Genomic DNA, 44228 nt, shown 5'->3' on the forward strand with positions numbered 1-44228 from the left:
CTTATAAACCCTCTGATATCAATGTATTTGCTTGATTTATATATTTAATTTTTGACAATACGAAAAATTTAGGAGGGGACGAAAAATGAATTTAGTGGCACAAGGTTACTTATTGGTTGCAGTCTCAGGGATCTGTATGGTTTTACTTGCTTTCTGGGCTAAAAATCAGTTTTCGGTAGATAATGCCGAAGCATATATGGTTGCAGGCCGCGGGGTACCAGCCGGAATTATTGCTGCATCAATCATTGCAACCGAGCTATGGGCAGGAACGATTATGGCATCAGCAGAAGGTGTTTATACATGGGGAGTAGCAGGAATTTGGATGTATGCACTGCCTACTGGCTTAAGTTACACGGTGTTTGCATTCATTGGACCGCGAGTCAGGGGGTTGCTTCCAACGGGTATGACCATTGGAGGATGGATTAAACGAAGATTTGATAGTAAAGCACACATTATTTTTACACTTGTTGCACTGTACATCATGCTTGTATTTGCATTATTCCAAGTAGTCGGTGGAGCCATTATGCTTAATTCGGTGTTTGGAATGAATTATCAAATTTCCGCTATTTTGGTCGCGTCCGTATTTACTTTGAATGTTCTGATTGGCGGACTGTGGAGCTCTGTCGTTTCAGACTATATTCAATATATTGCTGTTGGTCTAATTGTAATCTTTTTGATTCCTTGGTTAATCGTCGATGCAGGCGGACCGCAGCAAATATTTGCCGGGTTACAAAGTATTGAAGGATCGGCACAAAAGCTGGACTTATTTAGAGCAGATGCCTTTTTAGGTTATTTTGCCGTGACGCTTGGAGGCTGGGGGGTCATCGCAACTTTGAGCAATAGTTCATGGCAGCGGGTATTTGCTGTAGATGAGAAGAAGTTAAGAAAAGCATTATTATTTGGAGGCTGGGGCTGGGTTCCAATTGCACTTTGCTGCAGTTTAGTAGGTTTAATCGGCCTATCTTTAAATCTGGAAGTCACAAATCCTTCTGAAATTTTCCCGCAGGTTGTCCAATATCTATTACCTTCAGGAGCTATTATCTTTTTTGCGATAGCCGTACTATTGGCTGTTTATTCTTCGGGTGACACTTACTTAAATGGGATTAGTTCCATGATTACAAATGATATTTACAAGGAATACATTAATAAAGATATTTCAGATAAACAGACATTAAAGATTGCTAGAATCACAGCGGTGATGGTTGCAGTCACAGTTGTCTTATCTTCATTAAAGCAGGTTTCGCTATTAGAACTCATGCTTTCAACCGGTGTTATGATTTCAGCACCTTTCTTCCCGCTAGTATTATCTCTATGGTGGAAAAAAACCAGCTCTACAGCCGTCACTCTTGCCAATGTGTTAACCATCGGCGTTGCTACTTACCTTTTATTGTTCACGGATGTTCCTTTATATGTCACTTACATCAGCAGTTATATCATTTCTTTGGTCGTTACTGTTGTTGTTACCTTAATTGCCCCGGATAACTTTGATTATCATGCACTTAAAAACGAGTCAATCAAATCTGCATTATAAAAGAAAAGGAGGAGTCGAATATGAATTTATCAGCTTTTTCATTCTTGATTTATTTTTGCTTCATTTATTTAGCGATTACCATGATAATTTGTACAGCGTGGGTCATTCGAGATAGAGAGAAATTAAAACGTAAACCAAGCGAAGCCCAGGAAGCGAACAGCAGAATCATGAATGTTTGAGGAGGAAAAAAGCATGAAACTTAAAGGGAAAGCCGCGATTATTACGGGAGCCGGACAGGGGATTGGAAAAGCTATTGCCCTTTCATACGCAAAAGAAGGGGCAAACTTATCACTTAATGTGTATGGGCTCGATGAAGAGAGAGTTAAGTTATTAGTCAAGGAATTGACTGACTTTGATGTGCAAGTCATTGTTACGGAAGGAGATATAACGGACGAAAAGATCGTTAAGGAATTAGTAACAAATACAATGAACGCTTATGGCCGTATTGATATTCTCGTTAATAACGCAGGGATTTTAACACAGAGTTTGATTCAGGACATGAGTGTTGAAATGTGGGATCGAATGATTGAAGTCGACTTAAAATCCGTTTTTTTAACAACCAGACAGGTCGTTCCTTATATGATTTCTCAAAAGAGTGGGCGAATCATTAATACCGCTTCCCAGTTGGGCCAAAAAGGCGGAGTTGAACTAAGCCATTACGCGGCAGCAAAAGCAGGTGTTATCGGTTTTACAAAGTCAATTGCCTTGGAATTAGGAAAGTATGGTATAACAGCTAACTGTATAGCTCCAGGACCAATTGAAACCGAATTAGTGGCAGGCATTAATGAAGAATGGAAGATCCAAAAACGTTCAGAATTAGCGATACCAAGGTTTGGAAAAGCGGAGGAAGTTGCACCTACAGCGGTTCTTTTAGCTTCTGATCCTGATGGCAATATATATACTGGCCAGACGTTAGGCCCTAATAGTGGAGATGTGATGATATGATATGATTTAAACAGGAACTGGCAACAGGATGCCTTTTCGATGCCAAATAGATTTTTAGGAGTGGTAAAAATGCAGACGAAACATTACGAAAAACTGTTCGCCGGATTGGACATAGCTGGATTAAAGCTGGAAAACCGTATTGCTTTAGCACCAATGACCCGTGTGAGTGCTACTGAAGATGGGTTTGTGACGGAGCGAATGATAAAATATTACACAAAATTCGCGAGGGGTGGGTTTTCCCTGTTGATAACCGAGGGAGTATATCCTGATGAACTATATAGCCAGGGCTATTTATATCAGCCAGGAATAGTAAATGAGGACCAAACCAAATCTTGGAGGAACGTTGTTGAAAGTGTCCATAAACAAGGCAGCAAGATTATTTGCCAATTGATGCATGCAGGTGCCCTATCCCAGGGGAATATCCATAAAGCAAATTCAATCGGTCCATCAGCGATAAAACCGAAAGGATCACAGTTAAGCTTTTATCGGGGTGAAGGTGAGTTTCAATTATCTAAAGAGATGAGCTCTGCTGACATCGAAGACGTCAAAAATGGCTTTGTTAATGCAGCGAAGCATGCAAAAGAAGCAGGCTTCGATGGCGTTGAAGTTCACGGGGCCAATGGGTACATTCTTGATCAGTTTTTAACCGACTATACGAATAAACGTGATGATAATTACGGAGGCTCGACGGAAAATCGTGTAAGATTATCTGTGGAGGTTCTCCAGGAAATTCGTAAAGCAGTTGGGGGTGATTATCCTGTTGGTATACGAATCTCCCAAGCCAAAGTAAATGATTCAGATCATAAATGGGCTGGAAAAGAAAAAGACGCAGAAGTCATCTTCAGCCATTTAGCACGAGCAGGGGCAGACTTTATTCATATCACTGAACCGAAGGCTTTTGAACCGGCTTTTGCTGGCTCCAGTGCTACATTACCAGAGCTTGCAAAAAAATATGGGAAAGTGCCTGTCATTGCAAATGGCGCCTTACACGATCCCGAAAAAGCAGAAGAACTGATAACAGAGGGTTATGCTGATGTTATAAGCCTTGGAAAAGGGGCTTTAGCCAACCAGGATTGGCCTAGTAAAGTAAGAAATAATGCAGAATTAGCAGAATTTAAGGCCGAAAATCATTTGCTGCCAATTGCAGATATAAAAGAAATAGAAATTTAACTACTTCTGCTTAACAAAACAGATCTGCGTACACTTTGGGGTCGGAATAAGATATCAATAAAGGGCTGCAAAAGCTCACATAAGGTGCATATATTGATTTCATCTACGTTTGTTATTGGTAGTAAAATAAAAACGTCACAAACAGGTGACGTTTTTTCTTAGTTTTCGACTTCAAGCAGCTGCCGTTTTCTTTGACGGTGGTATTTGCAAATCATATCTGATAGTTCTGTACGGTTTATCAACTTAACATTGTTAGCCTTGGCAAGTTTCTCGGCCTGTTTGGTAAAGTAGCGATTTGTTACAACCATTGCACCGTTTGCATTGTAAAAGTTTACTGCTCCAACAGCTTGCTGTACTGCAGCTATGCCAATGTTGGAGCTATAACATTTAGCCTGCACGACGTATTTCTTACGTCTATTTTTAAGAATTAAGTCTGCGCCATAATCACCAGATCCTTGAGTTACGGATGCCTTGAAGCCATGGGTTTCAAAAAGAGGTGCTAAAAAGTGCTCGAAATCATGTCCAGACCATTTGATCTACTTCTTCTATGCCAGAATATTTGAAGCGTAAATAAGCTTTATAATATTTTTGGGTAACGCCAAAAAATTTATAAAGCAGGACAACTACTCCGAAACACAGCATTACCGCGAAAATGTCGAAGAGCTTGTCCGCATTAGCTAAAGATACCAATAAGCTTAAACCTATAATATACACAACCAGCATGATTGGGGAGGCGTTGAAGTAACCTCTCCTCCTCCTTTTTCTTCTGCGGTAGTAGGCCATTTGAAGTAGTCTCCCTGAAATGTAGTCACTAATACACTCTCCAATGAAATATAGAAATATGCATTTAATAAAAACCAGTATAAAGTACAATTAACTTAGGGAAAGAGGCTGACTCAAAAGCGTGTGTTAACGACCTTTTGAGTCAGCCTTTTTTTAATTTTGTTAAATAACCATATCCTAATAGGGTTAAATATTCTAACCATCAAAAATGACTGTTTTTATAGAATAATCAAAAATTTTTAAAAATTATAAATTTAATATTGAAAAGTACCCACCACCATACTATAATTACAGATAATAAATTATAAACTTCATTTTGATTAACAAAGTAAAGTGTTTACTTCAAAAAGGTGGGGAAAAAATGAAAATCTTGATTGGTCAGATTGCTCATGAGACAAACACTTTTTCCAGTGTTAAGACGACGGTTGAGTCGTTTAAACAATGGGAATGGCTGCATGGAGATGAAGTCATTCATAGACATCGAAAAGTAAGAGATTACTTGGGGGGGATGATTGATCGTGGTGAAGAAATTGGCATTGAGGTAGTTCCAACGTTTTCCTCCTTTGCGATGCCATCAGGGATTATTACCAGAGAAACGTATGAGACAATTATTAACGAATTAATCGAAAATATCCAAACCGCAGCAGAGTATGAGGCAATATGCCTTGCTCTTCACGGCGCTGGGGTCGCTGAAGATGTTGATGATCTCGAAGGCGGAATATTGCATGCGGTGAGAGAGGTAGTAGGCGATGATATTCCCATTGTAGTTACCCTCGATCTTCATGGCAATATAACAGAACAAATGGTTCAAGAAGCAGATGTCCTCCTCGGAGTTAATTACTATCCGCATGTTGATTCTTATGAAAGAGGAATAGAAGCAATTGACATTACAAAACAAATCCTATCAGGTGAAATTCAGCCAAAGATGAGCCTCAAGAAACTTCCACTGATGATTCCGACATCCACTACAAATCTATCACCTGCAGCTGACATCAATCGATTGTGCTGGGCACGCGAAGAGAACGACTCCATTATTGATTGTACCTTCTTTCACGGTTTTCCATATACGAACATCCCGGAACCTGGTGTAACGGTTTTAACCATAACAAATAATGATCAGGAACTTGCAAATCAAACTTCGGAAGAAATTGCTCTTGAAATTTGGAATGCAAGAGAGAAATTTTTCCCTCATATCGATACCCCCAGTGAAGGCATTAATAAGGCATTACAAATAGAAGGCCATCCGATAGTCATCAATGAAACATCTGATAACCCAGGGGGCGGGACTCCAGGAGATGGAACACACCTGCTTTCAGCAATGTTGGAGGCGAAACTTGACAATGCTTGTTTCGGGTTCATTTATGACCCGGAAGTAGTGGATATTGCACATACAAAAGGAATAGGCTCTTTAATTGAAATAGAGCTGGGTGGTAAAACCGATGATATGCATGGCAAACCTGTTCAGGTTAAAGCCTATGTCAAAACCCTAACAGATGGGCAGTTTATCCAATCTTCACCTATGGGGAGAGGGGCAAAAGTAGATTTTGGGAAATCTGTGAGATTAGTAGTGGGCGGAATCGATATTGTTGTCTGTTCAAAGAGATCCCAAACATTGGATGAGCAAATCTTTTTACTGCATGGTATTGACGTAACAACTTATAAAATTGTCGCCTTGAAATCAAGCCAGCATTTCCGGGCCGGTTTTGAACCGCTGGCACATTCTATCATATCTGTAGATTCGCCTGGGCTGAGCAGTTTTAATCTTGCCTCCTTTAACCACACGAGACTCAATAAACCAGTATTTCCATTTAACAAAGATATAGAGTTTTTAGAGAAAGACAAACTCATTAAAAAATAGGGGGCACGAATCGTGACAAGGAAAATAGGTCATATTCTATTCATTGCTTTAATTAGTCTTATGTTGTTATTAACAGGCTGTAATCCAAAACCAACTGAACAAAGCTCTGGAGATAAGACCCAAGGTTCCACGGCTGCTAGCGGAGCAGGGAATTCGCGCGATACTCTGGTGATTTCATCAGTCCGTGAGCCAGATACAATAGATGTCCACAAGACAACATGGGTTGATGATTCAAATGGGCATGTTTATGAAACGTTGTTGAAAAGGGATTTGGATGGGAACCTGATTCCCGGCCTGGCTGAAAAGTATGAAACATCAGCGGATGGCAAAGTGTGGACTTTCTACTTGAATGAAAACGCAAAATTTCATTCCGGAGAACCGGTTACTGCAGACGCTGTGAAGAAAACATTTGAAAGATTCCTCGAACATTCTGCTGTAAAATTTATAGCTGGACCAGTGGAGAAAATTGAAGCTGTTGAGCCACAAAAACTAATGATCTATTTCACAGAACCTTTTGCACCTTTTGCCAGTGGACTAACAACTGCTTATTTGGCGCCTATGGATCCTAAAGCTATTGAACAGCATGGGGATAAGTTTGGTGAACATCCGGCTGCTGCAGGCATATTTAAATTTGCAGAGCGAAAACGTGGATCATCGATTGTGTATACAAAAAATGAAGCCTACAATTGGGGTCCTCCTTTCGTTGAAAACAAGGGTGCTCCTGCCTTTGATAAATACGAGTTCCGATTTATCACGGATGACGATACAAGGGTTCTTGAGTTTAAGAAGGGTACCACGCAAATTATGACAAAGGTACCACCCAACTATGTAAAAGATTTAAAAAATACACCGGGTGTAAAAATTGACAGTATTTACGAACAAGGAATTACTTATCTGGGTTTTAATAACAAAAAACCAATCTTCCAGGATAAAAAAGTGAGACAGGCAATCGCTCTCGGTATAGACCGAGAACCAATCGTAGAATTTGCATTGGAAGGATATGCTAAACCTGTGTTTGGTCCGCTTCCTCCAACTATTCCTGGTTATAGTGAAACGGTCGAAGGGGCGGCGGAAGATAAGTATACCCGGGATGTCAAAAAGGCCAAGTCGCTGCTCGCGGAAGCTGGATGGAAGGATTCCAACGGAGACGGCATTGCCGACAGGGATGGAAAGCCTTTTGCATTCGAATTATGGTTATCTGATGAACCGGTTATGCAAAGGATCGCGCAGATTATTCAAGACCAGTTAAAGGAAATCGGTATTGACGTGAAAATATCAGTGCAAGAGGCTGCTGCAATTTCTGCCAATACTCCAAAGGGATTACATGACGCACTGTTAACGATGTATGGATGGTCTGATCCGGATATATTGTACATGCTGTTTGCAAAAGGCAGCTCAATAAGGTTGCATTATGAGTCTGAAGAATTGCACAACATGCTAACGAACGGGCGTCAAACGATGAATCCGGAAGAACGCATGAAAATTTATGAAGAAGCACAGCAGTTTATAGTGGAAGAATCACCGTGGGTGCCATTATTTGTTCGTGAAAGTCTTACAGCTTACCGTGATATTGAAGGTTTTAAACAAAATCCATATTCACAAAACATTTTGTTCAACGATATCCGTCCAAAATAATAAAACGAAGAGAATACAGTTAGGGATCATTCATCCCTAACTGTATTATTTAAATAAGGAGGCATAGGATTTGGAAAAATATATAATGCAACGCACGTTGTCAATGATTGTTACATTATTTGGTGTCTCTTTCTTAGTGTTTATGATGATGCATCTTATCCCAGGGGACCCTGTCACCTATATATTAGGTGACTTTGCAACAGAAGAATCGATCGCTGAATTAAAGACCAGTCTGGGGTTGGACCAGCCAATGATTATACAATTCATCGACTATATTAAAAATGTGTTTCAAGGGGACTTGGGAACTTCGTATGTTACAGGGTTAACGGTCGTTGAGGAAATCACTGCCCGGTTTCCAATTACCTTTCAGCTGGCGGTTTATAGTCTGTTAATCGGCTCTGTCGTTGGTATATTGATGGGAATATTAGCTGCAGTAAAACAAAACACCATTGTTGATCAATTAGCGATGGTCATCTCATTGATAGGAATATCTGCTCCAGGTTTTTGGATTGCACTCTTCTTAATTTGGATTTTTTCTTATCAATTAAACATATTTCCTATTTCAGGATATGAAGGATTTCAATCATTAATTCTACCTTCCATAACGCTTGGTTTGGGCTCCGCGGGAAATATTGCAAGAATGACAAGGTCAAGCATGCTCGAGGTCATTAAACAAGATTTCATGCGAACAGCACAAGCAAAAGGCCTTGCTTTAATTCCAATGATCTTGCAGCATGCACTTCAAAATGCCATGATACCAGTCATTACATTAATAGGCCTTCAGTTCGGATTCTTATTGGCCGGAGCTGTTGTTATTGAAACGGTATTTGCACTACCAGGTTTAGGCAGTTTTTCTGTTGAAGCAATTTCTAAAAGAGATTTACCAACTGTACAAGGGCTAGTCCTCTTTATGGCGTTTCTTTTTATTATTACGAATTTAATAGTTGATCTTGTATATAGTATCGTTGACCCTCGCATCAAATATTAGAAAGGGGTGTCCATTTTGAACAGCTCAGCTCCTAAAATTACAAATTCTGAAAGCAAATACATGTCTCCGCAAAACAACAGACAGACCGTTGATAAGGCTAAATCTTACTGGGGATTAGTTGGAAAAAGGATAGTCACGAATAAAAGTGCCGTCATTGGAGCCTTGATCCTAATCATTTTTGTCTCAGCATCGTTGCTTGCACCACTCATTGCCCCTCATCCGGTCGACGTAATGAAATTTGAACAGCGTTTCTTACCTCCGGGAGGAGATCATTTATTAGGAACAGATGATTTTGGAAGAGACATCTTTTCCAGAATGCTGTATGGGGGTCGGGTTTCATTAATGATGGGCCTTGTTGCTGTACTTGTAGCAGGTATTATCGGAGTTACTTTAGGCATTATCTCAGGGTATTACCGCAAAATTGATCTCTACATTATGCAGTTTATGGACATTTTGCTGGCATTTCCATCCCTTTTGCTCGCGATCGCGATTATAGCTGTGCTTGGAGTTGGTTTAACAAATGCGATGATTGCAGTTGCAATCTCTGTCATCCCCTCCTATGTACGGGTGGTGAGAGGAGCAGTATTGTCCATAAGGGAGAAAGAATATATTGAAGCTGTAAAAGCCCTTGGCGTTTCAGATTATAAAATAATTGTGAAACATGTACTTCCTAACGTTCTATCTCCAGTAATCGTTTTATCGAGTTTACAATTTGGAACTAGTATTCTTGTTGCGGCAGCATTAAGCTTCTTAGGGCTCGGAGCACAGCCGCCAACCCCTGAATGGGGAGCTATGGCATATGTTGGAAAGGCGTTTTTAGGTCAGGCATGGTGGATGTCACTTTTCCCTGGACTGTCAATTATGTTGGTCGTTCTTGGATTTAACCTGCTTGGTGATGGCCTGCGGGATGCGCTCGATCCAAGACAAAAATAACCGTTCGGGAGTGATTATAATGGTAACAAACCTTGTAGCAAAGGAAGAACTTCTCAAAGTCGAAGACCTTTCTATTAAATTTAAATCTGGAAAAAAACAGTTTGTGAATGCAGTCAGCCATGTGGACTTTACAATCCATAAAGGTGAAACACTTGCCTTGGTAGGTGAATCAGGCTGCGGCAAAAGTGTCACATCACTTTCGATTATGAGATTGATTACAAATAGTGTCGGGAAAATTGAAGGTAAAATCATTCTGAAAGAGAAAGATTTAAATCTCGTATCCGAAAAAAAGATGCGTTCCATACGCGGTAAAGATGTTTCGATGATTTTTCAGGAACCGATGACATCATTAAACCCCGTCCATAAAATTGGAAAACAAATTAGTGAAGTGTTAAAACTTCATACCGACATCTCAGGAGATGAATTAAAAAAACAGACTGTAGAAATGCTTGAAAAAGTTGGAATCGCTCGCCCTGAGAAAATTGTGAAAGAATATCCTCATCAGCTTTCGGGAGGGATTAGACAACGCGTCATGATTGCAATGGCAATGGCTTGTAATCCTAGCCTGCTGATTGCAGATGAACCCACAACAGCGCTGGATGTGACAATTCAGGCCCAGATTTTGGATTTAATGAATGATCTTAAAAAGAACTATGATACAGCAATCCTATTAATTACTCACGATTTAGGTGTTGTTGCAGAAATGGCGGACCGGGTAATGGTCATGTATTATGGCCAAATTGTCGAAGAGACCGATATAAAAACAATATTCAAAAATCCACAGCATCCCTATACAATTGGTCTATTAAACTCGATCCCCAGACTTGAAGGCGAAATGGATAGTCTTCAGCCAATTGAAGGAAATGTACCAAATATCGGGGAAGTGACGAAAGGCTGCCCATTTTTCTCTCGTTGCACACACGCCGATTCCAGATGTCTAGAAGAAAACCCGCCTCTTGTAAAAACAGATAAAGGACACTCTGTAAGATGCTGGTTATATATTAATGAGGAGGTGTTAACATGAGTGAAATACTACTGGAGGTGAAGGATCTTAAAACATACTTTCCTATTAACAATGGTTTCTTTTCCAGAAGAAAAGATTTTGTTAAGGCTGTGGATGGGATTTCGTTCAACCTGCGTAAAGGAGAAACCTTAGGGATTGTTGGTGAAAGCGGCTGCGGGAAGTCAACAACCGGAAGAAGCATATTGAAGTTAATTGAACCGACAAGCGGAGAAATCTATTTTGATGGAAGGGACATCTTAACCTTAAAAAAAAATGAGATGAGAAAACTCCGCAAGCAAATGCAAATTGTTTTTCAGGACCCCTTTGCCTCTTTAAATCCGCGTCTGCGAATTGCTTCTATTTTAGATGAAGCATTAGCAACGCATAACATTGTTAGAAATGGCACAGAGCGCAAGGAAAAAGTATTAGAAATCTTGGAGATGGTAGGTTTAAACGCTTCTCATGCCGATCGCTATCCACATGAATTCAGCGGCGGACAAAGACAAAGAATTGGCATCGCCCGTGCTATCGCGGTAAATCCATCCTTGATTATCGCTGATGAGCCAGTTTCTGCATTGGATGTTTCGATTCAAGCGCAAATTCTTAACTTGTTTCAAAAGCTCCAGAAACAGTTAGGTTTAACATACATTTTCATCGCCCATGATTTAAGTGTGGTAAAACATATAAGTGACAGAATTGGAGTTATGTATTTAGGAAGAATGGTAGAGTTTGCTGATAAAAAACAATTGTTTGCTGAACCATTGCATCCGTACACAAAAGCATTAATGTCTTCTGTTCCAGTTCCCGATCCTGAAATGATTAAGAAAGAACGGATTATTTTAAAAGGGGATATCCCAAATCCCGCAAATCCTCCGCAAGGATGCACATTCCATCCACGGTGCTTTGCATGTATGGATATATGTAAAACAAAGAAACCACGAAACATCGAGGCCAAGCCAGGCCAGTTTGTGGCTTGTCATTTATATGATCCCGAAATATTACAAGGATAAGAGCAAAACTACACATTTAATTAGGAAGTGAGTATATGGACATCAATCAAGTTCAATTACAACGTATTAAAATACCTTTAAAATCTCCGTTTGCAACAAGCTTTGGAAGGGTGACTGAAAAAGATATTATTATTGTCCGGGTTTACGGGGAAGATCACGTTGGTTTTGCGGAAAGTGTCGCAATGCCTTATCCGATTTATAATGAAGAAACAACCGGCACAGTGTGGCACTTGCTTGAGAGCTTTTTAGTCCCGCAGCTATTAGATAAAGGAATTCAGAAACCACAAGATGTCTCAGACATGTTTTCATACGTTCGCCGGAATAACATGGCGAAAGCAGCGTTAGAAATGGCAGTTTGGGATTTATACAGTAAGCAAAATGGCAAGACGCTTGCTGGAGCATTAGGAGGCCAGCGTACAGAAATTGAAGTAGGCGTCAGCATTGGAATAGAAGACAGTATTGATAATCTATTAGAAAAAGTTGAAGGCTTTATAGATGAAGGATATAGAAAAATCAAAGTGAAAATAAAGCCCGGTTGGGATATTAAACCGCTGGAGGCTATTCGTCGTAAATTCGGAAATCACATTCCGCTTATGGCTGATGCTAACTCTGCTTATACCCTTAATGATAAGGAACTATTAAAAGAACTAGACCAGTTTGGTTTAATCATGGTCGAGCAGCCATTGGCCCATGATGATATTATTGATCATGCCAAACTTCAGGCAGAATTGGCAACGCCCATCTGTTTAGATGAAAGCATTCATTCTGTGGAAGACGCAAGAAAGGCGATAGAAATAAACGCATGCAAAATTATCAATATCAAGATTGGCAGAGTTGGCGGCTTAACTGAAGCGATCAAAATTCATGATCTATGTGCGGAAAAAAATATTCCTGTATGGTGCGGCGGAATGCTTGAAGCAGGAATCGGGAGGGCTCATAACATTGCTATTGCATCATTAAACAATTTTACCATTCCCGGGGATACCTCTGCGTCCAGTCGTTATTTTCATAAAGATATCATTTTACCTGAAGTAACTCTTTCAAAACCAGGATTTATTGCTGTTCCAGAACAACCGGGAATCGGATTTGATATTGATAATGAAGTTATCAATCAGCTTATTTTTGATGAAAAAGTATTTAAAAAGGAAACGATAACCCGTTAAGCTGTCGCCCCGGGGTAATAATACATGCCTGAAATAAGAGTGGGGGGATCCTGCAGATGGCAATGACAAAACAAATCGTTTATAAACATATACAAGATTTAAAGGAAATTGAAGAAGTTGTGTCTTTCCAGGAAGAAATTTGGAGCAGAGATACTGTTACACCTCTTCCACAGCTTTTAGCTGCTTGCCACCATGGCGGTAGTGTCATAGGAGCGTTTGATCACGGCGATTTGGTGGGCTTCTCGTATGGTTTTTCCGGATATAAAGATGGTCAACCTTATTTGATCTCACATATGACGGCCGTCAATCCGAAGTATCAAAATCTGGGCATTGGATTAAAGTTAAAGTTGAAACAAAGAGAATGGGCCATTGAATACGGTTACCAAAAAATTGTATGGACCTATGATCCATTAGAAGCTAGAAATGCTTATTTTAACCTTAACAAGCTTGGAGCATACACGAAAACCTATATTGAATCTTATTATGGGGAGATGAACGACAAGCTAAATCGAGGCTTGCCAACTGATCGTCTCTTAGCTGAATGGGATATTTGCTCGATTCGGGTAACGAACGCGCTTGAAGGAACACTTCAGAATGAGTTTTCTGCAAAAAAGTATCAACCGCTTCTAGGCTGGCGTGAATCAGGTGACATTCCGATTCCGCTTGATGAAGTAATAATCGCAAATGACAGAGGTTATTTAGTACCTGTTCCCGCCTACTTTCAATGCTTGAAACAAGTGAATAATGAAGCTGCAAAAGCATGGAGATATAAGTTGAGGAATGTAGTATCTGATGCATTCTCAAAAGGATACAGAGCAACCGGAATCTTAAGGAATAGCCAATCCAATGTACATTTTTATATTATTGAACATCACAATACGGAGGCATTACATGATTGAACAAATTAAAAATTGGGTGGATCAACATACAGAGTTAATTACCTCAACCTATCATTATTTGCATGCAAACGCGGAAATCAGTTGGAAAGAAGAAAACACAACCGAGTACTTATGCCAACAATTACAACTGATGGATATTCCTTTTGAAACCTTTAATGATCACACAGGCGTGATCGGGTATTGGGGAAATAGCGAAGAAGGACCCACGGTTGGCATCAGAGCGGATATTGATGCTTTATTTCAGCTCGTAGATGGAGAGTGGAGAGCCAATCATTCATGCGGCCATGATGCACATATGACGATGGTCCTCCATGCCATTTCTTGCTTAAAGGCAGCAAGCTTTAAACCGAAAGGCCTTATCAAAATCATCTTTCAGCCTGCAGAGGAATCCGGCAAAGGTGCCAATGCATTGATTGAAAAAGGAGTCATCAATGATATTGATTATTTGCTTGGCATTCATGTACGCCCTGTCCAGGAATTGCGCCATGGCCAGGCTGCGCCGGCGATCTATCACGGGTCCACAACTTTATTAAGGGGTCGAATTAGAGGAGTTCAGGCTCATGGCTCACGGCCAAATCTTGGAGTTAATGTGGTGGATTCTCTTTCGGCCATTATTCAGGCAGTGAACGCAGTCAGGATTGACCCGACTATTTCAGCATCTGCAAAAGTGACGATGGTTAAGGCAGGCGGTGATAATTTAAATATTATTCCCGACTATGCTGAATTTGGAATCGATGTGCGGGCCCAACAAAATAAAGCCATGGATGAACTTTTAATACAAATTCATCATGCAGTTTATTCAGCTGGCGTTGCTAATGGAGCAGAAGTTGAGTTGGAAACGCTTGCGACAATGGTAGCTGCAGAATCCAGTCCGGTAATTGAGGAATTTGTGAAAGAGGCAATTGTTGATGCACTTGGTGCAGACGCTTTAGCAAAGCCGGCAGTTACACCAGGTGGGGAAGATTTTCATTTTTACAAAAACGCATTTCCTCATATACATGCAGCCATGGTAGGTCTCGGTACGGACTTACAGCCAGGTTTGCATCATCCAAATATGAGCTTTAACCTGGATTCTTTACAGAATGGTGTAAAAATTTTAGCTATTTCTATATTAAAGATATTAAGACAGAGTGAAAAGACTGTGAAGCAAAGCATTCCGGCTATAGAAAAATTGTTGTGAGAATACAAGAATACTTGTATCAAGATAATCTAATGATTTTTAACCCATATATAAGGAGGAAACTTGAAATGAAAACCGGATTTAAAGAGTTTGAAGTGGCTGCGCAAAAATTAGTCGAAAAACATCACATTCCAGGCGCCTCAGTAGCAATCGCCCAAGAAGGACAAATCGTTTATCATAAAGGATTTGGATTCCGCAACGTTGAGAAATCATTACCAATTACAGAAGACACAGTCTTCGGGATCGGCTCCGTGACGAAATCATTTACTTGCGTCGCTATTATGCAGCTGCAGGAAGCAGGAAAACTAAATGTTCTGGATCCTGTGGTCAAATATTTGCCAGAATTCAAGGTTAAAGATGAAAATGCTCTAACAGAGATCAACATTCACCATTTTATGACACACTCTTCAGGATTGCCACCAATGTCCTCGCTATTTTATGCCATGAAAAGGTCAATGGATATTGACCCGCATGCAGACAAATATCCAGGCCTTGATATCGAGAAAAAAGATCATGAACCAATCGACACATATGACCAATTGATGGAATTCATCGCAAACCAGGAGTTTGAACTATTAGGCGCTCCGGGCACACACTTCAGTTATTCTAATGATGCATATGCTTTGTTGGGAACCATCATTGAACGAGTCAGCGGAATAAGCTATGAGCAATATGTATATGACCATATTCTGAATCCTTGCGGCATGGAAAACAGTTTTTTTACGATCGATGAGTACCAAGAATATGAAAATATCACAACATGTTATGTAATAGACCAGAGTGACGGAAATAAATCTGTTATAACTGCTCCTGTTTGGTGGGATTCTCCATCAATGAGGGCAGCAGGGTTTTTGAAATCTACTGCCAACGATATGCTAAAATACGCTGAAATCTTCCGTAACAAAGGCGTAGTAAACGAAAAGAGAATCCTTACTGAGGAAAGTGTAAATGAAATGATTAAGCCGCATATTCAAACACAGCCAGGAAGATTTTACGGCTATGGGTTAATGATTACTCCTGATTATTTTGGAACTCTGCTCGTAGAACACGGCGGGGCTTTAAAGGCAATCGCAGCCCAGATGAGCATCCTGCCTGAAAAAGGTGTTTCTGGTGTCGTCCTGACGAACTTAGCGGGTGCGCCTGCTTCCCGGATTATGCAACTTGCATTCAATACTTATGAAGGCAGAGAAGTAGAAGCAACACATATAACTTTTGAAGAATATAACATTGCGGCAGAGCAACTCGAGTTGTATCAAGGAGAATATCTATCCAATGAAGGAATGAAATTAGCCATTGAAATTAAAGACGGGGCACCAATCCTTATTTCTCAAAATGGTGAAATTCCAATCATATTTGTCAAAGAAAATGTCTTTATTGCTTATGTTAACGACTCGACCGAAATCGCTGAGATATTAGTAGATGAGAACGGTCATCCATATGGGATTTCTTATCACTTTAGACAATTCCCTAAGATAGCCAGCAAACAAACGATTTAAGTCTTTTGTGTCCGGGCCTTTTTAAAGCCTGGATACAGAAAAATACTAAAATATGAAAGGAAGAAAGGTTATGAGTTTACAGAATCGTTTGGAAGAAGTTTTACATGATGCAACGGGTAACTTCGGAGTTTACGTGAAGCATCTGGAATCTGGAGAGACTGCCGCAATCAATCAAAACCGTTTTTTTCAAGCCGCTAGTGTGTTTAAGGTTCCGATATTGGCGACATTATACCGCGATGCGGAAATGAACAGGGTAGATCTGCATCAGCGTATTCGTTTAGAAGAAAAAGATTTAGTTAATGGGTCGGGAATCTTTAGGGAGTTGATCCCTGTTGAAGTGACAATAAAAAATTTAGCAACAATGATGATCATTGTCAGTGATAATGTGGGTACTGATAAAATCCTACAGATTATTGGCAAGGAAACTGTCAATCAATATATGAAAGAAATTGGTTTAAATAATACCTACATCCGATTTAGTTGTTGGGAGCTTCTTTGCTCATGTGTTGGGCTTCAGCCCCAGAGTTTTTCGCTTGAAGTTTACCATGACATTAATCGTCGTTTCAAAAATGGTGAAATCGATTCTAATTCAATTGTTTTCCAGGAGAGCATTGAAAACAATGTAACCACTGCAGCCGATATTGCGAAACTATTACAATTAATTGCGTCTAAACAACTCATCTCGCAACATGCTTGTGATGATATGTTTGAAATTCTGGCCAAACAGCAATTTAGAAATAGAATACCGAACTTATTGCCGGAAAATACGATTGTTGGCCACAAAACAGGTACTGTTGCAAGTGTGGTTAATGACGCAGGAATTGTAAAACTCCCGGATAAAAAAGGGACATTAATTATTACAGCTTTTTCAATTGGGAACAAAACTGAAGCAGAAGGTGCGAGGAAAATTGCGGAATTATCCAAAGCTGCTTATGATCACTTCCTTAACAGGGTTACGGTGTAATAAGTAAACAGATGCCCAGGCTACTAGTGTAGGAGTTTTATAACACAAACTGCTTTAGCCCGGTAAAAAAAACATTATGATTGAAGAAGTACATCCGAAAAACTGGCAACGGTCGAGGACGGACGTTACAAATTGTAACGTTCTTTTTTCTAAAAAGGTCTTTTTTGTTAATCCCAGCATTGCCTGGTTAATTATAAGAAAGGAATACGCTCCTATGGATAACTTTAAAGATAAAATAAGGAAGCAATTTAACGAACTGACAAAAAAGGAGAAATTGGTCGCAAAATATATAGTCGATTTCCCTAAAGAAGTTGCATTCCAGACTGCAAAGCAGCTGGGTATAGCAAGTAATACAAGTGATACCACTGTGATTCGATTGTCTTATTCACTTGGATATTCTGGATATAGTGAACTGCAGAAAGAAATTCAAGCCACTTTGTTGCAGGAATCCTCACCAACCACTGATCCTATCGAGGATTTTCGCAGCACTACTAAATCCTTAAAGGATATCAACTTGATTCAATATGTCATCGAACACGACAGTGCCTACATTCGGGCTACATTGGAACAACTGGATTACAACCAGTATAAAAAAGCAGTAGATTTATTGATTGCTTCAGAGAAGCGAATCGTTATTGGATTCCGTTCATCGTATGGTCTTGCTAATTGGCTGACATTCAGTCTTAACATTGTTGTAGGAGATACATTATTGTATCGGGGAGAAATCGAGGACGCTAATTATATATTATCTCAAATAGATGATAAAACTTTAGTGGTTGCCATTTCTTTCCCGCGATATACGCAGGAAACTTTCTCTTTTGTAAAAGCGGCCAAGAAAAAAGGGGCAATGGTTTTAGCGATAACAGATGATAAACTTTCTCCAATCGGACAATCCGCCGATATTTCGTTTACGGTTGTTGCGCCAGCCCCGATTCCTTTAAAGGGAATAACACCAACCTTTGCATTGCTAAATTTACTGGTTACAAGTATAGCAGCGTCTCAGGAAACAAAAGTCCAAAAGAGAATGGAAGAATATGATCAAACAAGTGATGAATTTTTTCCTTTCACCAAAAATACTAAATGGGGGTAATCATATGTTTGATATTTTAATTAAGCATGGAAAGCTCGTTGACGGTACAGGAAACCCTTGGACTGCTCTAGATATCGGTATCAAGAATGGAAAAATTACAGAAATTGGCCTATTGAAGGAACATGAAGCTAAACTTGTCATTGAAGCAGACGGACTTTTTGTCTCTCCCGGATTTATTGATACACATGTTCATTCCGATCTCTTATGCTTAAAGCCAGATATACATAAAATAAAAATTTTACAGGGGATTACCACAGAACTTTTTGGTCAAGATGGTATTTCAGTTGCTCCTGTATCAGAAGAAACAAAACCGCTGTGGCAACAGCAGCTAAAGGGATTGAATGGAGATATTGGTGATTGGCCCTGGAATTCTATTAAAGAGTATCTCGAATACTTGGAAGATATGAGAATAGCGGGGAATGCTGCCTATCTAGTACCGCATGGAGCCGTCAGGACATTAGTCATGGGATTCGAGGGAAGGGTAGCAACCAGGGAAGAAATGGTCAAAATGCGGGAATTGGTGGAGGAAGGAATGAGGTAGGGAGCTGTCGGTATATCTACGGGGTTGGTCTACCCGCCAAATGTCTATTCAAATAAGGAAGAATTGATTGAACTTTGTAAAGGATCTGCAAAATATGGCGGAAGTTTTGTTGTTCATATTCGCAATGAAAGCAACCGATCATTGGAAGCATTAGATGAAGTCATTGATGTCGCCCGTCAGTCAGGAGTTAGACTGCATGTATCGCATTTTAAAGTAGCCGGTAAAAAAAACAGGGACAAATTTGTGAAAGCTCTTGAAAAGTTGGAGGAAGGAAGAAAAGAAGGGATCGAAATTACCTTTGATCAATATCCTTATACAGCTGGCTCAACAGTGTTTCACGCGATTTTACCACCTTGGATGCATTCAGGTGGAACCCAAGAATTATTGACACGGCTTGAGAACCCTATTGTAAGAGCACAAGTTAAGCATGATTTCGTGAATAATGATGAGTATGAGAACTGGGTAATGAATTGTGGATGGGAAAATATTATTATTACTTCTGTGTCAACCGATAAAAACCGGGAAATTGAAGGGAAAAGTATGACGGAAATCGCAGCTTTAAGAAAGACAGAACCGGACGAAGCTGCATTTGACTTACTATTAGAAGAAAACGCCGCAATCACGATGGTCGTCCATTGGGGCAATGAAGAAGATGTCATTTATGGAATGAAACACCCTTATCAAATCGTCGGTTCTGATAGTATATTCGGGGGAAAGCCACATCCTCGTCTATATGGAACATATCCACGAATTCTGGGGAGATATGTCCGTGAAAAAGGAATATTAACTTTAGAAGAGGCAGTCAGAAAAATGACAGGAGCACCCGCTCAATTATTACGTCTTAGAGACCGCGGATACATCCGCGAAGGACAATGGGCAGATATCGTGGTCTTTAATTCCAATAAAATAAATGATGAGGCAACTTATGAAAACCCATTAGCGATTCCCACAGGTATTCATTATGTTCTTGTCAACGGTGAAATCACTGTAAATGATGGAGCGTACACGGGTAGCACCGCTGGGAAGATTATTCGGCGGTAATAAACACTATCTAAGTTTTTTTCTCAATAGTTTTTATTTCTTCATTTAATCATGCTAAATATGAGTGAAGTGGATATGTAACTAATTTGCTGAATAGATGTAAATAAAATTGAAACAACAAATAAAAATTTACCGTTTTCAGAATCCGGCGCCAACCAATTAAGCGCCGGATGTTCTTCATTATAGGACATTAACCTAACTCCTCAATTTGATGAAAAAAAGATTCAACAAGTTGATCAAGCTTTTGTACGTCTTTTTTTGCAAAAGCTGCCTGACCCGTTTTAAAGGATAAAAGGGCACTTTCAATCAGAAATTTTCGTGGGTTCTTTGAATGCAATAGCTCATCCTGAATGAATTCGAGTAACTCCATGTATTTTGTCTGTGCTTCCCGATGGTTTAAAGCTTTTTTCAAGACTAAAACAGTATGATAAAGTTCCTGCTGAAAAGCCTGGTCGGTATTGCGACAGTCAGGCAGCAAATTTTCCAAAAGCTCAGGTTGAACTAGTTGATCACCTGATTTTGCAACTTCGTCAACCATCCGCACTATTCGCTCTACACTATATCGGACCACTTGATGGACGCTGTGATTTGATCCATGCGCCAGTTCATGATATTTAAGGTTTTGTTGTAGAATTCCCATAAACATGATGGCGCAATCTAACAAATACGGTTTTTTACTATCATCGAAAATGTCGGTGAATCGCTGGAATAACCAACGAAGCGTTCTCAATTGACCTTGCTTAATAAATTGTTTAAGCTCTGGATCATTTGAAAAAAAGACTTCTTCAAAAAGGGATATTAACTTATTTGTTCTATTTGTCTTCAATTGCAGTTCAATCTGCTTAATGAAGATGTCAATATTTGAAGGATTTTGACCAATCAGCAATTCATTTCGATTTTTTTCCATCTTCTTGTAGATCAATTTAAAAAGAGCGATTAATAACTCATTTTTAGAAGAAAAATAATTATAAAATGTTCCTTTGGAAATTCCGCTATAGTCCAAAATATCTTGGATGGATGTAGCTTGAAAGCCTTTATCTATAAATAATTGGTGGGCCATTTCAATAACATGCTGTTTCCTGTCGTTCATCTAATCACCTTTATTAAAATTAGACTTCCTGTATAAAAATCATCGTACAATATTTTCCCCGTTTATACAAACCCATCATACAAGGCGTTTATTTTATTGCAGTATTTATACTGTTGGTATAATATAATGTCTATGTGTAACAAGAGTATAAAAAAATGAACTAAACGTCTATAGGAGGAATACAATGGATCATTCCATAAATAACACTGATCGTCCACCATACGGGATTCTAGCTGTCCTGATGGTCGGAGCTTTCATTGCTTTTTTAAATAATACATTATTAAATATCGCATTACCATCAATTATGACAGAATTAGATGTTGATGCACCAACCGTGCAGTGGCTGACTACAGGCTTTATGCTGGTGAACGGAATCATGATTCCAACTACGGCTTTCTTGATTCAAAAGTATTCTGTTCGCCGCCTGTTCATAACAGCGATGGGTTTGTTTACAGCCGGGACGATTATCGCCAGTCTTGCGCATGTCTTTCCTGTTTTATTAATTGCCCGGATGGTACAGGCTTCGGGAACAGCGATTATGATGCCGTTATTAATGAATGTGATGCTGACGAGCTTCCCGCTGGAGAAACGGGGAACGGCGATGGGCATTTTTGGTCTAGTCCTAATGTTTGCACCCGCGATTGGTCCAACATTATCAGGGTGGATCATTGAACATTATGACTGGAGAATGCTTTTCCACTTTGTAACGCCATTTGCAGCATTAATTCTATTGAGTGGCATCTTTTTGCTTAAAGATAAAAAAGATAAAGTGGAACTTCGTCTTGATTTTGTATCACTTTTGCTATCAAGCGCAGGATTTGGTGGTTTGCTCTATGGCTTCAGTTCTGCCGGCTCTAAAGGCTGGGATAGCCCACAGGTATATGGAACGCTCACCATTGGGGCCGTTTCATTGTTAGTGTTTATTTTACGACAATTAAAACAAGACCGGCCAATGCTGAATTTCCGGATCTTTAAATTCCCTATGTTTGCTTTATCATCAGCCATTTCGATGGTCGTTACAATGGCGATGTTTTCTGGTATGCTGCTTACACCGATCTATGTGCAAACGATACGAGGTATTTCCCCGCTTGATGCGGGTCTTATGATGCTGCCTGGTGCTATTGTGATGGCTTTAATGTCACCAATTACTGGTAGATTATTCGATAAGTTTGGCGGCCGGATGCTAGCGATCATCGGCTTATCCATTACCGTGGTAACAAGTTATTATTTCAGTAGGTTGACGCTTGAGACGACCTATACACAGTTAATTATTTTATATACTGTTCGAATGTTTGGGATGTCAATGGTAAACATGCCGGTTACAACAAATGGACTAAACCAACTGCCAGCTCGCTTCTACCCGCACGGTACAGCGATGAACAATACCCTGCAGCAAGTCTCCGGTGCGATTGGAACGGCTTTGTTGGTGACGGTTATGTCAATCCGCTCAGAAACGCATGCGGAAGAACTCGCTGATTCTGCCATAAAAAACTTGACAGGACAACCAACTCCAGCTGCGCTTGCTGAAATGAAACAGCAAATCGCGATGCAGGCAATGTTGGAAGGAATTAATGATGCATTCTTTGTGACAGTCCTTATTGCAGGCATTGCACTTGTTCTTGCTTTCTTCATCAAGCGTGCTAAACCAGCAGAAGATATAATAGAAGCAACACCATCTGAAAAAAAGATTGGAAATAAATTGGTGGAGAATTAAACCGCTCTATTTTTACACAAAAAGGTAAATATCTGTGAATTGTTGTGTGCCAAGAGATGCTGAACAACATTAGGCAATTCGAATGGGAAATAAAACAATTAATTTGAGACTCGCGATCTTAACAGCAATTTCTATAAAAAAATACACATCCAGCAGAGAAAGCTTCTTATCCATTAAAATGGATAAGAAGCTTTTGTTATGCAGATTACCGACTAAACTACCACAGTACCATTTTCCTGTTTGTTCGCAAAAGAGTTTAACTACACTTCATTAAGTGAAAAAATGAATGTAGTTTAAATTCCTCTAAGGGGAATAAAATTCATTTACTACGGAGGGGAAATGTATGCAGCTTGATTTTAAGTCGAAGTTTCTCACTGGTGCGCTGGCCGCAGGTTTAACGCTGGGACTAACTGGATGTGGCGCTGAGCAAGATCCTCCACCGGAAGAACAAGAGGATATCGAGGACGAACAGCAACTTCAGCAAGATGAAAAAGAAGCTATGCAAGAGGACCAAGAAAAGATTAAAGAAGCTGAACAAGAGTTACAACAAGAGCACAATGATGTACAAACAGAACACCCGGAAGTAGAAAATGCACCGGCAGAACCAGATGAAACGGACGAGCAAGAACAAGCGGAGAACTATGCTGGGTAGACAGCTTAAGACTTAAGAAAATCAGTTGTTTCCTCACTGGCTCAAGTAAACCGGTTTTTTCGAATATCAAAATGAGTTGACAGTGTAGAAGTAAAGAATAGCCCTCCATTTCTTTTTGGGAGGGCTTGATTGTTTTCAATACATTAATAGTGTTTATTATCTTGTTAAAGCATTGTAAATATTTGCTTCTCCCGAGCCGTATAGTGGATCCTTGCCATTCTTGCCATAATCAATAGCGGTTTGTTTGATTAGCGCTGTTACTTGAGCAGGACTTAGTTCAGGGTGAGCCGCTTTAATAACTCCTGCAATACCGGATACTTTTGGAGAAGCCATTGAAGTTCCATGCAGCAAGGCATAGCTGTGAAGATTGGAAGTAATGTATGGAGCCATATACGTTGGCCATGTGCTTAATGTTCTATAATGGAAATCTCGCAACTTCAAATCACGAGTATCGTGATACAAGGGACCATTATCGCCGCCGGGCGCTGCCACATCGATTGAACGGGAACCGTAGTTAGAATAAAACGCAATTTGATCAGTTGACCATTTATTTGAAGAAGAAACGGTAACAACACCCGGAAGCTGTCCTGGAACTTCAATCGACGCACCTTTGAATTGGTATCCCAGCTCCCCGTATGTTGCGTTCATATAATCTGTGATCTCTGTCGGATTATTAAGATTTAATGATTCATTCCCTGCAGCTACGACAACGGTTACGTTTTTCTTAACAGCATATTGGATCGCCCGTTTCCAAACAAGCATATCGGCTACATCACTATATGAACCGCTATGTTGATATGTGTAACGGGATAGTGCATCAAATCCGCCAATTGACATGTTGATTACGTCCACACCATCATCTGCTGCTTGAATAATGGCATCCGCAATCCATGATGTGGCCGCTCCTGCGTTAGCTGGAAACACCCGATAAGCACGAATGCCAAGCTCCGGACCAACACCTTGTACTTTTCCATTTCCAGCAATCGATCCAGCTACATGTGTTCCGTGGCCATCGCGGTCTAAATAGTCATTTGGATCGCCTGTTTCTGTCGTGTCGTCTCCAAAAGCTCCTACTGGTACAAAATTTTCACCACCGAGCAAGTTGCCTTTAAGGTCTGGGTGGTTTAGATCAATTCCGGTATCGATAACTCCAACCACAGCACCGCTCCCTTTTTGAATATCGTACGAAGCACCGTCGTTGGTTACATTGTGAATATCCCACTGGTAATCCCAATAACTATCAATGTTCTCTGGTTGCGGAATGTCCGTAACAGGCTGTCCATCGGCAGCAGCAGGATCATTCTTTTTGTAGTCAAGCTGATGCTTCATTTCCAAGTTTGCAGCTTGAACATTGGAAATGGATTTTATATTTGATAGAAAGGCATCGTTGGATGATTCCACTTCCAAACTTCCGATTTCAGGTAACGCGCGAGCTACTTTACCGCCAGCTTTTGCGATCGCCTCTGAATAGTTATTGGGAAGATCGTGTTGAAAAGCGACCAAATATTTTTTTGCAACGGGCTTTGCAGAGTTTGCTGCTCTGGCTTCAGATAAACTCGTCCCTGCAATGATACTGCATGCTAAAGTGGCAGCAACGACAGAAGATAAAAGCTTATATTTCATCTAATCCCTCCATGAATTATATTATAAAACATACTTACATATTTAACGGGACCGGAGAAATATCCTTCTTGCATGCCACAAACAATCAAAAACAGGAAAAAAGGCACAGAGTATAGCTTGTCCAGTACAATTTTGGAATTAGCCAGTTGAAAGTCTGATGGTGGTGAGAAACTGCTCTTTGCGCCGAATCGACTGGCAAAATATCAGTTTAAAATTAAGCTGTTTACACATCCTAACAGTGGAGGTGAGACAATGGAAAACCGGAATCCAAAACAACCAACTACGAATAATCAAAATACCGATACGATGGCTGACATTCGGCAAGGGTTTATTGAAACGATCGGAGAGTCTGCAACAGAAGCGAATATTACGTTGGATAGCGATCGAATCATTCGAGAAAGAAGTGTTCTTGATAACGACCAATTATAACGCCCTGATTGGCGTTTTCTGTTTAAAAGGAGGTGTGTTGGATGGACAGCATGAAAGTAAGGTATCAAATCAAAAATTTGTATCTGAAAGTGGGCAATGTTACTCGTGACCAGGAGAGCTATGTTCTTTTAAAAGCTTTTGATGACAGTAATAATGAAATTGTATTGGAACTTACACACGAACAAGCTGGATTTCTCGAAGATCAGTTTTACGAAGCAAATCGCCGCTGGGAGGATCGGATTTCTACAGTCGAACCTGTATCGGATACTGAATTAGCACCCCATGTGTTCGAATTTAACGATGAGTATAATGGGGATCAATATACACCTTAGTTCTGTGGTTAGTTCATTTTAATACGTTGAATGAGTGTATTGCACGTGCAGATACACTCTATTTGTTTTGGATCACATATCGTTAGGTGAACAATATAAAAGCCCAATTATAAAATTGGGCCAAGTCAATTACTTTCTCTTTTTCTTTTTTGAGTTGTTCTTTTTTGGACTTCTCACATCAGGTCTGACAGGTGCCAATTCTTCTGCCGCTTCCGTTTGAATCAGGTTATTGTTAACTGTCGCATTTCGGTTCTCGTTAGTGCGTTCCGTTCTTTCCGCGCGTCTAGGTACAATACGATGATACAAGTATTCAGAGAATGCGATGGCAATGGAAGAAAATAAAGCAGCTGTAGATACATCGTCCACAAACGCTACATTTCTAGTCATAAAGTAAATGACGATGAATGCTATCCCAAAGTCAGCGATAGAAGCTGACAGATTATTTGTTCTACGCAATATAAGCAAATCACCCATAATATAACTTAACACAGTGAATACCACAGTTATCATTAGAACTTCCGTAAATCCTAAATTGTAAAATAACCCAAGAATAATACCTAGAATAATCAGCGTCGAAATAAACTTAATCGAAATCGCCAATGCATGCCGCATCTGATCAACTCCTTTTTAAGTTTATTTTGCTCGTCCTGTTTCAAAGTATACTCAGGAATCTTAGATGCAGGAGACCCGATCCGACCAGTTTAAATTTTTCGATAACTTCGCTCTATTGAAGAACATTATTGAATTTCCTCATTGAATAATAAAGAAGTTTAACTGCAGAAGGAAATCTAAAATAAGTGAAGAATTTTATTTATATGGATTGAACATTAGTAGCGTTTTGGGGGAAGAACTGTGAACGTAGAAATTAAATTAGGAAAAAGAGAAGATATCGCCACTGCCTATAAACTAATGTTAGAAGCCTTTGAAGAGTATCGATACCTTGAGATACCTTCTAGTGCATTGAATGAATCAGAAACGTCCATAGAAAACTCATTTATGAATGGTGCTGAAAAAATTTTATTATGCTTTTTGAATGGAACACCTGTTGGCACGCTAAGATTCAGTACAAAACTGCAATCCTTATATTTTTCACGAGTATCAGTTCCACCTTATGCACGGGGGAAGGGGCTGGCTAAGGCAATGTTATTGTGGCTGGAAAATTACGCGATAAAAGATGGTAAAACGAAAATCGAATGCAGGGTAAGAATGTCCTTACCTAAAAACATTCGATTATACGAGTCCATCGGTTACAAATTGCACAAAGAGGAAACGGTCACGAATCCTAATGGCTTTCAAGTAAAAACTGTCATAATGGAAAAATTATTAATCAAATAGCAACCTTGATTAAATCCCATGGGGCAAGAATAAGGTATGCATGTTAAAGCAGTATAGTTTACAGCGCTGCATCAGCAAGACGGTTAATGTGCTGCTTTTGTCTAATAGTGATGAACTAGAGTGCGGATGCAGACAAATCAATTGTCTTCAGATGTTCTATACTCTATATTAAGTGTTACTAAACGCAATTTTGGTAAGAGAGGATGATATTAAATGGAGCTTGGTATAAAAAATAAAACTGCACTTGTGACTGGCGGCAGTAAGGGGATCGGGAAAGCCATTGCCATCGCGTTAGCAGCAGAAGGAGCAAATGTCGTCATTTGTGCACGCGGTGAAGAAGCATTGAATGAAGCTAAGCACGAAATAGAGCAGAATGGTGGGAACGTACTTGCCATTCAAGCAGATTTATCGAAACAAGAGGATGTTGATCACCTGGTTTCAGCAGCCATTGATCGTTTCCACACGATTGACATTCTTGTCAATAATGCGGGAATTGCCAGTGGATTTGATGAGTTCGAATTCCTGGAAATCGAGGATTGGCAACGTCTTTTTGATATTAATCTTTTTGGGACAGTGCGTGTCACAAAAGCGGTGATCCCCTATATGAAAAAGGCAGGCAATGGACGTATTATCAATATTTCTTCAGAATCCGGTGTGCAGCCTGATCCATTCATGCCTCATTATAATGCGTCAAAAGCGGCTCTGATCAATTTTACGAAAAGCTTGTCAAAAGCATATGCGGACCAGGGAATTTTAGTCAATACCGTATCCCCGGCATTTATCATGACACCAATGTTGGAGAACTTGTTAAAAGATAATGCCAAAAAGCAGAACATCAGCTATGACGAAGCTGTTCAGCAATTTCTGAAGGAAAACCGTCCGCATGTAGAAGTGAAACGGCCAGGCACAGTCGAAGAAGTCGCATCTGCGGTTGTGTACCTCGCTTCAAGCCAGGCCGGCTTTATTAATGGAGTGAACCTTCGTGTAGATGGCGGGTCGGTAGCGAGCCAATAAAAACAAAGAGAGGGATATAAGCGTAAAAAGAACTAGTATAGGCGAAAATTTTAGAGTAGGAGCAAACAAAATCCGCTAAGTAAATTTCCTTGGTATACGCGAAAAAACTAGAGCGAAACACCAAAATGTACAAACCAACTTGTAGCGGTTTTTTTACATTAAAGTTAAATACTAGATGTTACGAGGTGATTGCAGTATGCGAAAGGGAGGACAAACTTATGGCGAAACCTTTTGAAGCTACTCCAGTTCTTCAAGGTCAAGATCTAGCTAATTTCGCTTTGTCATTCAACAAGAAAGATTCTGTTGCTAGTAAACAAAAAAGACAGTTAGCATTAGACATGCTTAGAAAAGCGACCAAGAAATAATTATGAAGTATATAGAGACTGGAGAATATGAGAAAATCCGCTTATGCGAAAATACAATTATGCTTCTTCTACATAAAATAAGTAGAAGGCTTTTTTATGCAATTAACTGTTGAAGTATTTGATTTAAGATAATGCTTAATATACAACTATGCAATGAGTTGTTCGATAAGCATATATTACAAAAACATAATTCAATGTTTTTGTATGTCAATACCACCATTATTAATGAGAACACTCATCTAACGTCTAACCCATTAAAACAGTTCCTCAAAATTTTCCTCAAACAGCCAATCAATTTAGTTTAAGCGATATGGAAACTGTTACAAAGGCAAGCGTCTCTGGAATCAAAGAAGTTATTGAAACTGAAGTCTTTTAGTTTTGGAAGGAGAAAAGATAGCATATTAAAACAAATTTCTATCAATGACAGTTAGGTGCTGCTGACACTGTTAATGCATCAATTTCTAATCTCTATGGTACTAGTTTTTAACTGTAGACAGAAGACTAGCAGACAATCTATTTGTCAATTACACAGAATTGCCTATTATTAAAATGTTTACTATACAACTGGTAGAAATAGAGATTATTAAAATTTCAAAGGCGAGTTTCAGTATAAACGCAAAGTTTGATAACCTACTATAATATTAATCATAATTAGAGAAAATGAAATTGATCATTTTCATCATTAAAAACATAAGCGAAAGTAATAAGAAAAATGATAAATAATCCGGTAAATAGGTATATAAATCAAACAAGTGCGATACTGATAAATAAAGAATATACCACATGGAAAGATTATAATAATAATCTGGAAGTTTACGACTAATAATAAAACGAATGTAGCTTAATGATTCAGATCGATCATACTTTTTCCAGTAAACAGCATCCCAAATTAAAAGTAGTGCGGAACCTAAAAATAAAAGTATGATCAGATATGACGTAATATGAATAAAAGACTTCAGTATGATAATAATGTTATAACTAATTAAATCTACATACTTGTTTACTACAATATTAAGCTCATTAAAAACTGCAGGAGAAAGTCCCTTCATTAAATACAAACTTACAGAAAAAATATACATCCCAATAAGTATATTCATTAGAGAAATATCTTTAAATTCTTTAATATCTGCAAGTCTTCCAACTTGAAACATACTAACACCCTCTATTTTTTAAATTTACTTTCTATATCGTATAAAATGTCTAGATTTTAACTCTTATTTGTAAAATAAGGGCTGTTATTGGAAAATCGTCACTATTAAGGAATGGCTTAGGGGAAAATAATTTTAATATAACAATAACATTACATTCATGTTACAATTTACTTGAAATTAAATTACATAAGCGGAGGATTTACATCATGGCAAGTGAATCAGGTAAGCAACTATTTCGCAAAAAATGGTCGGTATTGTTAATAGCTTTAACTATTATCGGGTCTATTGTTTCTGGATGCGGGAATAACAATAACGAAGATACTGAGGCAAAAAAAGATTTAGTTAAGGCTGAGAAAAAAATTGAAGAATTAGAGAAACAATTGGAAGAAGTGAAGGGTGAGCTAGTTTTGGCTCAAGCACCTAAAGAAGAAACTGTTGATGAGGCAGCAACCGGTACAACAACACATGAACCGGCGCCAGCACCCGCACCCGCACCCGCTGCAACACCGGCAACCACTGCATTTGAAAACCCTATCGCCCAACTGGATCCTGCAGTTGTTGCTAGTGAGATCAACAAGAAGGCTGAGGCTGATTGGGTTGACGACTATGAAATGCAAGACTATCAGGTTGAGAATCAAACTGCTGCTTATAACGAACTAAAGGCAATGGTCATCGACACTGATGTTAAGCAAACTCAAATAGAGCGTGCTATGCAGGATTGGGGAATGGACTTTGAGATGGTTCAGTACCAATATGAAAATCAAATGGAGGCATATAATAACTAATCACAAGGTGAGGCTGAAAAAGCCTTGCTTTTTTTTATATTTATTCAAATTAACACCTCTTTTCTGAAATCAAAATGGCGAAAGGGGTTTTTTATTTTTCCAAAGAAATAACCTGTCCGATCAGCGTCGATTTTTATATATAAAGGGTGAAGGGAGGTGATCATGATGGCGCAGGGATTGTTAATGGAATCGAGGCTTCGCCTGGTTTTTGAAAGTGGCTTGAATGAAAAAGGAGAGCCGATCTTTAAGACAAAAACCTACAACAACATCAAAAAGGAAGCTACTCCAGATCAGCTTTACCAAACAGCGTTAGCTTTAGCAGGGCTATGTGCGGACCCGTTAAGCACGGTTGAACGGAGTGACAGCTTGGACATTATCGCTTAATGAAAAAATAGGGAGAGGAGGTGGTTAGAGTGGCGAAAACAATGGAATTGCAGTTTTTAACAGATTCAGGTGCGATCGCTAGAGTTTCAGTCGACAATCCCAAGGAACCGATTGATCCTGTTGCAGTGAAGCAATCGATGGACCAAATTATTTTAGCCGGGGCATTTACAACCGCTAATGGTAATCTTGCAGCTGTTAAAGGTGCGAGAGTGGTTGAAAGAAATGTAACCGATTATGAAATAGCTTAAGAACAGGGCCGGGTTCGATTTTGAATCCGGCTTTTTTTCACAAAAATCCATCATCATTTCAGCCTGGGAAGGGAGGAGGAACAGAGCAAATGGAACAGATTATCCCATTCATTAGCGATGTGGGCTTTCCGATTGTTGTGACCCTTTATTTGCTGCATCGAATTGAGGCGAAGCTGGACAAAGTAGTTCTGTCGATTCAGGATTTACCGGACCGTTTGAAGGAATGATGCACTGTTAATAATATGCAATTTATCTTGACTTTACCTGTCTTTTATGGTAAATTGTAATAAGCCATTTTGCATCGTGTTCGATTTTTGCAAATAGCTTATTCAATGTTCCAAACGTTTGGATGAGTAATGTCAAGCTTATACGTTGTAAATCGGTTAATTTACACATGGCTTTTCAGGAGCTATTAGGAGGATTTTTCAATGAAAAACGGTAAAGTAAAATGGTTCAACTCTGAAAAAGGTTTCGGATTCATCGAAGCTGAAGACGGAAATGATGTTTTCGTACATTACTCTGCAATCCAAACAGAAGGATTTAAAACATTAGAAGAAGGCGAAGAAGTTTCTTTCGAAGTTGTCGAAGGAGCTCGTGGACCTCAAGCTGCTAACGTTGTAAAAAAATAATTAAGTAACGATTGTTCACAGCTCAACTCTTTTGGTTGGGCTGTTTTTATTTTGTTAAAAAAATCGCATTAGCAAATTGCTAGCAGTTTGATAGGTTATTGCTATTATTGTGGTGTGCCATTTTCCTTTAACTATGCACGCCATTCAAAATTCTCGTTTGTTATAATGGTAACATCGTAGTATCGATTATGAGAGGTGAAGGTTGTTGAAGTTTATACATACGGCTGACTGGCATTTAGGCAAGCTTGTGCACGGCGTTTATATGACCGAGGACCAGCGCGAGATTTTGAATCAATTTATTCATTTGGTAGAAGAGGAGCAGCCCGATGCGGTTGTAATCGCTGGCGATTTGTATGATCGTTCGGTTCCGCCCACGAGTGCTGTTGATCTCCTTGATGAGATATTGTACAAAATAAATGTTGAGCTCAAAACGCCCGTGGTCGCGATTGGCGGGAATCATGATAGTGCGGAACGCCTTTCTTTCGGAAGCTCATGGTACAAGCAAAGCAAACTGTACTTAACAAGCAAACTGACAGATGATTTACGTCCAGTACATATAAATGGAGTAAACTTTTATTCTATTCCTTACGCAGAACCGGGAACGGTCAGGCAGCTCCTTGCGGATGACAGCATTCATTCCCACCATGATGCGATGAAGGCGCTAGTTGGAAAAATAGAAGAGACGATGAATCATCATGAAGCGAATGTGCTTGTTGGACATGCATTCGTGCTCGGCGGGCAAACGTCCGATTCGGAACGGACTTTGTCAGTCGGAGGTTCGGGGTGTGTGAACGCCGAATTATTTGAGCCTTTTTCTTACACAGCTCTCGGCCATTTGCACAGTCCGGATGCGATCAAGCATGAAAAAGTGAAATACTCGGGCTCGCTATTAAAATATTCTTTTTCCGAAGCGACACAGCGCAAAGCTGTTTCTATCATTGAGATGAATGAAAATGGTGATTTCGAGCTGCGCAGCCGTTCGTTAACACCTAAGCAGGACATGCGCGAACTGGAAGGACATTTAGAGGAATTGCTTGACCCTCACTTTTATCAAAAACAATGCTGTGATGATTACCTGAAAATCACCCTTCTCGATGAGGGTGCGCTGATTGACCCGATCAACAAGCTTCGCCAGGTCTATCCAAATGTGCTCCATCTTGAACGAAAAGCAGCTTTAACAGATATGAAAAAGAAGCGTTCATTTACATCAGTGAAGGAAGAGAAAAAATCAGAACTTGATTTATTCGCCCAGTTTTATAATGAAATGACAACCTCTGAGTTTTCCACGGACAAGCGGGAGATCATGGTGTCTGTAATTGAAAAAGTGCTGAAGGAGGAAGGCCGGAAATGAAGCCGCTAAAATTGATGCTGCAAGCTTTTGGGCCCTATGCCGGCAGCGAAACGATCGATTTCACCACACTGGGAAGCAGGACAATGTTCGTTATTTCCGGAAAAACCGGCTCTGGAAAGACGACGATTTTTGACGGCATCAGCTATGCAATTTATGGGGAAGCGAGCGGAGAAGACCGCGACGGTCCCGGGCTCAGGAGCCAGTTTGCACGGGAAGAGGTGCTGACAGAAGTAGCGCTTGAATTTTCTTTGCGTGAAAAAACGTATTATATCGTGCGCTCGCCGCAACAGGATAAACGAAAAGAGCGCGGCGATGGCCATACGACAATCGGCGCAAGATCAGAGCTTTATGTTTTAAACGAAACAGGTGAACGCCAGCTTCTGGCGGCCAACGTCCGCGATACGAATGAAAAAATAAAAGAAATTATGCTCATCGACAGCAACCAGTTCAGGCAAATTTTGATGATTCCCCAGAACGAGTTCCGTAAGCTGCTGACTTCAGACAGCAAGGATAAGGAGCAGATTTTACAACGTCTTTTTCATACCGAAATATATAAACGGATCGAAGAAAAGCTGAAAGAAGAAGCGACACTTTTGAAAAAAAACGTTGAAAACCAGATCGAAGACAGGAACCGGACCATCAGTGCTGTTCATGTTCTTGACAATAAAGAATTAATAACCCTTTTAACTGAAACTCCTTTGAATGACTCGGTGATCATCCCACTTATCAAACAAGAAGTTGACGCAATGTCCACCCTTCTTGAAAAGATTGAGAAGGAAGGGAAGGCCAGGCAGGAGGATCGGGATAAGCTTCAGCAACAAATATATGAAGCGGAACTGATCATCAAGCAGCTGAACACGAAAAAAGAGCTTGAAGCGAAAATTATCGTGCTCGAAGAACAGAAGAGTGCCTTTGAAAAGAAGGAAAAAGATATCAGCCTTGCCCATAAGGCGGCCTTACTTTCGCAGCAAGAGGAGCTTTGCCATCGCTTGAAGCTTGAGCTGGATGAAAGCAAAAAGCTTCGTGATGGTGTACTTTTGAGTAAAAAGGGCCTGGAAGAGAAGCTTACAGAGTATGAAAAAGCATATCTGTTCGAAAAAGGCAGGGAAGACGAACGAAAAAAGGCAGCAGAGGAAGTTAGCCGCCTGCTTAGTATCGAAAGTGATGTTCGTTCGTTTGCAGATCTTAACGAACAAGTGTCCTCGTTAAGAAGTAAACTGGATGAGTCTGTCTCGCAGCAGCAACAATCGGAAGCCAGCATGACGAAAACAGAAAAACTGTTGAAAGATATGCTTGAAGAGAAGCTTGATATCGAAAAAGCACAGATCGCTTATCTCGAGAACGAGCGGAAGCTTGAAAAGCTAAATGCTGAACATGAGAAACTCACTAAATTTGAACAGCTATTGGTAAAGGAAAAGCAAGCTGAAAGCACCTATGCACAAAGAAAGAATATGTTTGAGCATACGCAAAGCCGGCTGATGGATGCGAGAGCCCTTGTTGACAACCTTGAAGAAAATTGGATTCATGGGCAAGCAGCGATTTTGGCAGGAAAGCTTGAGGATGGCAGCCGTTGTCCGGTTTGCGGCTCTGAACACCATCCGCTCCCGGCTGATGCATCTTCTGAGTCTGTGCCGAACGAGCAGGACATAAAGGCGGCCAAGCAGGAGGCAGCCGCACTTGAGCAGGAAAAAGCGAAAGTGGAGTCGGCGATGTTTGAAAGCCAGTCCTTATTGAATTCGCTTATTCAAAATCGTTCAGAGCTGCAAGCACAAATCAATCTCGAAAGTGGAGAAAATAGCGGTGAGCAGGTACGGATGCTGAAAATCAATATGGAAGCAGAACGAGAAAAGCTTAGCGAAATTCAAAGGCAGCTCCAGGGCAAAAAAACGAAGCTTGCTCAAGTGACTGCTGTTATTCACAAGGCTGAAGAACAGAAGCAGGCAATCCAGGTGCAATTACAGGAGCTCGCCCGCGCAATTCAAGATTTAACGATTCAATACACAGAAAAAAGAACAAACTTGATGAGAATCGAACAAACAATTCCCGAGAGCATCAGGACTCTGGCAGCCTATAAATCTGAACTCGAAAACGCTGAAAAAAGGGTGCGGAATTTGCAACAACGTCATGAAAAAGCCCAGGAGCTCTACAACGCGACGAAAGAAAAATTAGCAGGTGAAACAGCCCGTCATAATGAGCTTGAGAATCAGGCAACCAGTTTAGAACGGAAGCTTGGAATTGAGCGGGAAGCGTTTAAAAACAAGCTGTCAGAGCAAGGATTCGAAAATTACAACGTATACGCTGAAGCGAAAAAAACAGAAGCGGAAGTTGTCGAGCTTGAGCACGCTGTCCGCCAATACCGGGAGGAATATCGATCTGTGTCTGACAGGCATGCGGAATTTTCCGAGCTGCTTAAAGATGTAAAAGAACCGGACCTTGAAAGCATGAACGAAAACTTTAAGCAAATCACTGAACAGATTAAAGAGCTGCAGGAGCGTTACACCGATTTATTGATGAAAAAACGCAACAACGAGAACATTGTCTTAAAGGTCGATGAAATAAATGCGACGATGAAAGCACTTGAGGAGAAGTACAATGTTATCGGTCATCTATTCGAAATTTCAAAGGGGCAAAACACATACCGGATCACCTTTGAGCGCTTTGTCCTTGCTGCGTTTTTAGATGATATTTTAGCTGAAGCCAACGTGCGGCTCGGCAAAATGACGAATGGCCGTTACGAGCTGCTGAGAAAAACGGACCGTTCAAAGGGAAATGCCCAGAGCGGGCTTGAATTGCTCGTTTTCGATCAGTATACCGGCCAGGAACGCCACGTCAAAACACTTTCCGGAGGAGAAAGCTTTAAAGCGGCCCTTTCCCTTGCACTCGGTCTGGCAACTGTCGTCCAGCAATATGCAGGTGGAGTATCATTGGAAACAATGTTTATTGACGAAGGCTTTGGCACTCTCGACCCAGAATCACTCGACCAGGCGGTTGAAGCGTTGATGGATATTCAAAGTAGCGGCAGGCTAGTCGGCATTATCTCGCACGTACCTGAGTTGAAAGAGAGAATTGATGCACGGTTGGAAGTTATCGCATCGCAATCGGGAAGCAGAACAGAATTCAAGTTTATCAATTGAGAAACGAAGAGCATCGGACGGACGATGCTCTTTTTTCTTCTGTATTCACCAGGAGATCAACTTATCTAAAAGAATCCAGCTATTATTTCTATTTAAATTTCCATATAATCTAATGGAATAAGATTGTCTGAAAAAATAGTTAATTTTTGGTTACTTATATATATAAAATGTGCCCTCCAAGTACAAAGTTTTAATTTCTGAACAAATCCTTACACTTATTTTCTGACAAAGCACGTAAACCTTTTTCACTCTTACCGTATGGTTTTTCAGCAGACCCTAATTAATCAATTTGTTTTCTTTTAATTTTCTCCCAAATCTGAAGTAGATTATTTTTCTCCGCTGCAATATGATCCGTATACAATTTGAAGCTGAAATTTTCATCTGAGTGTCTAGGTATAATATGAAAATGAATGTGCTTAATATCTTGTTGTGCTTGATCTCCATTATCCGAGAGAACTGTAAAGTCATCACAAATGCCTGACTTAATTAATATTTGGGAAACTTTTATTAAGGAACTCATTAAAGCATTAGAAAGACCGGGTTCATCTAAATAATCAAGTCTCTCAATATGTTTATTAGGTATAATTAATGTATGACCAGAAGTGACAGGATTTATATCAAGAAATGCTGTTACATATTCATCTCTATACACTTCGAAACACGAAACTTTTTGTTTTATAATATCACAAAATATACATGTCCCCATTTTTTTCACACTATCCTTTACCAAGTGTTCCTCTCTTTCTAACGTTTGTTTCGCAAATAATAAAAAATAGCACTCCCATACAAAAAGTTAAAATCGAGGTAATCACAAATAATAAGTACTCTGAAATAAATATAGAATTTCCCACTATACTACGTTTTAAGAGTATAGTAGTTGAATATATGGGCATAATGATAGCATAAAAGCTATCATTTGGTGGCAATGATATAACAGCTAGCAATAAATACTGTAAAATTGGTATTATATCTTGTACCCTTTTGTATACTAACGCAACTCCAGCCATTACAAAACCAATCCCATACATACCTAGTAAGGAAATCAGCAGTACAGCAAGTGAATTCAGGCCCAATTCCACACTAGAGTTAGTAGTTATTAAGATTAAAATGACTAATAATACAGTTCTTGCGGAATTTACAATATTATCAGCTATAATTTTTGAAAAAAGAATAATCCAAAATGAGTATGGAGATAACCACCATTGTTCAATGGTACCTCTTGTTGATTCATTTAATATTACCCAGCCTGGTTCAGTAATAATCGCAAGTGAAAAGTACCATAAAGCATAACTCACAATAAAAATGGCACGTGAGTTACTATCCGTTTCCACAATATTATTAAATAACGTATATAAAGCAAAAAAAAGTAAAAAAGAATTTAAAATGGTAAATGCCATCCCAATTTTTCTATTAAGTATTAGATGCATCTCCTTTATGAAGTTCGCCTTTAAAAGCTCTATCATGCCGTGTCCTCATTCAACCAAAAATTTTTATAAGCTTCTTCTAATTTAGGAGTTGTCTTATTTATACTTTCAACATTTGCAATAGTCAACATTTTAAGGTAATCGTTAAGTTCAAACCCATTTTGATATTGTAATAAAATTTCATTTCTATCTTCAAAGACTTCATAAGCTATACCTTTATGTAAAAGGTTTTGGAGATCATTTTCTGGAATTTTTGTTTTATATGTAATTTTACAGTTAATCTGTGCATATTTGTTGATAAAATATTCAGGTTTGTCATTAAAGAGAATTTTACCGTTATGAATTACTATTAGCCGATCTGAAAGTTTTTGTAGTAAATCGAGTTGGTGAGAGGTTATAAGAACAATTTTCTCATTAGCCTTTGTTTGAGTAATAAGCTTTTCAAACTCATCAATTGAAAAGATATCTAACCCAAGAGTTGGTTCATCTAATAATATTATCTTGCTTGGAAGGATAAAATTTAAAATGATAGACACTTTTTGCTGCATGCCACGTGAAAGTTTGAAGATTGGTTTTGAAGCATGGTCATACAAATTAAATATCTTTAGGTAATAATCAATACTAGACTGTACATGACTCGAATATTTAAATCCCTTTAATCTATACAGATACTGGATATTTTGGTATAGCGTGAGTTCTGCATAAAAATTTCTATTACCTTCAAGCATTAAAGACATTTGTTTTAAATGTTTTTTGTTCCATTTTTCACCATATACTGTTATCAATCCTTTATCAGGAATTATTAATCCTGTTAAAATTTTCATTAGTGTTGTTTTTCCTGCGCCATTATGCCCTACTAAACTTACAATCTCTCCTTCATTGATATTAAAGGAGACATTATCAATAACATTTGATTCTCCATAAACTTTACTAACATTTAAAACACTCAACATTTAAACACACTCCTTAAAGCGATAATTAGTAAGAGCCTATATTTCTAATACAAGAAAAATAGGCTCTTACCTGCGATCAGGCCTTTATTTCAGCCTCAGATATTTTATTGATTTTATTTTCATAAAGAGTATTGTCGGTAATTCCATTATCTTTAAAAGCATGTTGTCTATCCTTACACGGTTCACACCAACCGCAATGAATGGTGCTGTTTGATGCACAACTCCATGTTTCTTCAATTGGAACACCAAGTTCAAATCCAATTTTTAAAACTTCAGCTTTTGTTTTATCGAGGAATGGCGTATGAATTTTAAACTCATTACCTAATTCGATTGAAATAGCCTTAGAAAGTAAATTAAAGAATTCATAATTATTTTCTCTAAATACAGCATCATCTTTGTGAACTGCATAGAACAAGTGGTTTGCACCAATTTGAGCCGCATATGAAGCTGCCAATGATATTGCAATTCCCGCTCCAAATGGTTTTATTTGAATTTCTCGAGATATAGCTTTACGAAGGATATGAATGGGACCACCATCACTCATGTAAAAATCACGTAAAACATTCTCGAAGCTAATAAATTTATGTGTTTTACTAACATGATTGGCAATGTACTTAGCTGTTCTTTTTTCTGCCTCCCCTTCTTTTTCTCCGAAGTTAAAGGTTAGGGTATGCAGTTCGAATCCTTGCTGTTTAATCCAGTATGCCAGAGATGATGAGTCTGGTCCTCCAGAAAGTAATAGTAATGCTTTTTCCATTTAAATTCCTCCTTCTCATGAATTATATTCATTATAGTCACAATTATTAGAAAATTCAAGTTTTACTAATAAATTTTTCAAAAAAAGTAAAAAATTCATTTTAAAGCATTTTATTTGTTCATAAACTTCATATAGAATAAATTGTTTGATATGTAAGAATTATTGATTTACGGACTTTGATATTTCAGAAATAGAGAGCTTTTTCTAACCAATTATTAATCTTTCCATATATCGGACTCATAAGGACATTTTTCTCGTATTCCCTATAAGTTTTGACCTTCATGAGCAATAAAAGCACCCGCTCTCTTTAGCCCATCTGAAGATAGCTGGTAAATGTTAAATTCAAGTTATATAGATAAATAGTTAAGGAAAGAAGAATAGAATATTTCGATGATATTTTTCCTAGTATTTCCATATATATGTTTTGACTGATCATAGTTGAGATTGAAATGGGGATTATTAAGAAACAATTTCCGAATGCTTCTGGGAGGTGCTGAAATAAAACAAAGTTAACGGCAAAACATAGAGAGACACACTAACCTAAATATGGATAGCGGCAATTTTAAGAATTGGATTTGTTGAAATTGAAGGCGTTGAGAACAGATATAACGAAGGAAGATGGAGCAGTATCGATGTGAAATAAAGTCATGAGTAGAGTATTAACAGGAAGTTTTCTTATGGCATTGGCAGTGTCCCCTCATTTAAAACGGCCAGGTGGACGAATTATCAATATTAGTTCAATTGCAGCGTTTACGGGTGCAGCCGGGCCGGTTCAACTGCATATGCTGCTGCAAAGGCCGGTCTTCACGGACTGACTACCGGTCTTGCGAGAGAATTGAGTCCTCAGGGAATCACAGTAAACGCTATTGCACCCGGATTCATCGCGGATACTGGATTTACAGGACACTGGCCATCTGAACGCATTGAGCAAATTGTTTCACAAGTTCCGGTTGGCAGAGCTGGACATGCAAATGATATCGCTGCCGGGATAAAGTATTTAGCATCTGAAGAAGCTTCGTTTGTAACAGGGGAAATCATTAATATTAATGGCGGCTGGTTGTTTGGCAGGTAGCATAGAAAAAGGCTTTTGTATACGAATTGAGCATACAAAAGCCTTGCCTTTTATACGGTGAATCACATCGTACTCACCAGAAATCAATTATCATGGTTGTACCGACTTTAAAAGCTCCACAAATTCTCCATAACCATAATCTTTTGCATAATCAAGTGCCGACATACCCTCACTGTCTACTAACGTCGGATCAGCGCCTGCTTCAAGCAAAATTTTAACGGCTTCCAGGTTTTCCATCGACACGGCAGACATTAAAGGTGTCCAGCCATATTCATCTTGAAGGTTTGGATCAGCACCATGTTCGAGCAGTGTTGGAATAAAGTCTGTTTCATCATAGCTAATTGCCAGTGTCAATGCAGTTTCCCCATACTCATTCATTTCATTTGGATCGGCGCCGTCAATTAATAGTTGTTCTGCCTCAGCAAGATCTTCATTAAAAATAGCTTGCTGTAAAGGTGGATCCTCCGCACTTAACATCCAATCAAGGGAAGGGACATTCTCGAGAATTTTAAACCCAGCGAAAAATAGTCCGGCAGACAAAGCAGGGAGCAGTACAAAAATAGTAAGCATAATTGCCACTAGCTGCTTTGTTTTTTTGACAAGAGGTATACTAGGTTCACCATGCAAGAATTTTTCTATTTCGTTTATTCTCTTTGGAATTGGCGGGTGCGTGGACAATAGCTCTGTCATTGTCGCAAAAAACCCTTTTTTCTCATTGTATTGCTGCTGATATTCTTCTATATTTACATCTTTGTAGAGTCGTCTCCCAGCTGCTAAAACCAATAAGCCGTTAACCGCACCGTCGGGTTCATCCGTATAGTAAGCAGCCATCCGATCGCAAGTGAATTCAGCCATTCTCGAAAAGCCGACCCCGACAAATGGTACCCACATAGCCGGAAACACAAGCAAAGTCTTGACGATGTGATTTCTTTTAATATGGGCGAGTTCATGGGCGATAACATAGTCAATTTCTGAACCGTTTGATTCAAGTGAAATGTCCACGAAATCTGAGTATAAGACGACCATATTCTTGCCGAACAGCGCAAAAACTTTGGTGGCGAAGGCGTTTAACGTCCCGCCGGATTCAACTATATATACTTCGGGTATTTGCTTCAGTTCCATGCGCTGGCTAAGCGTTTCAACTTTTTTATATAACTCGGGAAATTGTTTTTCCCTCAGTCGAATCCCATTCAGTTGAATATGGGAGATTGAGATCGCATGCGAGAAAAAAGACAGCAACGCAAAGAAAATAAAAATAATAATACCGATGATCGAAAATAATAGATAAAGAGTAACTAAAACAGCTGTGATGATACAAATAGCGAAAAGCAGCGTTTCTTTCTCGTGAACCAATTCTGGCCTCTGATTTTCCATGACTTCATTCTCCTTATGAAATAAAATTCCCCTGGTGTATCTTTTCTTCTTTAATACGGCGTTTCTTCCCGTTGGCGATCTGATCGTATTTGAAATTCTAATGGTTAGTTTACGTTATTTATAAAACACCTCCAATGACATAAATGTAATCGATTATTCATATTTTTGAAATGTTTTTTTAAAAGTAAACTAATGGAAGAGGAAAGCGACTGTAAAAATGTTTCTATTCAACAAGGGAAAATATGATATTTTAATGTTATGGGTTTTGTCTAACGGATTAGAATAACGTGAAAAGGGAGTTTGCTAAGTGGAAAAACGAATTGTTTTATCGTGGAGTGGCGGAAAGGATGGATGCATGGCGCTTGATAAGCTTACTAGCGAAGGTCATAAGGTTGCCTGTCTCGTTACAACGGTGCCTCTGGAACTGGGAAGAACGTTCGGACATGGAGAGAGGCTTGAGCTGATTCGGATGCAGGCGGAAGCGCTATCGATTCCGCTCCATTTTATTGAGTGTACGTTTGAAGAATATACAACTAAATTTATAACCAACTTAGTAGAATTAAAGGAACAGTACGCATTGACTGATATAGCGTATGGAGACCTGTATTTGGATGAACATCGCCAGTGGGGAGAGACCAGTGCTGCAAAAGCCGGACTTAATCCGCTGTATCCGCTTTGGATGAAGAAGGAACAGTCATTGCAAGCACTTGAAAAGTTTGTCAACTCCGGTTACCGTGCTGTGGCGATTAGGGTCCGGGACGAACTTCTTTCCGACGAGTGGCTGGGAAGAGAACTGGACAACGCGTTTGTCAATGATATTGCGAGGGAAAATGTCTGCCCAATGGGAGAGGCAGGGGAATACCATACTTTTGTCTACGATGGCCCTTTGTTTAAGAAAAGAATCGAACTTGAAGCGGGTGAAATCGTTCAGTTGGAAACCACGAAGCGCCTTGAATTTAAAGATTTTCGGTTTGAAGATTAAATTTTGTATTCATTTTATTAAACTATGAAAAGCGTCTCAAAGAAATCACGAGCACCGAATGAAAATAAGAGGGGGCAAACGAGAGCCCCCTCTAAAGTCAGCTTTTTAATAGTTTTTCTAAAACTGCCTGTACCGCAAATCCTTGTTCGAAGGTAACCAATTCAGAGTCGTGGCCATTATGTGCTTTGACAAGTTCATCGATTAAGTGAACAAGCGAATTTCTGGTTTCCAACGGGATTTCTTCTGGCTTTTCTCCGCTGCCGCCAACTTTTAAGATTCTCCAATCATGCAAAGAAATTGTTTCCTGAGTTCCATAAATCGTGAATGATATTTTTTCTTCCAATGCAATATCGCTGACACCATCTAAAAGGACAGGGGTACCATCCTCAAGCTTCAGAAATGCCATCATGCTCTCTTCGGAACGGCGATCATCAGCAGGGAAAAGGATCTTTGCGTGCTCTACGGTCAATTTACCAAACAATTGCAAGATGATTTGGAGATAGTGAGGAAACACTTCTCTCGTAAAACCTCCTTGTTCCTTCGAGCCGATCCAATCATTTTGCTGCCATGGGCGTGGCCATTCATGAAAATAACCTTTCACTTCAATTCTCTTAATCTCACCAACAGTTTGCTTCTGGACTTTTTCCTGGATTACTTGAAACGCAGAACTGTAAGGAGTCGGAAAATTCATGGCGTGGATAATCCCGGCTTCCTGTGCTTTTTCATACATTTCTTTCGCTTCTTCATACGAATTGGCAAGCGGTTTTTCGCAGAGAATATGCTTTCCGCTTTCGATAGCACTGATGACAATCTGGTAATGGTACTTAGGTGGTACTGCAATGTAGACCCAATCAATTTGTTTATTTTTTAATATTTCGTCATAATTGGTTGTCCAGGGTATGTTGCTATATTGTTCAGAAGTTTCCTTGGCCAGAGCTGGATTTGTATCGCAAAGCATTTCTACTGTAACATTGGCATGGATTGCAAACTGCTCCAATAATCTTTTTCCAACTGCTCCAAGCCCAATAATCCCTATCTTTAAGTTGTCCATAATCCACCTCTTAAAAGAAATTGTAACGCAATATATAAAATTTATTATACCATGACAGTGCAAATGATCAGATAACAGGTGAAAGAAAGTTTGAGTCAAGCATTTGTTGGCGGAATTTATTTCCACCTAAAACGTGTAAGCGGATTCAT

The 44228-nt window shown here is 39.4% G+C and carries 46 protein-coding genes and 1 pseudogene; 35 read left to right on the forward strand and 12 right to left on the reverse strand.

The genetic code is table 11. The features are described from left to right. Positions 1 to 85 precede the first annotated feature (85 nt). The 4 genes from CU635_RS20780 (at position 86) to CU635_RS20790 (ending at position 3646) form a co-directional block, all read left to right on the forward strand. Positions 86 to 1531, forward strand: coding sequence for a sodium:solute symporter family protein (locus tag CU635_RS20780; protein WP_101579289.1), 1446 nt, complete (start codon positions 86 to 88; stop codon positions 1529 to 1531). A gap of 20 nt (positions 1532 to 1551) precedes the next feature. Beyond that, a complete protein-coding gene (locus CU635_RS23525; protein ID WP_180955525.1) occupies positions 1552 to 1710 on the forward strand; it encodes a hypothetical protein in 159 nt (52 codons plus the stop codon). 13 nt (positions 1711 to 1723) lie between these two features. Continuing rightward, entirely contained in the window at positions 1724 to 2476 is a 753-nt protein-coding gene (locus CU635_RS20785) for an SDR family NAD(P)-dependent oxidoreductase (protein ID WP_101579290.1), read from the forward strand. Between the two features lie 69 nt (positions 2477 to 2545). Beyond that, complete coding sequence (locus CU635_RS20790; protein ID WP_101579291.1) at positions 2546 to 3646, forward strand: NADH:flavin oxidoreductase; 1101 nt, start codon at positions 2546 to 2548, stop codon at positions 3644 to 3646. Positions 3647 to 3804: 158 nt separating this feature from the next. Here CU635_RS20790 and CU635_RS20795 read toward each other — a convergent pair whose 3' ends face one another. Then, a complete protein-coding gene (locus tag CU635_RS20795; RefSeq protein ID WP_101579292.1) occupies positions 3805 to 4182 on the reverse strand; it encodes a restriction endonuclease in 378 nt (125 codons plus the stop codon). Then, complete coding sequence (locus tag CU635_RS20800) at positions 4163 to 4429, reverse strand: hypothetical protein (protein ID WP_142382819.1); 267 nt, start codon at positions 4427 to 4429, stop codon at positions 4163 to 4165. Before CU635_RS20800 ends, CU635_RS20795 begins: the two co-directional genes overlap by 20 nt. Before the next feature lie 361 nt (positions 4430 to 4790). On the opposite strand from CU635_RS20800, the gene CU635_RS20805 reads away from it, so the two are divergent. The 14 genes from CU635_RS20805 to CU635_RS23990 all read left to right on the forward strand — a co-directional run bounded on the left by CU635_RS20805 (position 4791) and on the right by CU635_RS23990 (position 20230). Then, positions 4791 to 6287 carry a M81 family metallopeptidase gene (locus CU635_RS20805; RefSeq protein WP_101579294.1) on the forward strand — a complete coding sequence of 499 codons (1497 nt, stop codon included), beginning with the start codon at positions 4791 to 4793 and terminating at the stop codon, positions 6285 to 6287. Between the two features lie 12 nt (positions 6288 to 6299). Beyond that, on the forward strand, positions 6300 to 7922 hold the full coding sequence (locus CU635_RS20810) for an ABC transporter substrate-binding protein (protein WP_101579295.1): 1623 nt from the start codon (positions 6300 to 6302) through the stop codon (positions 7920 to 7922). Positions 7923 to 7992: 70 nt separating this feature from the next. Next, positions 7993 to 8910: an ABC transporter permease gene (locus CU635_RS20815; protein WP_101579296.1), complete on the forward strand. Its 918-nt coding sequence runs from the start codon at positions 7993 to 7995 to the stop codon at positions 8908 to 8910. 60 nt (positions 8911 to 8970) lie between these two features. Beyond that, positions 8971 to 9843: an ABC transporter permease gene (locus CU635_RS20820; RefSeq protein WP_101579326.1), complete on the forward strand. Its 873-nt coding sequence runs from the start codon at positions 8971 to 8973 to the stop codon at positions 9841 to 9843. Between the two features lie 19 nt (positions 9844 to 9862). After that, complete coding sequence (locus tag CU635_RS20825; protein ID WP_101579297.1) at positions 9863 to 10867, forward strand: ABC transporter ATP-binding protein; 1005 nt, start codon at positions 9863 to 9865, stop codon at positions 10865 to 10867. Further along, entirely contained in the window at positions 10864 to 11856 is a 993-nt protein-coding gene (locus CU635_RS20830; protein ID WP_101579298.1) for an ABC transporter ATP-binding protein, read from the forward strand. The genes CU635_RS20825 and CU635_RS20830 overlap by 4 nt, the downstream gene beginning before the upstream one ends. Positions 11857 to 11891: 35 nt before the next feature. Then, on the forward strand, positions 11892 to 13019 hold the full coding sequence (menC, locus tag CU635_RS20835; RefSeq protein WP_101579299.1) for an o-succinylbenzoate synthase: 1128 nt from the start codon (positions 11892 to 11894) through the stop codon (positions 13017 to 13019). 56 nt (positions 13020 to 13075) lie between these two features. After that, a complete protein-coding gene (locus CU635_RS20840) occupies positions 13076 to 13918 on the forward strand; it encodes a GNAT family N-acetyltransferase (protein WP_101579300.1) in 843 nt (280 codons plus the stop codon). Then, on the forward strand, positions 13911 to 15098 hold the full coding sequence (locus CU635_RS20845) for a M20 peptidase aminoacylase family protein (protein WP_101579301.1): 1188 nt from the start codon (positions 13911 to 13913) through the stop codon (positions 15096 to 15098). Before CU635_RS20840 ends, CU635_RS20845 begins: the two co-directional genes overlap by 8 nt. Positions 15099 to 15166: 68 nt before the next feature. Next, complete coding sequence (locus tag CU635_RS20850; RefSeq protein ID WP_101579302.1) at positions 15167 to 16594, forward strand: serine hydrolase domain-containing protein; 1428 nt, start codon at positions 15167 to 15169, stop codon at positions 16592 to 16594. Between the two features lie 70 nt (positions 16595 to 16664). Then, entirely contained in the window at positions 16665 to 17558 is an 894-nt protein-coding gene (locus tag CU635_RS20855; protein WP_101579303.1) for a serine hydrolase, read from the forward strand. Between the two features lie 214 nt (positions 17559 to 17772). Continuing rightward, on the forward strand, positions 17773 to 18648 hold the full coding sequence (locus CU635_RS20860) for a MurR/RpiR family transcriptional regulator (RefSeq protein WP_101579304.1): 876 nt from the start codon (positions 17773 to 17775) through the stop codon (positions 18646 to 18648). A 4-nt stretch (positions 18649 to 18652) separates the two neighbouring features. After that, on the forward strand, positions 18653 to 19189 hold the full coding sequence (locus tag CU635_RS23985; RefSeq protein ID WP_245917548.1) for an amidohydrolase family protein: 537 nt from the start codon (positions 18653 to 18655) through the stop codon (positions 19187 to 19189). A gap of 63 nt (positions 19190 to 19252) precedes the next feature. Beyond that, entirely contained in the window at positions 19253 to 20230 is a 978-nt protein-coding gene (locus CU635_RS23990) for an N-acyl-D-amino-acid deacylase family protein (protein WP_245917549.1), read from the forward strand. Positions 20231 to 20420: 190 nt separating this feature from the next. On the opposite strand, the gene CU635_RS20870 is transcribed toward CU635_RS23990, so the two are convergent. Continuing rightward, positions 20421 to 21320 (reverse strand): TetR/AcrR family transcriptional regulator, encoded by a 900-nt coding sequence (locus CU635_RS20870; protein WP_101579305.1) that lies wholly within the window; start codon positions 21318 to 21320, stop codon positions 20421 to 20423. Positions 21321 to 21504: 184 nt separating this feature from the next. Here CU635_RS20870 and CU635_RS20875 point away from each other — a divergent pair, with 184 nt between their 5' ends. Further along, positions 21505 to 23034 (forward strand): DHA2 family efflux MFS transporter permease subunit, encoded by a 1530-nt coding sequence (locus CU635_RS20875; protein ID WP_101579306.1) that lies wholly within the window; start codon positions 21505 to 21507, stop codon positions 23032 to 23034. Between the two features lie 343 nt (positions 23035 to 23377). Then, positions 23378 to 23686, forward strand: a complete 309-nt coding sequence (locus tag CU635_RS20880; protein ID WP_101579307.1) for a hypothetical protein — start codon at positions 23378 to 23380, stop codon at positions 23684 to 23686. Positions 23687 to 23842: 156 nt separating this feature from the next. Here the strand turns inward: CU635_RS20880 and CU635_RS20885 are convergent, their stop codons facing one another. After that, positions 23843 to 25309, reverse strand: coding sequence for a S8 family serine peptidase (locus tag CU635_RS20885; protein ID WP_101579308.1), 1467 nt, complete (start codon positions 25307 to 25309; stop codon positions 23843 to 23845). Between the two features lie 252 nt (positions 25310 to 25561). Between CU635_RS20885 and CU635_RS23530 the strand changes: the two genes are divergently transcribed. Both CU635_RS23530 and CU635_RS20890 read left to right on the forward strand, forming a co-directional pair. After that, a complete protein-coding gene (locus CU635_RS23530) occupies positions 25562 to 25738 on the forward strand; it encodes a hypothetical protein (RefSeq protein WP_180956513.1) in 177 nt (58 codons plus the stop codon). Positions 25739 to 25779: 41 nt separating this feature from the next. Next, entirely contained in the window at positions 25780 to 26070 is a 291-nt protein-coding gene (locus CU635_RS20890; protein ID WP_101579309.1) for a hypothetical protein, read from the forward strand. Between the two features lie 129 nt (positions 26071 to 26199). Here the strand turns inward: CU635_RS20890 and CU635_RS20895 are convergent, their stop codons facing one another. Further along, the gene (locus CU635_RS20895; protein ID WP_101579310.1) at positions 26200 to 26682 is read right to left on the reverse strand and encodes a DUF2512 family protein; all 483 of its coding nucleotides are present in this window, start codon (positions 26680 to 26682) and stop codon (positions 26200 to 26202) included. 240 nt (positions 26683 to 26922) lie between these two features. Here CU635_RS20895 and CU635_RS20900 point away from each other — a divergent pair, with 240 nt between their 5' ends. The 3 genes from CU635_RS20900 to CU635_RS23535 all read left to right on the forward strand — a co-directional run bounded on the left by CU635_RS20900 (position 26923) and on the right by CU635_RS23535 (position 28784). Beyond that, positions 26923 to 27405, forward strand: a complete 483-nt coding sequence (locus CU635_RS20900) for a GNAT family N-acetyltransferase (RefSeq protein ID WP_245917550.1) — start codon at positions 26923 to 26925, stop codon at positions 27403 to 27405. A 213-nt stretch (positions 27406 to 27618) separates the two neighbouring features. Beyond that, positions 27619 to 28419, forward strand: coding sequence for an SDR family NAD(P)-dependent oxidoreductase (locus CU635_RS20905; protein WP_101579311.1), 801 nt, complete (start codon positions 27619 to 27621; stop codon positions 28417 to 28419). Between the two features lie 218 nt (positions 28420 to 28637). Then, entirely contained in the window at positions 28638 to 28784 is a 147-nt protein-coding gene (locus CU635_RS23535) for a hypothetical protein (RefSeq protein WP_180955521.1), read from the forward strand. Positions 28785 to 29425: 641 nt separating this feature from the next. Here CU635_RS23535 and CU635_RS20910 read toward each other — a convergent pair. Continuing rightward, positions 29426 to 29935, reverse strand: coding sequence for a hypothetical protein (locus tag CU635_RS20910; protein WP_101579312.1), 510 nt, complete (start codon positions 29933 to 29935; stop codon positions 29426 to 29428). Positions 29936 to 30141: 206 nt separating this feature from the next. On the opposite strand from CU635_RS20910, the gene CU635_RS20915 reads away from it, so the two are divergent. The 7 genes from CU635_RS20915 to CU635_RS20945 all read left to right on the forward strand — a co-directional run bounded on the left by CU635_RS20915 (position 30142) and on the right by CU635_RS20945 (position 36466). Continuing rightward, positions 30142 to 30720, forward strand: a complete 579-nt coding sequence (locus CU635_RS20915) for a hypothetical protein (RefSeq protein ID WP_101579313.1) — start codon at positions 30142 to 30144, stop codon at positions 30718 to 30720. Positions 30721 to 30885: 165 nt separating this feature from the next. Continuing rightward, complete coding sequence (locus CU635_RS20920; RefSeq protein ID WP_101579314.1) at positions 30886 to 31104, forward strand: DUF1659 domain-containing protein; 219 nt, start codon at positions 30886 to 30888, stop codon at positions 31102 to 31104. A 29-nt stretch (positions 31105 to 31133) separates the two neighbouring features. Beyond that, a complete protein-coding gene (locus CU635_RS20925; RefSeq protein ID WP_101579315.1) occupies positions 31134 to 31352 on the forward strand; it encodes a DUF2922 domain-containing protein in 219 nt (72 codons plus the stop codon). A gap of 89 nt (positions 31353 to 31441) precedes the next feature. After that, complete coding sequence (locus CU635_RS20930) at positions 31442 to 31579, forward strand: YvrJ family protein (protein ID WP_101579316.1); 138 nt, start codon at positions 31442 to 31444, stop codon at positions 31577 to 31579. A 201-nt stretch (positions 31580 to 31780) separates the two neighbouring features. Further along, complete coding sequence (locus CU635_RS20935; RefSeq protein ID WP_101579317.1) at positions 31781 to 31981, forward strand: cold-shock protein; 201 nt, start codon at positions 31781 to 31783, stop codon at positions 31979 to 31981. Positions 31982 to 32186: 205 nt separating this feature from the next. After that, positions 32187 to 33332, forward strand: a complete 1146-nt coding sequence (locus CU635_RS20940; RefSeq protein WP_101579318.1) for an exonuclease SbcCD subunit D — start codon at positions 32187 to 32189, stop codon at positions 33330 to 33332. Beyond that, on the forward strand, positions 33329 to 36466 hold the full coding sequence (locus CU635_RS20945; RefSeq protein WP_101579319.1) for an AAA family ATPase: 3138 nt from the start codon (positions 33329 to 33331) through the stop codon (positions 36464 to 36466). Before CU635_RS20940 ends, CU635_RS20945 begins: the two co-directional genes overlap by 4 nt. Positions 36467 to 36746: 280 nt before the next feature. On the opposite strand, the gene CU635_RS20950 is transcribed toward CU635_RS20945, so the two are convergent. The 4 genes from CU635_RS20950 to CU635_RS20965 form a co-directional block, all read right to left on the reverse strand. After that, entirely contained in the window at positions 36747 to 37196 is a 450-nt protein-coding gene (locus CU635_RS20950; RefSeq protein WP_245917551.1) for an HIT family protein, read from the reverse strand. Beyond that, positions 37183 to 37929, reverse strand: coding sequence for a hypothetical protein (locus tag CU635_RS20955; protein ID WP_101579320.1), 747 nt, complete (start codon positions 37927 to 37929; stop codon positions 37183 to 37185). Before CU635_RS20955 ends, CU635_RS20950 begins: the two co-directional genes overlap by 14 nt. Next, positions 37926 to 38843, reverse strand: coding sequence for an ABC transporter ATP-binding protein (locus CU635_RS20960; protein ID WP_101579321.1), 918 nt, complete (start codon positions 38841 to 38843; stop codon positions 37926 to 37928). Before CU635_RS20960 ends, CU635_RS20955 begins: the two co-directional genes overlap by 4 nt. A gap of 76 nt (positions 38844 to 38919) precedes the next feature. Next, positions 38920 to 39600: a 7-cyano-7-deazaguanine synthase gene (locus tag CU635_RS20965; RefSeq protein WP_101579322.1), complete on the reverse strand. Its 681-nt coding sequence runs from the start codon at positions 39598 to 39600 to the stop codon at positions 38920 to 38922. A gap of 647 nt (positions 39601 to 40247) precedes the next feature. On the opposite strand from CU635_RS20965, the gene CU635_RS24160 reads away from it, so the two are divergent. Together CU635_RS24160 and CU635_RS23995 are read left to right on the forward strand one after the other, a co-directional pair. Beyond that, positions 40248 to 40415, forward strand: a complete 168-nt coding sequence (locus tag CU635_RS24160; protein WP_257959302.1) for a hypothetical protein — start codon at positions 40248 to 40250, stop codon at positions 40413 to 40415. Further along, positions 40403 to 40672 (forward strand): annotated as a pseudogene (locus CU635_RS23995) (SDR family oxidoreductase); the annotation flags it as partial. The gene CU635_RS24160 and the pseudogene CU635_RS23995, both read left to right, overlap by 13 nt. 90 nt (positions 40673 to 40762) lie before the next feature. Here CU635_RS23995 and CU635_RS20975 read toward each other — a convergent pair. Continuing rightward, complete coding sequence (locus CU635_RS20975; protein WP_101579323.1) at positions 40763 to 42046, reverse strand: M48 family metallopeptidase; 1284 nt, start codon at positions 42044 to 42046, stop codon at positions 40763 to 40765. 307 nt (positions 42047 to 42353) lie between these two features. On the opposite strand from CU635_RS20975, the gene CU635_RS20980 reads away from it, so the two are divergent. Continuing rightward, the gene (locus CU635_RS20980; RefSeq protein WP_101579324.1) at positions 42354 to 43028 is read left to right on the forward strand and encodes a Dph6-related ATP pyrophosphatase; all 675 of its coding nucleotides are present in this window, start codon (positions 42354 to 42356) and stop codon (positions 43026 to 43028) included. Between the two features lie 97 nt (positions 43029 to 43125). On the opposite strand, the gene CU635_RS20985 is transcribed toward CU635_RS20980, so the two are convergent. Further along, positions 43126 to 44079 carry a Gfo/Idh/MocA family protein gene (locus CU635_RS20985; RefSeq protein ID WP_101579325.1) on the reverse strand — a complete coding sequence of 318 codons (954 nt, stop codon included), beginning with the start codon at positions 44077 to 44079 and terminating at the stop codon, positions 43126 to 43128. Between the last annotated feature and the right edge of the window lie 149 nt (positions 44080 to 44228).

Origin of the sequence: Bacillus canaveralius, from assembly GCF_002860125.1 — a bacterium.
Classification (GTDB): domain Bacteria; phylum Bacillota; class Bacilli; order Bacillales; family Cytobacillaceae; genus Bacillus_BJ; species Bacillus_BJ canaveralius.

What these genes read in the sequence shown, in the direction of transcription:
- CU635_RS20860 (WP_101579304.1), top strand. Translation starts at nt 17,773, where the DNA reads ATGGATAACTTTAAAGATAAAATAAGGAAGCAATTTAACGAACTGACA.
- CU635_RS20880 (WP_101579307.1), top strand. Translation starts at nt 23,378, where the DNA reads ATGCAGCTTGATTTTAAGTCGAAGTTTCTCACTGGTGCGCTGGCCGCA.
- CU635_RS20785 (WP_101579290.1), top strand. Translation starts at nt 1,724, where the DNA reads ATGAAACTTAAAGGGAAAGCCGCGATTATTACGGGAGCCGGACAGGGG.
- CU635_RS23535 (WP_180955521.1), top strand. Translation starts at nt 28,638, where the DNA reads ATGGCGAAACCTTTTGAAGCTACTCCAGTTCTTCAAGGTCAAGATCTA.
- CU635_RS20920 (WP_101579314.1), top strand. Translation starts at nt 30,886, where the DNA reads ATGGCGCAGGGATTGTTAATGGAATCGAGGCTTCGCCTGGTTTTTGAA.
- CU635_RS20800 (WP_142382819.1), bottom strand. Translation starts at nt 4,429, where the DNA reads ATGGCCTACTACCGCAGAAGAAAAAGGAGGAGGAGAGGTTACTTCAAC.
- CU635_RS20910 (WP_101579312.1), bottom strand. Translation starts at nt 29,935, where the DNA reads ATGTTTCAAGTTGGAAGACTTGCAGATATTAAAGAATTTAAAGATATT.
- CU635_RS20930 (WP_101579316.1), top strand. Translation starts at nt 31,442, where the DNA reads ATGGAACAGATTATCCCATTCATTAGCGATGTGGGCTTTCCGATTGTT.
- CU635_RS20960 (WP_101579321.1), bottom strand. Translation starts at nt 38,843, where the DNA reads ATGTTGAGTGTTTTAAATGTTAGTAAAGTTTATGGAGAATCAAATGTT.
- CU635_RS20845 (WP_101579301.1), top strand. Translation starts at nt 13,911, where the DNA reads ATGATTGAACAAATTAAAAATTGGGTGGATCAACATACAGAGTTAATT.
- CU635_RS20875 (WP_101579306.1), top strand. Translation starts at nt 21,505, where the DNA reads ATGGATCATTCCATAAATAACACTGATCGTCCACCATACGGGATTCTA.
- CU635_RS20955 (WP_101579320.1), bottom strand. Translation starts at nt 37,929, where the DNA reads ATGATAGAGCTTTTAAAGGCGAACTTCATAAAGGAGATGCATCTAATA.
- CU635_RS20975 (WP_101579323.1), bottom strand. Translation starts at nt 42,046, where the DNA reads ATGGAAAATCAGAGGCCAGAATTGGTTCACGAGAAAGAAACGCTGCTT.
- CU635_RS20850 (WP_101579302.1), top strand. Translation starts at nt 15,167, where the DNA reads ATGAAAACCGGATTTAAAGAGTTTGAAGTGGCTGCGCAAAAATTAGTC.
- CU635_RS20870 (WP_101579305.1), bottom strand. Translation starts at nt 21,320, where the DNA reads ATGAACGACAGGAAACAGCATGTTATTGAAATGGCCCACCAATTATTT.
- CU635_RS20780 (WP_101579289.1), top strand. Translation starts at nt 86, where the DNA reads ATGAATTTAGTGGCACAAGGTTACTTATTGGTTGCAGTCTCAGGGATC.
- CU635_RS20945 (WP_101579319.1), top strand. Translation starts at nt 33,329, where the DNA reads ATGAAGCCGCTAAAATTGATGCTGCAAGCTTTTGGGCCCTATGCCGGC.
- CU635_RS23525 (WP_180955525.1), top strand. Translation starts at nt 1,552, where the DNA reads ATGAATTTATCAGCTTTTTCATTCTTGATTTATTTTTGCTTCATTTAT.
- CU635_RS20840 (WP_101579300.1), top strand. Translation starts at nt 13,076, where the DNA reads ATGGCAATGACAAAACAAATCGTTTATAAACATATACAAGATTTAAAG.
- CU635_RS20790 (WP_101579291.1), top strand. Translation starts at nt 2,546, where the DNA reads ATGCAGACGAAACATTACGAAAAACTGTTCGCCGGATTGGACATAGCT.
- CU635_RS20895 (WP_101579310.1), bottom strand. Translation starts at nt 26,682, where the DNA reads ATGCGGCATGCATTGGCGATTTCGATTAAGTTTATTTCGACGCTGATT.
- CU635_RS20830 (WP_101579298.1), top strand. Translation starts at nt 10,864, where the DNA reads ATGAGTGAAATACTACTGGAGGTGAAGGATCTTAAAACATACTTTCCT.
- CU635_RS23530 (WP_180956513.1), top strand. Translation starts at nt 25,562, where the DNA reads ATGGAAAACCGGAATCCAAAACAACCAACTACGAATAATCAAAATACC.
- menC (WP_101579299.1), top strand. Translation starts at nt 11,892, where the DNA reads ATGGACATCAATCAAGTTCAATTACAACGTATTAAAATACCTTTAAAA.
- CU635_RS20935 (WP_101579317.1), top strand. Translation starts at nt 31,781, where the DNA reads ATGAAAAACGGTAAAGTAAAATGGTTCAACTCTGAAAAAGGTTTCGGA.
- CU635_RS20855 (WP_101579303.1), top strand. Translation starts at nt 16,665, where the DNA reads ATGAGTTTACAGAATCGTTTGGAAGAAGTTTTACATGATGCAACGGGT.
- CU635_RS20805 (WP_101579294.1), top strand. Translation starts at nt 4,791, where the DNA reads ATGAAAATCTTGATTGGTCAGATTGCTCATGAGACAAACACTTTTTCC.
- CU635_RS23985 (WP_245917548.1), top strand. Translation starts at nt 18,653, where the DNA reads ATGTTTGATATTTTAATTAAGCATGGAAAGCTCGTTGACGGTACAGGA.
- CU635_RS20890 (WP_101579309.1), top strand. Translation starts at nt 25,780, where the DNA reads ATGGACAGCATGAAAGTAAGGTATCAAATCAAAAATTTGTATCTGAAA.
- CU635_RS24160 (WP_257959302.1), top strand. Translation starts at nt 40,248, where the DNA reads ATGAGTAGAGTATTAACAGGAAGTTTTCTTATGGCATTGGCAGTGTCC.
- CU635_RS20965 (WP_101579322.1), bottom strand. Translation starts at nt 39,600, where the DNA reads ATGGAAAAAGCATTACTATTACTTTCTGGAGGACCAGACTCATCATCT.
- CU635_RS20905 (WP_101579311.1), top strand. Translation starts at nt 27,619, where the DNA reads ATGGAGCTTGGTATAAAAAATAAAACTGCACTTGTGACTGGCGGCAGT.
- CU635_RS20825 (WP_101579297.1), top strand. Translation starts at nt 9,863, where the DNA reads ATGGTAACAAACCTTGTAGCAAAGGAAGAACTTCTCAAAGTCGAAGAC.
- CU635_RS20885 (WP_101579308.1), bottom strand. Translation starts at nt 25,309, where the DNA reads ATGAAATATAAGCTTTTATCTTCTGTCGTTGCTGCCACTTTAGCATGC.
- CU635_RS20915 (WP_101579313.1), top strand. Translation starts at nt 30,142, where the DNA reads ATGGCAAGTGAATCAGGTAAGCAACTATTTCGCAAAAAATGGTCGGTA.
- CU635_RS20985 (WP_101579325.1), bottom strand. Translation starts at nt 44,079, where the DNA reads ATGGACAACTTAAAGATAGGGATTATTGGGCTTGGAGCAGTTGGAAAA.
- CU635_RS20820 (WP_101579326.1), top strand. Translation starts at nt 8,971, where the DNA reads ATGTCTCCGCAAAACAACAGACAGACCGTTGATAAGGCTAAATCTTAC.